Source organism: Mesorhizobium delmotii (assembly GCF_900149755.1).
Taxonomy (GTDB): Bacteria; Pseudomonadota; Alphaproteobacteria; order Rhizobiales; family Rhizobiaceae; genus Mesorhizobium; species Mesorhizobium delmotii.
Window position 1 is genome coordinate 322,536 of the sequence record NZ_FUIG01000013.1, and the last position, 55,792, is coordinate 378,327.

General features: G+C 62.6%; 57 protein-coding genes (1 of these 57 running past the window's edge). 30 read left to right on the plus strand and 27 right to left on the minus strand.

The features are described from left to right. Positions 1-109 precede the first annotated feature (109 nt). The 9 genes from phnN to BQ8482_RS03070 form a co-directional block, all read right to left on the minus strand. Positions 110-730, minus strand: coding sequence for a phosphonate metabolism protein/1,5-bisphosphokinase (PRPP-forming) PhnN (gene phnN / locus BQ8482_RS03025; protein WP_165848404.1), 621 nt, complete (start codon positions 728-730; stop codon positions 110-112). Continuing rightward, positions 727-1,866, minus strand: a complete 1,140-nt coding sequence (locus BQ8482_RS03030) for an alpha-D-ribose 1-methylphosphonate 5-triphosphate diphosphatase (protein WP_123147339.1) — start codon at positions 1,864-1,866, stop codon at positions 727-729. The genes phnN and BQ8482_RS03030 overlap by 4 nt, the downstream gene beginning before the upstream one ends. Positions 1,867-1,958: 92 nt before the next feature. Continuing rightward, on the minus strand, positions 1,959-2,666 hold the full coding sequence (locus tag BQ8482_RS03035; RefSeq protein WP_123146205.1) for a DUF1045 domain-containing protein: 708 nt from the start codon (positions 2,664-2,666) through the stop codon (positions 1,959-1,961). 153 nt (positions 2,667-2,819) lie between these two features. Then, a complete protein-coding gene (iolB, locus tag BQ8482_RS03040) occupies positions 2,820-3,632 on the minus strand; it encodes a 5-deoxy-glucuronate isomerase (protein ID WP_123146206.1) in 813 nt (270 codons plus the stop codon). A 308-nt stretch (positions 3,633-3,940) separates the two neighbouring features. Continuing rightward, entirely contained in the window at positions 3,941-4,153 is a 213-nt protein-coding gene (locus BQ8482_RS03050) for a DUF3329 domain-containing protein (protein WP_123146207.1), read from the minus strand. 47 nt (positions 4,154-4,200) lie between these two features. Next, positions 4,201-5,118, minus strand: a complete 918-nt coding sequence (gene iolE, locus BQ8482_RS03055; protein ID WP_123146208.1) for a myo-inosose-2 dehydratase — start codon at positions 5,116-5,118, stop codon at positions 4,201-4,203. Positions 5,119-5,270: 152 nt separating this feature from the next. Beyond that, positions 5,271-7,121, minus strand: a complete 1,851-nt coding sequence (gene iolD, locus BQ8482_RS03060; protein ID WP_123147340.1) for a 3D-(3,5/4)-trihydroxycyclohexane-1,2-dione acylhydrolase (decyclizing) — start codon at positions 7,119-7,121, stop codon at positions 5,271-5,273. A 35-nt stretch (positions 7,122-7,156) separates the two neighbouring features. Next, positions 7,157-9,091, minus strand: coding sequence for a bifunctional 5-dehydro-2-deoxygluconokinase/5-dehydro-2-deoxyphosphogluconate aldolase (locus BQ8482_RS03065; protein ID WP_123146209.1), 1,935 nt, complete (start codon positions 9,089-9,091; stop codon positions 7,157-7,159). A gap of 216 nt (positions 9,092-9,307) precedes the next feature. Then, complete coding sequence (locus BQ8482_RS03070; protein ID WP_165848405.1) at positions 9,308-10,153, minus strand: MurR/RpiR family transcriptional regulator; 846 nt, start codon at positions 10,151-10,153, stop codon at positions 9,308-9,310. A 153-nt stretch (positions 10,154-10,306) separates the two neighbouring features. Here BQ8482_RS03070 and BQ8482_RS03075 point away from each other — a divergent pair, with 153 nt between their 5' ends. Beyond that, the gene (locus BQ8482_RS03075) at positions 10,307-11,416 is read left to right on the plus strand and encodes a Gfo/Idh/MocA family protein (protein WP_123146210.1); all 1,110 of its coding nucleotides are present in this window, start codon (positions 10,307-10,309) and stop codon (positions 11,414-11,416) included. Positions 11,417-11,627: 211 nt separating this feature from the next. Here the strand turns inward: BQ8482_RS03075 and BQ8482_RS03080 are convergent, their stop codons facing one another. Together BQ8482_RS03080 and BQ8482_RS03085 are read right to left on the minus strand one after the other, a co-directional pair. Then, positions 11,628-12,719, minus strand: a complete 1,092-nt coding sequence (locus BQ8482_RS03080; RefSeq protein WP_123147342.1) for a 3-deoxy-7-phosphoheptulonate synthase — start codon at positions 12,717-12,719, stop codon at positions 11,628-11,630. A gap of 364 nt (positions 12,720-13,083) precedes the next feature. Next, entirely contained in the window at positions 13,084-13,908 is an 825-nt protein-coding gene (locus tag BQ8482_RS03085; RefSeq protein ID WP_123147343.1) for a hypothetical protein, read from the minus strand. 295 nt (positions 13,909-14,203) lie between these two features. On the opposite strand from BQ8482_RS03085, the gene BQ8482_RS03090 reads away from it, so the two are divergent. The 7 genes from BQ8482_RS03090 to BQ8482_RS03120 all read left to right on the plus strand — a co-directional run bounded on the left by BQ8482_RS03090 (position 14,204) and on the right by BQ8482_RS03120 (position 21,190). Continuing rightward, positions 14,204-15,100, plus strand: coding sequence for a peptidyl-prolyl cis-trans isomerase (locus tag BQ8482_RS03090; RefSeq protein ID WP_244602605.1), 897 nt, complete (start codon positions 14,204-14,206; stop codon positions 15,098-15,100). 14 nt (positions 15,101-15,114) lie between these two features. Then, entirely contained in the window at positions 15,115-16,104 is a 990-nt protein-coding gene (locus tag BQ8482_RS03095; protein ID WP_244602606.1) for a HupE/UreJ family protein, read from the plus strand. A gap of 50 nt (positions 16,105-16,154) precedes the next feature. Further along, positions 16,155-16,826, plus strand: a complete 672-nt coding sequence (locus BQ8482_RS03100; protein WP_208867591.1) for a hypothetical protein — start codon at positions 16,155-16,157, stop codon at positions 16,824-16,826. Then, positions 16,814-18,742 carry a DUF3604 domain-containing protein gene (locus tag BQ8482_RS03105; protein ID WP_123146212.1) on the plus strand — a complete coding sequence of 643 codons (1,929 nt, stop codon included), beginning with the start codon at positions 16,814-16,816 and terminating at the stop codon, positions 18,740-18,742. The genes BQ8482_RS03100 and BQ8482_RS03105 overlap by 13 nt, the downstream gene beginning before the upstream one ends. Positions 18,743-18,893: 151 nt before the next feature. After that, complete coding sequence (locus BQ8482_RS03110; RefSeq protein WP_123146213.1) at positions 18,894-19,694, plus strand: DUF2092 domain-containing protein; 801 nt, start codon at positions 18,894-18,896, stop codon at positions 19,692-19,694. Further along, entirely contained in the window at positions 19,691-20,011 is a 321-nt protein-coding gene (locus tag BQ8482_RS03115; RefSeq protein ID WP_425294065.1) for a hypothetical protein, read from the plus strand. Before BQ8482_RS03110 ends, BQ8482_RS03115 begins: the two co-directional genes overlap by 4 nt. 99 nt (positions 20,012-20,110) lie before the next feature. After that, positions 20,111-21,190: a calcium:cation antiporter gene (locus BQ8482_RS03120; RefSeq protein WP_123146214.1), complete on the plus strand. Its 1,080-nt coding sequence runs from the start codon at positions 20,111-20,113 to the stop codon at positions 21,188-21,190. A 214-nt stretch (positions 21,191-21,404) separates the two neighbouring features. Here BQ8482_RS03120 and BQ8482_RS03125 read toward each other — a convergent pair whose 3' ends face one another. From BQ8482_RS03125 to BQ8482_RS03150, 6 genes are all read right to left on the minus strand, one after another. Further along, positions 21,405-22,199, minus strand: coding sequence for an SDR family oxidoreductase (locus tag BQ8482_RS03125; RefSeq protein WP_123146215.1), 795 nt, complete (start codon positions 22,197-22,199; stop codon positions 21,405-21,407). A 23-nt stretch (positions 22,200-22,222) separates the two neighbouring features. Continuing rightward, positions 22,223-23,224 carry an inositol 2-dehydrogenase gene (gene iolG / locus BQ8482_RS03130; RefSeq protein ID WP_123146216.1) on the minus strand — a complete coding sequence of 334 codons (1,002 nt, stop codon included), beginning with the start codon at positions 23,222-23,224 and terminating at the stop codon, positions 22,223-22,225. A gap of 130 nt (positions 23,225-23,354) precedes the next feature. Next, positions 23,355-24,122 (minus strand): ATP-binding cassette domain-containing protein, encoded by a 768-nt coding sequence (locus tag BQ8482_RS03135; protein ID WP_123147345.1) that lies wholly within the window; start codon positions 24,120-24,122, stop codon positions 23,355-23,357. Positions 24,123-24,124: 2 nt separating this feature from the next. Further along, positions 24,125-25,201, minus strand: coding sequence for an ABC transporter permease (locus tag BQ8482_RS03140; protein WP_123146217.1), 1,077 nt, complete (start codon positions 25,199-25,201; stop codon positions 24,125-24,127). Between the two features lie 184 nt (positions 25,202-25,385). Further along, positions 25,386-26,327: a sugar ABC transporter substrate-binding protein gene (locus BQ8482_RS03145; protein WP_123146218.1), complete on the minus strand. Its 942-nt coding sequence runs from the start codon at positions 26,325-26,327 to the stop codon at positions 25,386-25,388. 379 nt (positions 26,328-26,706) lie between these two features. After that, the gene (locus BQ8482_RS03150; RefSeq protein WP_123147346.1) at positions 26,707-27,738 is read right to left on the minus strand and encodes a LacI family DNA-binding transcriptional regulator; all 1,032 of its coding nucleotides are present in this window, start codon (positions 27,736-27,738) and stop codon (positions 26,707-26,709) included. Between the two features lie 174 nt (positions 27,739-27,912). Here BQ8482_RS03150 and BQ8482_RS03155 point away from each other — a divergent pair, with 174 nt between their 5' ends. The 3 genes from BQ8482_RS03155 to BQ8482_RS03165 are packed head-to-tail and all read left to right on the plus strand — an operon-like array spanning position 27,913 to position 30,612. After that, positions 27,913-29,010, plus strand: a complete 1,098-nt coding sequence (locus tag BQ8482_RS03155; RefSeq protein WP_123146220.1) for a fatty acid desaturase family protein — start codon at positions 27,913-27,915, stop codon at positions 29,008-29,010. A gap of 52 nt (positions 29,011-29,062) precedes the next feature. After that, positions 29,063-29,377 (plus strand): Rieske (2Fe-2S) protein, encoded by a 315-nt coding sequence (locus tag BQ8482_RS03160; protein ID WP_123147347.1) that lies wholly within the window; start codon positions 29,063-29,065, stop codon positions 29,375-29,377. Positions 29,378-29,382: 5 nt separating this feature from the next. Beyond that, positions 29,383-30,612 (plus strand): NAD(P)/FAD-dependent oxidoreductase, encoded by a 1,230-nt coding sequence (locus BQ8482_RS03165; RefSeq protein ID WP_123146222.1) that lies wholly within the window; start codon positions 29,383-29,385, stop codon positions 30,610-30,612. 115 nt (positions 30,613-30,727) lie between these two features. On the opposite strand, the gene BQ8482_RS03170 is transcribed toward BQ8482_RS03165, so the two are convergent. Next, complete coding sequence (locus BQ8482_RS03170; protein ID WP_425294066.1) at positions 30,728-31,162, minus strand: DUF4437 domain-containing protein; 435 nt, start codon at positions 31,160-31,162, stop codon at positions 30,728-30,730. A gap of 91 nt (positions 31,163-31,253) precedes the next feature. Between BQ8482_RS03170 and BQ8482_RS40480 the strand changes: the two genes are divergently transcribed. Continuing rightward, complete coding sequence (locus BQ8482_RS40480) at positions 31,254-31,817, plus strand: cupin domain-containing protein (RefSeq protein ID WP_123146224.1); 564 nt, start codon at positions 31,254-31,256, stop codon at positions 31,815-31,817. On the opposite strand, the gene BQ8482_RS03180 is transcribed toward BQ8482_RS40480, so the two are convergent. From BQ8482_RS03180 to hslV, 5 genes are all read right to left on the minus strand, one after another. Continuing rightward, the gene (locus BQ8482_RS03180; protein ID WP_123146225.1) at positions 31,814-32,773 is read right to left on the minus strand and encodes a DUF1402 family protein; all 960 of its coding nucleotides are present in this window, start codon (positions 32,771-32,773) and stop codon (positions 31,814-31,816) included. The genes BQ8482_RS40480 and BQ8482_RS03180 overlap by 4 nt on opposite strands. 256 nt (positions 32,774-33,029) lie before the next feature. Continuing rightward, the gene (gene hslU, locus BQ8482_RS03185) at positions 33,030-34,343 is read right to left on the minus strand and encodes an ATP-dependent protease ATPase subunit HslU (protein ID WP_123146227.1); all 1,314 of its coding nucleotides are present in this window, start codon (positions 34,341-34,343) and stop codon (positions 33,030-33,032) included. A 4-nt stretch (positions 34,344-34,347) separates the two neighbouring features. Further along, positions 34,348-34,947, minus strand: coding sequence for a DUF2585 domain-containing protein (locus BQ8482_RS03190; protein WP_123146228.1), 600 nt, complete (start codon positions 34,945-34,947; stop codon positions 34,348-34,350). A 28-nt stretch (positions 34,948-34,975) separates the two neighbouring features. Continuing rightward, a complete protein-coding gene (locus tag BQ8482_RS03195; RefSeq protein WP_123146229.1) occupies positions 34,976-35,491 on the minus strand; it encodes a GNAT family N-acetyltransferase in 516 nt (171 codons plus the stop codon). Positions 35,492-35,565: 74 nt separating this feature from the next. Next, the gene (gene hslV / locus BQ8482_RS03200; RefSeq protein ID WP_123146230.1) at positions 35,566-36,117 is read right to left on the minus strand and encodes an ATP-dependent protease subunit HslV; all 552 of its coding nucleotides are present in this window, start codon (positions 36,115-36,117) and stop codon (positions 35,566-35,568) included. Between the two features lie 223 nt (positions 36,118-36,340). Here hslV and hisB point away from each other — a divergent pair, with 223 nt between their 5' ends. The 10 genes from hisB to BQ8482_RS03250 all read left to right on the plus strand — a co-directional run bounded on the left by hisB (position 36,341) and on the right by BQ8482_RS03250 (position 42,718). Then, positions 36,341-36,940, plus strand: a complete 600-nt coding sequence (gene hisB, locus BQ8482_RS03205) for an imidazoleglycerol-phosphate dehydratase HisB (protein ID WP_123146231.1) — start codon at positions 36,341-36,343, stop codon at positions 36,938-36,940. Positions 36,941-36,943: 3 nt separating this feature from the next. Next, the gene (locus tag BQ8482_RS03210; protein ID WP_123146232.1) at positions 36,944-37,420 is read left to right on the plus strand and encodes a DUF2628 domain-containing protein; all 477 of its coding nucleotides are present in this window, start codon (positions 36,944-36,946) and stop codon (positions 37,418-37,420) included. A gap of 1 nt (position 37,421) precedes the next feature. Continuing rightward, the gene (gene hisH, locus BQ8482_RS03215; RefSeq protein WP_123146233.1) at positions 37,422-38,072 is read left to right on the plus strand and encodes an imidazole glycerol phosphate synthase subunit HisH; all 651 of its coding nucleotides are present in this window, start codon (positions 37,422-37,424) and stop codon (positions 38,070-38,072) included. Positions 38,073-38,076: 4 nt separating this feature from the next. Beyond that, complete coding sequence (locus tag BQ8482_RS03220; RefSeq protein WP_123146234.1) at positions 38,077-38,367, plus strand: DUF1330 domain-containing protein; 291 nt, start codon at positions 38,077-38,079, stop codon at positions 38,365-38,367. Positions 38,368-38,369: 2 nt separating this feature from the next. Continuing rightward, the gene (gene hisA, locus BQ8482_RS03225; protein WP_123146235.1) at positions 38,370-39,119 is read left to right on the plus strand and encodes a 1-(5-phosphoribosyl)-5-[(5-phosphoribosylamino)methylideneamino]imidazole-4-carboxamide isomerase; all 750 of its coding nucleotides are present in this window, start codon (positions 38,370-38,372) and stop codon (positions 39,117-39,119) included. Then, positions 39,116-39,952, plus strand: coding sequence for an arginase family protein (locus BQ8482_RS03230; RefSeq protein ID WP_123146236.1), 837 nt, complete (start codon positions 39,116-39,118; stop codon positions 39,950-39,952). Before hisA ends, BQ8482_RS03230 begins: the two co-directional genes overlap by 4 nt. Further along, entirely contained in the window at positions 39,952-40,743 is a 792-nt protein-coding gene (gene hisF, locus BQ8482_RS03235) for an imidazole glycerol phosphate synthase subunit HisF (RefSeq protein WP_123146237.1), read from the plus strand. The genes BQ8482_RS03230 and hisF overlap by 1 nt, the downstream gene beginning before the upstream one ends. 91 nt (positions 40,744-40,834) lie before the next feature. Continuing rightward, entirely contained in the window at positions 40,835-41,161 is a 327-nt protein-coding gene (locus tag BQ8482_RS03240) for a phosphoribosyl-ATP diphosphatase (protein ID WP_095494006.1), read from the plus strand. A 24-nt stretch (positions 41,162-41,185) separates the two neighbouring features. Beyond that, entirely contained in the window at positions 41,186-42,145 is a 960-nt protein-coding gene (gene coaA / locus BQ8482_RS03245; RefSeq protein ID WP_095494005.1) for a type I pantothenate kinase, read from the plus strand. A gap of 84 nt (positions 42,146-42,229) precedes the next feature. Beyond that, a complete protein-coding gene (locus tag BQ8482_RS03250) occupies positions 42,230-42,718 on the plus strand; it encodes a GtrA family protein (RefSeq protein WP_244602607.1) in 489 nt (162 codons plus the stop codon). Between the two features lie 27 nt (positions 42,719-42,745). On the opposite strand, the gene BQ8482_RS03255 is transcribed toward BQ8482_RS03250, so the two are convergent. From BQ8482_RS03255 to BQ8482_RS03270, 4 genes are all read right to left on the minus strand, one after another. Next, a complete protein-coding gene (locus BQ8482_RS03255; RefSeq protein WP_123146239.1) occupies positions 42,746-43,363 on the minus strand; it encodes an alpha-ketoglutarate-dependent dioxygenase AlkB in 618 nt (205 codons plus the stop codon). Positions 43,364-43,472: 109 nt separating this feature from the next. Continuing rightward, positions 43,473-43,952, minus strand: coding sequence for a peptidoglycan-binding protein LysM (lysM, locus tag BQ8482_RS03260; protein ID WP_123146240.1), 480 nt, complete (start codon positions 43,950-43,952; stop codon positions 43,473-43,475). A 102-nt stretch (positions 43,953-44,054) separates the two neighbouring features. Further along, positions 44,055-44,492 carry an alternative ribosome rescue aminoacyl-tRNA hydrolase ArfB gene (arfB, locus tag BQ8482_RS03265; RefSeq protein WP_123146241.1) on the minus strand — a complete coding sequence of 146 codons (438 nt, stop codon included), beginning with the start codon at positions 44,490-44,492 and terminating at the stop codon, positions 44,055-44,057. Positions 44,493-44,577: 85 nt separating this feature from the next. Further along, entirely contained in the window at positions 44,578-46,188 is a 1,611-nt protein-coding gene (locus BQ8482_RS03270) for a phosphoenolpyruvate carboxykinase (protein WP_123146242.1), read from the minus strand. A 344-nt stretch (positions 46,189-46,532) separates the two neighbouring features. On the opposite strand from BQ8482_RS03270, the gene BQ8482_RS03275 reads away from it, so the two are divergent. The 8 genes from BQ8482_RS03275 to tsaE all read left to right on the plus strand — a co-directional run. After that, positions 46,533-47,234: a response regulator transcription factor gene (locus BQ8482_RS03275; protein WP_023796909.1), complete on the plus strand. Its 702-nt coding sequence runs from the start codon at positions 46,533-46,535 to the stop codon at positions 47,232-47,234. A gap of 84 nt (positions 47,235-47,318) precedes the next feature. Then, complete coding sequence (locus tag BQ8482_RS03285) at positions 47,319-49,100, plus strand: sensor histidine kinase (RefSeq protein WP_095493999.1); 1,782 nt, start codon at positions 47,319-47,321, stop codon at positions 49,098-49,100. 3 nt (positions 49,101-49,103) lie between these two features. Next, positions 49,104-49,550, plus strand: coding sequence for an HPr kinase/phosphorylase (locus BQ8482_RS03290; protein WP_123146243.1), 447 nt, complete (start codon positions 49,104-49,106; stop codon positions 49,548-49,550). Positions 49,551-49,714: 164 nt separating this feature from the next. Further along, positions 49,715-50,116: a PTS sugar transporter subunit IIA gene (locus tag BQ8482_RS03300; protein WP_123146244.1), complete on the plus strand. Its 402-nt coding sequence runs from the start codon at positions 49,715-49,717 to the stop codon at positions 50,114-50,116. Next, positions 50,113-50,409, plus strand: a complete 297-nt coding sequence (locus tag BQ8482_RS03305; RefSeq protein WP_123146245.1) for an HPr family phosphocarrier protein — start codon at positions 50,113-50,115, stop codon at positions 50,407-50,409. The genes BQ8482_RS03300 and BQ8482_RS03305 overlap by 4 nt, the downstream gene beginning before the upstream one ends. A gap of 217 nt (positions 50,410-50,626) precedes the next feature. Further along, positions 50,627-52,027: an adenosylhomocysteinase gene (gene ahcY, locus BQ8482_RS03310; RefSeq protein ID WP_123146246.1), complete on the plus strand. Its 1,401-nt coding sequence runs from the start codon at positions 50,627-50,629 to the stop codon at positions 52,025-52,027. A 188-nt stretch (positions 52,028-52,215) separates the two neighbouring features. Continuing rightward, the gene (locus tag BQ8482_RS03315) at positions 52,216-54,780 is read left to right on the plus strand and encodes a sensor histidine kinase (RefSeq protein ID WP_123146247.1); all 2,565 of its coding nucleotides are present in this window, start codon (positions 52,216-52,218) and stop codon (positions 54,778-54,780) included. An 8-nt stretch (positions 54,781-54,788) separates the two neighbouring features. Then, positions 54,789-55,792: the 5' portion of a tRNA (adenosine(37)-N6)-threonylcarbamoyltransferase complex ATPase subunit type 1 TsaE gene (tsaE, locus tag BQ8482_RS03320; RefSeq protein WP_123147350.1), read on the plus strand. Its footprint extends 508 nt past the window's final position; the window shows 1,004 of its 1,512 coding nt (coding positions 1-1,004); the start codon lies at positions 54,789-54,791; its stop codon lies off the right edge, out of view.

Genomic DNA, 55,792 nt, shown 5'->3' on the forward strand with positions numbered 1-55,792 from the left:
GCGCGGCATCCAATCTCCCCCCAAGTGGGGGAGATGTCCGGCAGGACAGAGGGGGACGCGAAGGATCGCTACAGATTAGTTTCTGCCCCGCTGCATTCTTCGATCGATGTCAGGGTCGGTCCGAAAACGCCATCGCCTTGCGCAGCACGTCGGCAAAGCGCTCGCCGGCCGCTTCGCGCGGGCCGCTATTGTCGATCGAGGTGACGCCTGGTCCGGCCAACGCCACATTGGCGCTACGCGCCAGCCGCGCCAGCACTTCGCCGCGCGACTCGCGGCCGCGCATCGCCAGCCGCTCGGCCAAGATTTCCGGCGATGCGGTGATCTCGACGATCGCCAGATTGGCATAACGATCACGCAGCGCCGGGATGATGGCGCGGGAGACATTGGCGATGGCGACGCGGCCGTTGGCGACCGACCGGTCGACTTCAGCCGGGATGCCGTAGCGCAAGCCATGCGCCTCCCAGGAGATGGCGAAGGCGCCATCCGCTTCCGCCTCGACGAAGGCCGCATCGGCAAGCGTATCGTGATCCTCGCTTGCCGTGTCGCTCGGCCGGGTGATGACCCGGCGGACGAACTCAAGCCGCGTCCCGTCGGCAAATAGCGACCGGGCATAGCCGATCACCGTGTCCTTGCCGGCGCCGCTCGGGCCGACGACGGCGACAAACACGCCGTCGCGGATCGGTATCGCGGCGGCGGACAATTCACGCTCGATCAACGCCGACGCCATCATGCGACCCGGCGTCCCTGCCGCCAGACGGTGCGGACAACCGGGACATGGTCGTCGAGACGGACGCGAACCAGATCGGCGCGCCGGCCCTGCTCGATGACGCCACGGTCGACGAGGCCGACCGCCTCGGCCGGGTTCTTCGAAACCATGGCGACCGCCTGAGGCAGGGAAATGCCGTCGACCACGTCGCCGAGGAAAAACGCCGATTGGATCAGGCTGAAGGGAATGTAATCGGACGACAATATGTCGAGCAAGCCTTCGCCGGCGAGTGTCCGAGCCGAAACATTACCCGAATGCGAAGCGCCGCGCATGACGTTCGGGGCGCCCATCAGCACCCCGAGCCCTGCCGCCTTCGAAGCTTTTGCGGCCTCTTTGGTGGTCGGGAATTCGGCGACGCGGACGCCTTGTTCGATCGCCTCGTCGACATGGCCGGTCGTGGCGTCGTCATGGCTGGCCAGCACGATGCCGCGCTGATGGCAGGCAGCAGCGATGAAGGCGCGGTTCGGCCCAGAATTCGTCGCCGACTCCGCCATCCGCTTCTCACAGAATTGCTGGAATTCGCGATCCGTCAGCTTCAGCTTGCGCTGGTAGTAATAGGCATAGGTTTCCAAATCGACGAACTGGCGCTGTCCCGGCGCATGGTCCATCAGCGACGCCAGCTTGATCCTGTCATCGCCGTCAAAATGCGCGAAGGCTGCGAGGCAATCCGGCGCCGAAACCTCGCAGCGCAGATGGATGAAATGGTCGGCCCGCAGCCGGTGCTGCTGGACGCTGTCCTCGATCGCATCGGCCAGCTTGCGCATGTCGGCCGAATTCATGTCGGCATCGTCGTCCATGCCGACACGCAAGGCATCGAGCACGGTGGTGATGCCGGCGGTCGCCACTTGCGCGTCGTGAGCGAGCACCGCGGCGATCGGGTTCCAGCGCACCTTCGGCCGCGGCGCGTAATGGCCTTCGAGGTGATCGGTGTGAAGCTCGACCAGCCCGGGAATGATGAAATCGCCGCCCATGTCCTCGCCGCTCCGGCCGGCACCGGCGTCGATCCCGGCGATCAAGCCGTCGCGCAGCACGATCGAGCCTTCGACGATCTCGTCGGCAAGCACGATGCGGGCATTGTTGAGAACGGTCTCGTCGGTCATTTCAGGCAGTCCTTGGAGCATTTTGCAGCCAATCAGAATCACCGATTGGGTGAATTGGCGTCGCACAAATGCGGTTAAAACAAATAGGCGTTTCAGGCAGTTTTTCTGGCCGGGCGGCGCCCGAGCGCGTGATGGGAAAGCACCATGAACGGGGCGCCAGGTTCGGTTTCGACAAACAGGTTCAGTGCGTCCACCGGCAGCGGGCGTTGCAGGACCTGCGCAAACAGGCTGTCGATTGCTGCGCGAAGACGAGGGCTTTCCTGTGACGAAACACGGCCGGACAGCGTCATATGGAACCGGAAGGTCCCGAAGACATAGGGGTAGCCCCACTGGCAGAGATTGCGGAATTCAGCCGGCTTCAGCGAGTCAGGGCTGCGCCGTTCGATCTCAGCCTCGCTCAGCGGCGCACGAAAACGGTCGAAGTCGCGCACCACGTCGTCGGCGAAGCGGTTGAGCGCCGGCAGCGGTCCTTCCGGCACCAGCGCGAAGAAGCCGTCGATCTGGCTGACGACCAGCCGTGGGATCGTCACCATCGGCGTCGTCTCGGCGAAATCGTCCAGTGCCGCGCGAAGCGCGCCTTCCGTTTCGTTCGAAGCCAGCCGGAAGGGCGCCTTCAGTGTCGCATGAAAGCCGTAGCGGCGTGCCGAAGCGGTGTGGAAGGCGACTTCCGCCGCCGACAGTTCGCCCACGGCCTCGACCGGCCTCGTGGCGGCGCCGAACGGGTCGCGGCCGAGCCAATTGGCGGCGATCCGCGCCAGCGGTTCGTCCTGCCGGGGTGTGAAATAGATAGCGTAGCGCATCGAAAGTCCTCGTCAACTCCCGCTGCCATAGGCGATTTGCATGACGAAATGACGAAGCTGATGATCGCTCCTGATAACAAAGTTGTTCAGGCGGGTCATTAGCCGACGATTTTTTCGCCTTGGGCCAGTTTGCCGACCCGGACGGGCAGCGCCTCAGGCCTTCATCAGCCATTCGTGCTCGGGCGCGTTGTGGAATTTCCACGTCCGCTTCGGCCCGGCCATGACGTTGAGGTAGTAGAGGTCGTAGCCATGGCAGGCGGCACAAGGGTGATAGCCCTTTGGCACCAGCACGACGTCGCCGTCCTCGATTGCCATCGCCTCGTCGAGCGAACGAGCGCCATTCCGATCGGCATCGGTGTAGACCCGCTGGAAGGCAAAGCCCTGTGGCGGATTGAGGCGGTGGTAATAGGTCTCCTCAAGATAGGATTCGGCCGGCAGATTGTCCTGGTCATGCTTGTGCGGCGGATAGCTCGATGTATGGCCGCCAGGCGTAATGACCTCGACCACCAGCAATGAATCGGCCGGCTTGCCTTCCGGCAGGATGTTGGTGACATAGCGCGTGTTGGTGCCCTTGCCGCGAATCTCCTGGCCGAGATCTTTCGGCGCAATGACGCGGACCGGCAGGCCGCCGCCAAGCCCCGGCGCCGAGCAGACCGCGACTTCGAGACCGGTGTCGGCGGTCACCGACCAGTCAGAGCCCTGCGGTACGTAGACCGACCACGGCTTGCCTTCGAAAGGCGACATGCGGTCGCCGAGCAGGCCGAGATCCTTGCCGCCGGCCGTCGCCTTGCCCTTGCCGGTGACGAACACCAGGCAGACTTCACGGTTCGCGGTTTGTCCGGAGACTATTTCGCCTGGCCGCAGCCGATGCAGATCGAAACCGACATAGGTCCAGCCGGCGTTTTGCGGCGTCACATGGGCGACGCGGCCATGACCCTTATCGGCTTTGACGAGCAGTTTCGACATTGAGGTCTCCTATCCTCGACACTCGAATTCCAACTTCGTCATCCTAGGGCGAAGCAGGAGCGAAGCTCCGTCGCGAAGACCCTAGGATCAATGCCGTAACCTTGGCCGAAGGGCACAGCGGAGCAGAATTCTGCACCGTCATAATACTTCGAAGTCATGGCATGGATCCTAGGGTCTGCGCCGCGTCGCTGCGCTCCTTGCTCCGCCCTAGGATGACGAAGCGAGGGGTGTTCCGGCCAATCGCCGACGCATGCGATCTGTCAGTCACGCGGTATCCGATCCAAAAACTTCTGCGCCATGGATTCCGATCATTCCTTCGGCTCGGCCGGATCCTTGCCGCTGTCGGCCGGCTTGTAGAGATAGAAGAACTGCCAGACGGCATAGCCGGCGAAGCCGAGCGCGATCGTGCCCCAGAACGGCGCGCCGGTGGCAAACTCGACCACGGCCCAGCCCAGGCAGACCGCGACGATGGCAACGCGCCGCCACAAAGGCCGGAAGAACGGATGCTCAGAGTCCTTCATCGGATCGGCTCCCGCATCAGATCAGCCCGTTACCGGGAATACTGCATTCAAGCATTGGGGAAGCCCTGTGTTTCAACCGTGTAGCCTGCGGCCGTCATCACCCGCATCAACTCCTTGTAGCCGACTTGTGCCATCTTGAGCGGGGGGTTCTTTCTTGGGTCCTGCTCGGCCTCGACGACGAACCAGCCTTCATAGCCGTAGTTCGCCAGCCTTTCCACAATGGCACCGAAATCCAGCGAACCATCTCCCGGCACCGTGAAGGCGCCAAGCGCCACGGCATCGAGAAAGGATTGCTTCTGGCGATCCAGTTTTTCAATCACCCCCATGCGCACATCTTTCACATGCACGTGGTTGATGCGCTGGTGATGGTTGTCGATGGCGCGCAGCACGTCACCGCCGGCAAAGGCCAGGTGACCGGCATCGAGCAGCAGGGGAATGCCTTCACCCGAGTAGCGCATGAAGGCATCGAGCTCCGGCTCGGTCTCGACGACCGCCGCCATATGATGGTGATACGAGAGCGGCATGCCCTGCTTGGCGCACCATTCGCCGAACTGCGTGAGGCGCCTCGCATAGGCTTTCATCTCGTCATCCGAAAGCCTGGGCTTGGTGGCGAGCGGCTTCGAGCGGTCGCCCTGGATGGAGCGGCCGACCTCGCCGTAAACGATGCAAGGCGCGTTCACCGCCTTGAACAGATCGATCATCGGCTGGATGCGATCCCTATTCTTGGCCATGTCTTCGTCGACCAGCGTACCGGAGAACCAGCCGCCGCAGAGCGTGACGTCGGCCTCTTTCAGGATCGGCAGCATGATCTCCGGGTCACTGGGAAAACGGCGGCCCATTTCCATGCCGGTGAAGCCTGCCGAACGCGACTGGCGCAAGCACTCTTCCAGCGACACGTCATCGCTGAGTTCCGCAAGATCGTCGTTCCACCATGCAATGGGGGACATGCCCAGTTTGGCTTTCAAGTCGTCACTCCAGTGTCAGTTCGTGTCCACCCTCCCCCTTGTGGAGAGGGTCGCTGCGAAGCAGCGGGGTGGGGGTGCGGCGCCGGACCCCCACCCGGACCTTCGGTCCGACCTCCCCACAAGGGGGAGGGTGGGGCTTGGCAGCGCCGACATCAATCTCCAATCTTCTGCATCTGCCGCTTTTCATCATAGGCCCTGCGCGCCGCGTTCACTTGCGGCCGCACCGAGACTTCCGGCACCGCGACATCCCACCAGCTTCCACCGGCTTCGGTCGACACCAGTGGGTCGGTGTCCATGACCAGCACTGTGGTCCTTGTATTCTTCTTCGCTTGCGCCAGCGCCGTTTCCAGCCCGGCGATCGACGAAACCTTCTCGGCGATGGCGCCGAGGCTTGCCGCATGCGCGGCGAAGTCGATGTCGGGCAAAATCTCGTGGCGTGCGTCCTTCAGCAGATTGTTGAAGTTGGCGCCGCCGGTCGCCATCTGCAGCCGGTTGATGCAGCCATAGCCTCTGTTATCGAGCAGCACGATGGTCAGCTTGAGACCGAGCATGACCGAGGTCGCGATCTCGGAATTGAGCATCAGATAGGAGCCGTCGCCGATCATCACGACGACCTCCTCGTCGGGCTTGGCCATCTTGACGCCGAGCCCGCCAGCGATCTCGTAGCCCATGGTCGAGAAGCCGTATTCGGCGTGGTAGGAGCCGGGCGCGCCGGCCTGCCAAAGCTTGTGCAATTCGCCGGGCAGGCCGCCGGCGGCATGAAGCAGTATCACGCCGGAGCCCATGGCGCGCTGCACGGCGCCGATCACCTGCGCGTCGGACGGATAGGCGGCATTGGTCGACGCCGTCACCTTGCCGGCATCGGCCTGCCAGTCCTTCTTGCCCCTGGCCGCATTGTCGGTCCAGGCAGCCGGCGCCTTCCAGCCGTTCAGCGCCGCGCCAAGCTCGGCGAGCCCTTCCGCCGCATCAGTGACCAGCGGCAGCGCCTGGTGTTTTCCCGCGTCGAAAGGCTGGACGTTCAGCCCGATGATGGTCTTGCCGGAATTCTTGAACAGCGCCCACGAGCCGGTGGTGAAATCCTGCAGCCTGGTGCCGACGGCAAGCACGACGTCGGCTTCTTCAGCCAGCCGGTTGGCCGCCGAAGTGCCGGTGACGCCGACTGCCGCCATGTTAAGCGGATGATCGTCCGGCAGCGAGGATTTGCCGCCCTGCGTCTCACAGACGGGGATACCGGCGTCTTGCGCCAGCTTCGCCAATTCACCGGAAGCCTGCGAATACAGCACGCCGCCGCCGGCAATCACCAGCGGCTTAGTTGCCCCCTTCAGCGCCGCCACCGCGGCCGCCAGCTCCTGGCGGTCCGGGCGCGGCCGACGCTGGGTCCAGACCCGTTCGGCAAAGAAGCTCTCGGGGTAATCATAGGCCTCGGCCTGCACATCCTGGCAGAGCGCCAAGGTCACCGGTCCGCATTCGGCCGGATCGGTCAGCACCTGCATGGCGCGATTGAGCGCCGGGATGATCTGCTCGGGCCGGGTGATGCGGTCGAAATAGCGCGACACCGGCCGGAAGCAGTCATTGACCGTCGCCGTGCCGTCGGAGAAATCCTCTGCCTGCTGCAGGACGGGGTCGGGGATGCGATTGGCGAAAACGTCGCCGGGCAGAAACAGGACAGGCAACCTGTTTACATGCGCAAGTGCCGCCGCCGTCACCATGTTGAGCGCGCCGGGGCCGATCGAACTGGTCGCCGCCATGAACCGACGACGGAAATTGGCCTTGGCGTAGGCGATCGCCGCATGCGCCATCGCCTGTTCGTTATGGGCGCGAAAGGTCGGCAATTCGTCGCGCACCTGATAGAGCGCTTCGCCGACGCCGGCGACGTTGCCATGGCCGAAGATCGCCCAGACGCCGCCGAAGATCGGCATTTTTTTGCCGTCGATCTCGGTCATCTGGCGAGCAAGAAAACGGGTCAGCGCCTGCGCCATCGTCAGGCGGATTGTCTTGGTCATGTTGTTTTCCTCCGCAGTCTTTATGCCGCGCCTTCTTATGCTGCTTTGCGGCCGCGCGCGGCAAGCCATGCCTCGGTCAGTCTCTCAAAGCGCGACGCCATGTCGGCGACCGCCTCGTCGTCCGACATCTTGCCGGCAAGCCATTGTTCGGCTGCGTTGATGAAGATGGTGCGACCGACGGCGAAACCCTTGACGATGGGCGCCTTGGCGGTGGCGGCGAAGGCCGCTTCCAGCTCGTCCTGTGGCGCTTCCAGGCCGAGCAGCACAATCCCGCGGCACCACGGATCATTCTTCAGGATCACCGCCTCGATCTTTGCCCAAGCCCCGGCTGAGGCCTGCGGTTCAAGCTTCCACCAGTCGGGCTTGATATCAAGCGCATAGAGTTCCTCCAGCGCGCGCGGGATCGTCGTGTCGTCGAGCTCGCCGTGCTTGCCGGCGATGATCTCGATGAGAAGTTCTCTTCCCACTTTCCGCGCGGCCTCGAACAGGATTTTGAGCTTCTGCTGCTGCTCGGTCTTCAGCGCCTCCGGGTCGTCGGGGTGGTAGAAGCACAGGCACTTGATGCAATGGTCGACCGGCCACTCGATCAATTGCGAGCCGATATCCTGCGAGAATTCGAAACGAAGCGGCCGCGATCCGGGCAGTTCGACCGGCCGGCCAAGCCAAGCGAAGGAATGGCGCGCGAATTCGAACATCGCCTCGCGGCCGTATTTCTCGTCGAGCAGCATGCCGTAACCGGCACGGCCGGCGGCGACCTTTGCCGCCGCCTTGACCGTCAGCACCTTGAAATCATGGATGCGCGACGGATCGGCACCGGCTTTCGCGGCGACATCGTCAAGCTGGATACGGTGATCGCAGGCCAGCGCCATCAGCGAGGGAATATCGCGCCGGCGCGTCGTCGCCCAATGGATATGGTTGATCGCCTCGTCCTTGCGCAGCGCCAGGTGCTGGCTGCCGTTCTTCAGGAAGAACTGCAATTCCTCGAAGGTCGGGTATTCCGGCGCGCAGAGCAGCCGCGACACGGCGAAGGCGCCGCAGGCATTGGCCCAGGTCGCCGCCGTCTCCAGGCTTTCGTCGCCGAGCCAGCCGCGCAGGAAGCCCGACATGAAGGCATCGCCGGCACCGAGCACATTGTAGACCTCGATCGGAAAGCCCTTGCCGACGATGCCGTCTTCGAGATCATCGCTGATCGGCCCGTCATAGACGATGCAGCCCATGGCGCCGCGCTTCAGGACGATCGTGGCCTTGGACAGCGAGCGGATGGTCTTCAACGCGCTCAGGCAATCATCCGCACCGGAGGCGATCATGATCTCTTCTTCGGTGCCGACGATCAGGTCGCAGTCGGGCAGCACTGTCTTCAGCTGGGCGGAGACCCGGTCGGATTTCACGTAGCGCTCGAAGCCTTCGGCATGGCCGGCGAGACCCCAGAGATTAGGGCGGTAGTCGATGTCGAACACCACCTTGCCGCCTTTGCCCTTGATGGCGCGGATCGCCTTGCGCTGCGCGGCGTCGCTGTTGGGCCGCGAAAAATGCGTACCGGTGACGACGATCGCACGTGCCGAAGCGATGAACGTCTCATCTATGTCCTCCTCCGCCAGCGCCATGTCGGCGCAGTCGGAGCGGTAGAAGATCATCGGCGAGACGCCTTCGTCCTCGACCGACAGCAGCACCAGCGCGGTCAGCCGGTCCGGGTCGGTCCTGAGGCCGGCCACGGAAACGCCCTCGCGGGTCAGCTGCTCGCGGATGAAGCGGCCCATCTGCTCGTTGCCGACGCGGGTAAGCAGCGCCGAGCGCAGGCCGAGCCTCGCCGTGCCGACCGAAATGTTGGCCGGACAGCCGCCGACCGACTTGGCAAAGGAGGTGATGTCCTCCAGGCGCGAGCCGATCTGCTGGCCGTAGAGGTCGACCGAGGCGCGGCCAATGGTGATGACGTCGATTGGCGCATGTTTCGCGTCCACGGCTTCGCCCATTCGAACCTCCCATCAGCCTTGTTGTCTTGGGTAACACGCGCGAGCGGCAGCGTGGCGCCGGCAATATGAAATAATAATTCCAATCCATAGTCAATATGGAACGCGCATTCCTTTGCTGAAAAGTGCTAGACCATGATCCCGAACCGAAGGTCAGCGAAGCAAAAAAGTGGCGCCCGGTTTTCGGAAAAGATCACGGTCAAACAAGAGAAAAGTTGTCTAGGCCTTGCGCTTCCTGCCCGCATCGCGCCGCTTTTCGCCAACCGCAACGGTCAGCGCCATGGCCAGCGCCATCGTTGCCGACAGCGACCGGAAGCCGGCGAAATCGGCCTCGGCGACCTCGAACCAGACTTTGGCGAACTGGGCGAGCGGCGAAAACGAACTGTCGGTGATCGCCACGATCGGCACGCCTTGCTCGGAAATGACGCGCGCCTCCTCGATGGCCGCCGGGGCATAGGGTGAGAAACTGATGGCGATGACGGCATCCCTGGGCGAGGCAAAGCTGATCATTTCGGCGTTGAGGCCGGCGGCCGATTCGATCAGCTGGTTGCGGATCTTGAGCTTGCCCAGCGCATAGGCGATGTAGGAGGCGACCGGATACGAACGGCGCTTGGCCAGCACGTAGATCGTCTCCGCCTTCGCCAGCAGGGCGATCGCATCTTCGAAATGGTCTTCGTTCAACCTGCCTGAAATATCGTTAAGCGAGGTGCTGGCCGCGGCGACGAAGCCGTCGAAAATCGCCCGGTGACCGGCGCCTTCCTCGGCCTTGGCGCGCAATGCCGCCAGCCTTTCGTCATAGGACGAATTGCGCTCACGCAGCCGCTCGCGGAACACCAGCTGCAGGCTGGTGAAGCCGTCGAAGCCGAGCTGCTGGGCGAAGCGGATCAAGGTCGAAGGCTGGACGCCGGCGGAGGCGGCAATGCTGGCGGCGGTGCCGAAGGCAATATCGTCGGGATTGTCGAGCGCATAGGCGGCGATCTGCGCGATGCGCTTGGGCAGGCTATGGCGCCGTTCCAGGATCGTCGTACGCAGCGTCTCGAAATCGCGGGGCACCCGTTCGTCCATCGTCGCTCCGCCTAAGCCCATCAATCGATGCCGTGTGTGCCCCATCATAGCGAGCCTGTGCAAGAAGGCCATAAAAAATGAGGCATGCGTTCCATTTCTGGAAAAAATGGACTAATTCATCCACACAATCTTTCTGGCGACGGAGACAAGGAAATGGTCGGAGTCGGTCTTATCGGCACAGGCTTCATGGGCAAGTGTCACGCCATCGCCTGGAACACCGTCGGCACCGTCTTTCCCGACGTGGCCAAGCCAAGGCTGGTCCATCTCGGCGAGGTCGACGAGGGGCTTGCCAAGCGCCGTGCGGCCGAATTTGGTTTTGCCAAAGGCTCCGGCGACTGGCGCGCCGTCGTCGACGATCCGGATGTCGATATCGTCTCGCTGACCACGCCGAACCAGTTCCATCCCGAAATGGCCATCGCCATCCTCGAAGCCGGCAAGCATCTGTGGTGCGAAAAGCCGATGGCGCCGAGTTTTGCCGAGGCGCAAGCCATGGCGGCGGCGGCCAAAAAGTCCGGCAAGGTGGCCGCGCTCGGCTACAACTACATCCAGAACCCGGCGATCCGCCATATCGGTGCGCTGCTCGACGAGAAGATCATCGGCGAGGTCAACCATCTGCGCATCGAGATGGACGAGGATTTCATGGCCGACCCGGAGGCGCAGTTCTTCTGGAAGCACGAGGCGGCGTCCGGTTACGGTGCGCTCGACGATTTCGCCGTGCATCCGCTGTCGCTGGTCGCCGTGCTGTTCGGCCGCGTTGCCCGCGTCATGTGCGACATGGCAAAACCCTATGCCGATCGCCGCGTCGCGTCCGGCGGGCGCCGGGCGGTCGAGACCTACGACATCGCCAGCGTGCTGATGCATCTCGAAAACGGCATTGCCGGCACGCTGCTGGTCAATCGTTCGGCCTGGGGCCGCAAGGGCCGGATCGCCATCCAGATCTTCGGCTCGAAGGGCTCGATCCTGTACGATCAGGAGCGGATGAACGAGTTCCAGCTCTATCTCACCGCCGACCGGCCGACCGAGCAAGGCTATCGCACCATCCTGGTGGCGCCGCATCACAAGCCGTACGACGCCTTCCTGCCGGCACCCGGCCACGGTCTCGGCTTCAACGACCTCAAGATCATCGAATGCCGGGAGCTTTTGACGCGGCTGACCGGCAAGCCGGCGCGGATCATCGATTTCGACGGGGGCCTCGAAATCGAGCGCACCGTGCATGCGATGGCGCGCTCGTTCGAGGAACAGCGCTGGGTGGATGTGAAGTAGCGCCGGCGTTGGCTCTCCTTCTCCCCCTGTGGGAGAAGGTGGCCGAGCGAAGCTCGGTCGGATGACGGGTGTTGGACGGATCGCTACCTTTGAAGTTATAAGCCTTTAAAATCATTCCTATTTTTAACGCAGCATCCCGTCCGGCACCCCTCATCCGGCTCGGCGCTGCGCGCCGATCCACCTTCTCCCACAAGGGGAGAAGGTGAAAGCTTCAGGCGGCGCCCGGACGGCTGGCGATCATGGCACGTCGCGCCGATCGGCGTTGCTCGACGGCGTCGGCAAGGCCGTGCAGCACCGTCTCGGTGGTTGCCCAGTCGATGCAGCCATCGGTGATGCTCTGGCCGTAGACGAGCGGCTTGTCGGGCATGACCCCCTGCCGGCCGGCGACGAGGTTGCTCTCGATCATGACGCCGATGATGCGTTCGTCGCCTGCCGCGACCTGGCCCGCCACGTCAGCCGCCACCATCGGCTGGTTCTCCGGCTTCTTGTTGCTGTTGGCGTGGCTGACATCGATCATTAGCCGAGGTGCTACGCCGATCCGGCCGAGTTCCGCGCAGGCGGCAGCTATGCTCGTTGCGTCATAGTTCGGCACAATGCCGCCGCGCAGGATGACGTGGCAGTCCTCGTTGCCGGTGGTCGTGGCGATGGCGCTGCGCCCGCCCTTCGTCACCGCCATGAAATGATGCGGCTGGGCGGCGGATTTCACCGCCTCGGCGGCGATCCGCAGGCTGCCGTCGGTGCCGTTCTTGAAGCCGACCGGGCAGGACAGGCCGGATGCGAGTTCCCGATGGATCTGGCTCTCTGTCGTGCGCGCGCCGATCGCGCCCCAGGCGACGAGGTCGGCAATGTATTGCGGGGTCGCCATGTCGAGGAATTCGGTCGCCGCCGGAAGGCCGAGATTGTTGACCGCAGAGAGCACGTTGCGGGCCAGTCTCAGTCCTTTGTCGATGTTGAAGCTGCCGTCCAGGTCGGGATCGTTGATCAGGCCCTTCCAGCCGACCGTCGTGCGCGGCTTCTCGAAATACACGCGCATCACGATCTCCAGCCGGTCCGACAGGCTCTCGCGCAACCCCGCTAGACGGCTGGCATAGTCTACGGCAGCGGCCGGGTCGTGGATTGAACAGGGGCCGACGACGATGATCAGCCGGTCATCGGCGCCGGTCAGCACGGCGTGGATGGCGTTGCGCGACGCGGCAACGGTGCGCGTCGCCGTCAGCGTGCGCGGTATCTCCCGCATCACCTGGTCCGGCGTACTCAATTCCCTTATTTCCTTGACCCGAAGATCGTCGGTGGTGGTCAACACGGCTTTCTGCTCCTGGTTGGGAGACCTGCGGCTGAAACAAAAAAGCCGCCAGGTCTGGCGGCTGTTCGGATGTTGTTGCTGCAATCTTCAGATCGAGCGCAATCCTCCCGCCGCCAGCGAGCTGCCGTAGCTAAAGTACCAGAACGAGGCGGTCAGGTGGATCATGCGCGCCCCTATATCGGAAGCCGCGGCGTTTGTCACGCGTCGGTAGTGTCTCTATTTGAATTTCGGCTCACGACCCTAAGCGGAAGCTCGTTCGCCCTCAGTCGAATTCACGCCCATGACCCAAACCAGACGCTCGTGGTGAATTCTGGAACTTCCGCTTGGTGGCGCGAAGCGGCCGTCATCAGATCGTGCGATTTGCCTAGAATTTCATTACAGCGCCGAGCACCGGCCCCTGCTGGACGACATCATAGACAAAGCCGTCATTTTCGTAGTCGACGCCCAGCGCACGGTAGCCGGCGACAAGCGACAGCCACTCGTTCCATTGATAACCGACACCCCCGAACACATCCCATGTGACGTCGGAAGCCGCACCGAAGCCGCCAACCATGCCCCATCCGGTAACGTACCAGGACGGATTGATGTTGACGCGTCCCTTGATCCCGACGATCGGGTCCACCCAGGTGCTTCCGTCGCTGCCGCTTAAGGCGGCGAGCGGTGCGCCGCCAGCCGACAGGCTGATGTCAATGTCGTTGTCGACGCTCCAGATGCGGGCGCCGGCCATCAAGTCTATGGTCGCGGTCGGCCGTGAGACGGCGCGGTATTCGCCCATGATGGTCGCGGTCAGGCTGCTGGTCTCAACACTTGCGGCGAGACTGACCGGGACGCCCGCGATGGGTCGCGTAACCGACTCTTCATCCTCGATGTTAACATAGATTACATCGACCACGACGCCCCAGGTCCCGTTGTGCGCTTCCGCGACAACCATGCCGCCGAAACGCAAATTGTCGAAGATGTCGCCGAAGCTCATGTCGATCTCGACCGGGTCACGACCGAATAGACCGACGTCGCCTTCAAGCCCGGCGCCCCACAAATAGGGCGCCACGCTGAATGTCCATTCCCTGCCTGGGATCGCGGCTTCGGCGGGGGCTGCCTCGATCCCAACGTCGGCCGCCTTGGCAGCCGGTGCGACCAGCATCATCGCGGTCGCGGCAAATAACGAGGCTACGCTTCTGCCGATCATCATGTCGAATCCCCTCTTGCAACGCTTTTGGTCGCGAGCCGATGGTACACCTGAGCGGGAGGGCAAACCACTCATATTGCTGAGCGGCTGACAGTTGGTTCCGAACAGCGGCGCTACGTCGAAGCAAACGGTGCAGATGTCGATGCGTTCTTGATTGCCTCGCATGACGATCACGGTCGCAATCCAACTTGTCCTCGTAGCCCTTTGACCCCGAGTCACAAGAATCAATCTGAAGTGGAAAGCCGGTTGGCAAGATTTCGATAATCTCCTACACTCCCCTGCGGGCGGGGATACTCCCTTGGAGTTGGCCGACATGAAGTTGCTGCGGGAACCGCTGCTTCACTTCGCAGTCGCGGGCCTGATTTTGTTTTCCGGCTATTCTTGGTTCAGTGAGCCACAGCCCGACGCGGACGGCGTCGAACCGGTGCAAGTAGGCCAAGGCGAGGTCGAATGGCTGAAAAAACTGTACCAGAATCAATGGCTGCGACCGCCGGATATGCAGGAACTTCAGGGGCTGGTCACCGATCTCGTCAATGAGGAACTTCTTGCCCGCGAGGCGGAAGCTATGGGCCTCGGCGAGGACGATATCATCATCCGCCGCCGACTGGCTCAGAAACTGAAGTTTCTTGTCGAGGACACAGCCCGGCTTGCCCAGCCCACTGACAGCGACCTTCGGAGCTATTTCGAAGCCAACCGACCAAAGTTTGTGAAGAGTCCGAGGATTTCGTTCTCCCACATCTACTTCAATCCCGCGAACCGAACGGACGCGACCGGGGATGCGGCGGCGGCCCTTGCCGGCCTGGCAACGGGCACGAGCGCGGACGCAGCCTCGACAATGGGGGACAGGTTCCTTCTCGGGCCGGACATGACACATGCGGATAGGCAGTCAGTTTCCGGTACGTTCGGTGACGAGTTCGCCGACTCATTGCTTGCAGCCGAGGCAGGGCAGTGGACCGGGCCGCTGGAGTCCGGCTATGGCACGCATCTCGTGCTGGTCACGGCGAGGGAGGCTGCCAGCGCACCGGCTTTCGAGAAGGTTAGGAAGAAGGTGCTGGCTGAGTGGCAGCACGACCAGCAGCAGAAGGCGAGCCAAGGCTACCTGGCGCGACTGCGCGAAAAATACGGTGTGGAACTGGACGACAACGTCAAGGCGCTGCTCAAGCCAGATTCGGGGTCGGAAGTGTCGATGCGATGAGCTCCGGCCGCCTCATGGTTCTGCGACTTCTCGCTGCTATTTTCGCGGTCGCCGTCTCTGTTGCGAGCGCGGCGGCGCATGAGGTGCGGCCCGCCTACCTCGACCTGCGAGAGGAGACGCCCGGCGTTTTCTCTGGGCTCCTGAAGACGCCAATGCAAGGCGACGCGCGTCTAGCTCTGTCAACCAGTTTCTCCGGCAGGACAGAGTTGGTTTCGCCCATGGTTTCGCGGCCGACCGGCAGCGCGATGATCCAGACCTGGCTGATGCGTGCCGCTGCGCCGCTGGCCGGTCAGACCCTGTCGATCGAAGGACTGCAAGCCACGATGACCGACGCGCTGGTGCGCATCGAATTCCTCGACGGCAGCGTGTGGCTGGAAAGGCTGACGCCGGACTCCGCCGAAGCGGTAATCCCGGCCGCTCAAAGCACACTAGAGGTTGCGTGGACATATCTGGCCAGCGGTATCGAGCACATCCTGTTCGGCTTCGATCACCTGCTGTTCGTCTCCTCGCTGATGCTGATCGTACGCGATTGGCGCATGCTGGTGAAGACGATCACGGCATTCACCGCGGCCCACTCGATAACGCTGACTTTCGCGACGATGGGCTGGGCGACGCTGCCGTCAGCGCCCGTGGAGACAATGATCGCTCTCAGCATCGTTCTGGTCGGAGCCGAAGCCATCCGGTTGGAGCACGGCGAAACTAGCCTGACGACCACCTGGCCGTGGATCGTCGCCTTCGTCTTCGGCCTGCTGCACGGCTTCGGCTTTGCCGGCGCGCTGGTCGAGGTCGGCTTGCCGCGCGGCGACATCCCGCTGGCACTGGTGTCGTTCAACCTCGGCGTCGAGATCGGGCAGCTGGCCTTCATCGCCCTGGTGTTGACGGCGGTCCACACTGTTCGGCGGCTCGTCCCGATCCCGCGACGGGCGACCGTCGCCTCAGCCTACGCGATCGGCATCGTCGCGGCATTCTGGAGCGCCGAGCGGCTGGGCGCGATGTTTCTATGAGGACGACCGCGATGAGGTCTCTCGCACATCCAAAGAGGGCAGCCCTTGTTATGGCAGCGGCGGCGAGCCTGGGCGCCTCAGCGCCTGGCTCGGCAAGCCTTGCCTGCGGTTATGAAGACCCGCAGTCAGTCTCGCGCGGCTCTCTGAGCTGGGGCTATCCCAATTCGCTCCATGTCATTGGGGCGATTTCGACGGAAGTCGCGGCGCGGCGGCTCCCGCATGCGAATTTCAATCGCGGGGGCGTGGATCTGTTCGGAAACAAGTTCCGCCTGGCCAGTAAGTCGCTGGAGCAGTTCGGCACAATGCTGAGTGCAACGTCGTCCGAGTCGTTGCAGACACCGGTGGCTATCGTCCTGCTCGAGCCGATGCTGTGGGCGCGTTTTGAGCCGACAGCCGGCGGTTTGCGGACGGCGGTCCACGTCTCAGGAGCCAAGGATGGTGATCTTGTCGTGGTCACCGGGGAAGCGGTGATCGCCGAGATCGCCGCTGGGCACCTTACGTTCGGCGAAGCCTACGCCCGCGGCGTGGCGCGACTCTACGGCGAGGATGCCCAGATCGCCGCGTTCGTTCAAAATTATCAACAGGTCGGCGCAGACCTGGGCGTGCTCGAGACGGGCCCCTCGCGCACAGCGGCGGGCCTGAATCTTCAAAACCGTCCTGCAGCTCAACAAACTGGAACGACAAGTCACCGATTCATGTGGAGGAAATCATGCGAGTGTTGATGCATTTGGCTGCCGTACTGGCTGCGACCACAGCGCTGAGCTGCTCTGCACTGGCGCTGGAGACCACGGACAAAGGGACAATTGACCCTCAGATGGCCGAGACTCTCTTCCGAAAGCAGGGTTACTCCCCTTATGCCGGCAATACATTCCCGACACGCCCGCTCTTCGGCGACACCCATCTGCACACCTCGCAGTCGTTCGATGCCATCGCCTTCGGCAACTTCATCGGACCGGAGGAGGCCTATCGCTTCGCGCGCGGCGAGGAGGTGACCACTTCGACCGGCCAGCGGGCGCGGCTGAGCCGGCCGCTGGACTTTCTCATGGTCGCCGATCACGCCGAGAACATGGGTACGCTCGGCGAGATCAAGATCGGCAACCCGGTCTTGATGGAGGATCCGGTACTCAAGCGCTGGAACCAGATGCTGGTTGCTGGCGGCGAGCAAGCAATGGGCGTCTACTACGAAATAGTTGCGAGCGTTGGCGGCGCGGGCGAGCCTCTGCCGGCCGCACTTAGTTCGGAGGAACTTGTCCGCTCGGTCTGGCACAAAAACATCCAGACTGCGGAGGAAAACAACGACCCTGGCACCTTCACCGCGTTGATCGGGTATGAGTGGTCGTCGAACACGGGCGGCAATAATCTTCACCGGGTCGTCGTCTTCCGCGATGGAGCGGAAAGGCTAGAACAGATCCTGCCATTCTCGTCTTTTGAGAGCGACAATCCGGAGGACCTCTGGAAGGTACTTCAAGACTACAAGACGAAGACCGGCGGCAGCGTGCTTGCCATCCCGCACAACGGCAATTTGTCCAATGGGTTGATGTACCCGCTTGTCAATCCGGTTGGAGGACAGCCGATCACCGCGGAGTATGCGCGCACCCGCGCAAGCCTGGAGCCACTATTGGAGGTAGTTCAGACCAAGGGTGATGGGGAGACACACCCCTCATTGTCACCCAATGACGAGTTCGCCAATTTCGAGCGCTGGGACAGGGGCAATCTCGATTTAAGCGTAGATAAGCGGCCCGAAATGCTTGAGTTTGAGTATGCGCGCTCGGCCCTCAAGAACGGTCTGAAGCTGGAGTCGACGCTTGGGGTGAATCCCTACAAATACGGCATGATTGGATCGACGGACGCACACAACTCTTTGTCCGCTGTGGAGGAAAATAATTTCTTCGGCAAGATGCCTTACACCGAACCCAGCGCAGACCGCGCCACGCATCCGCTCGTCAAGTTCGGCGACAAGACGGTCATAGACTGGGAAACGGTTTCCAGCGGCTATGCTGCCGTCTGGGCGACGGAGAACACGCGCGAAGCCATCTTCGACGCGATGCAGCGCAAGGAGGTCTACGCCACCACCGGGCCGCGGATGCTGATTAGGCTTTTTGGCGGATGGGATTTCGTCGACGCTGACGCCGACACGAGAAGCCCGGCGGTCGTCGGCTATACCAAAGGCGTTCCCATGGGCGGCGACCTGCCTCCTGCGCCAGCGGGGAAGTCTCCCACGTTCCTCGTGGCCGCGTTGAAGGACCCGATCGGCGCCAATCTCGACCGCTACCAAGTTATCAAGGGCTGGATGGACTCGGCCGGCGAACTGCATGAGAAGGTCTATGACGTCGTCTGGTCCGGCGACCGTAAACCCGCCGCGGACGGCAAGTTGCCACCGGTGGGAAACACGGTCGACATCGCCAACGCCACCTGGACCAACACGATCGGCGCGCCCGAGCTCATTGGGGTCTGGACCGATCCTGCCTTCGACCCCGCCCAGCGGGCTTTCTACTACGCTCGAGTGCTGGAAATTCCGACGCCGCGCTGGACGGCGTATGACGCGAAATACTTTGGTGTGACCATGCCTCCAGAAGTACCGATGACTCTACAGGAGCGAGCCTACACCTCGCCCATATGGTACACGCCGGCCGGTTAACCAATACGGAGGCGCTTGGGACAAGGCCTGATGGGATGCAAGGAGGCCGCTGCCGCCGATCAAATTGGGAGGTCCTTCCGATCACTCCTTTGCTACATGCGCCGCATACAACTCGCCGACTATCTGAAACCAATAGGGAGGTTCGGGAGATATGGTCATCACAGCTGAAAACGGCTGTTCCGCAGGCTTCTCCGTCATCGCCGGCGCACTTGTCATCGCTTGCGGGCTGGCGGTGTCCCCGGCCAGCGCCCAGCAGATCGAGCCAGAGGCCGACAAGATACTTCGCTCGATGGCGGACTATGTCGCAGGGCTGAAAACCTTCACGGTCAACTATGACGCCGACAGCGAAGTCGTCGATACCGAGGGCCAGAAGCTGCAATACAGCGCGTCGGGGTCCGTCGCGATCGAACGTCCCGGCAAGATGCATGTCTCACGCAAGGGGACCTTCGTCGATGCCGAGCTTACGTTCGACGGCAAGACGATCTCGTTCTACGGTAAGAAGGCCAACGTCTACGGCCAGCTCGAAAGCCCCGGCCCCACAATCGACGAGGCGGTCGAGGAGGTGCGAGCGGGGACGGGCTTCGACGCCTCGGGGGCCGACCTCTTTGCCGCAGACCCGTACGCCGTGCTCACTGAGGACGCCACGAAAGGCGTCCATGTGGGGACCGGTCTGGTCGGCGGGGTCGAGTGCGACCATCTTGCCTTCCGCAACCCCCGGGTCGACTGGCAGATCTGGGTCCAGAAGGGCGAACAGCCGCTGCCGCTCAAATATGTGATCACGACCAAGTGGGTGACCGGCGCGCCGCAATACGCGGTACGCCTCAGCGACTGGAACGTGGCCCCGCAGATCGATCAGGCGCAGTTCACATTCACGGCGCCGGAAGGCGCAACGAAGCTTGAACAGATCAGCACCGACGAGATCGGCGAGCTTTCCGCGGAGGGAGTGCAATGAGACATCGTTCCAGGCGCATCGGCATTGCCTTCGCCGCCCTCGCCATGATCCTTGCCGACGGCGCGAGCTCGATCGCGCCTTTCGTTGACTTTGTCGGCGACGCGCACGCCCGCGTAGGCCGACCGGCAACGCCCGGCAGCGTTGCGGGCGTGGCAAGGCGCACGACCCGCCGCGTCATTCGCCGGTCAGCCATTTATGCCAGCACGCTGCCGGCCGGTTGCGTGAGAACGTCGATTAACGGCGGCGTCTTATGGCAGTGCGGCCGCACCTACTACCAGCCTTACGGCGGCCGCTACGTGGTCGTATATATCGACTGAAGTGACGAGGTGGCTCGGATGTGCAACGTGGCAGATGTTGCCTTAGAACCTCGCATCGGGGGGTGCTAGCCTCGCCAGCGGAACAAGGGCGTTCTTGGCGTGACAGCAGAACAAACGCCATGGTGGGCATGGGTGTGGCCAGCAGTGGCCTGGGCGATTCTGCTGACGATATTCTTGGCAGGCGGCGCCGGAGGCCTAATTGCCGCGGCTGCAGGAATAGCCCTGATCGCCACCGTTTTTGCGGCCGTCTACCATGCCGAGGTCGTCGCGCACCGCACCGGAGAGCCCTTCGGCACACTCGTCCTGGCCCTCGCGGTCACGATTATCGAGGTTGCGCTGATCGTCTCGGTGATGATCTCAGCTCCGGTTGAAAAGGCAGGGCTGGCACGCGACACCGTGTTTGCCGCGGTCATGATCGTGATGAACGGCATCGTCGGCCTCTGCCTGCTTTGGGGAGGCGTACGTCATCACGAACAGGGTTTTCAGCTCCAGGGCGCGAGCGCTGCCTTGGCGGTTCTGGCCGCGCTCACGACGCTGACGATGGTCGTGCCAAACGTCGTCGCGACCTCGGCCGGTCCGATGTTCAGCACACCGCAGCTTATCTTTGCGGGTATCGTCTCGCTGGTCCTCTACGTCTCGTTCGTCTTCGTTCAGACCGTGCGGCATCGCGACTATTTTCTTCCGCTCGAAGCTGACGAAGACGCACACGCGCCAACACCGTCGAACAGGACGGCAGCAGTCAGCTTAGCATTGCTGCTCGTTGCGCTCGTGGCGGTCGTGGGGCTTGCGAAAGCCCTCACGCCGACCGTGGAGGCAGGAATCGACTGGGTCGGTGTGCCGAAGGCTGTCGTCGGGATCGTCATTGCGGCTGTCGTGCTGCTTCCGGAACTACTGGCAGCGCTCAGAGCAGCCCAAGCCAATCGATTGCAGACCAGTCTGAACCTGGCGCTAGGGTCGATACTCGCGGCGATCGGCCTGACCATCCCCGCGGTTGCGCTCGTTTCGATCGTCCTCGGCCAGCCCCTTGCTCTTGGTCTGGACGACAAGGACCAGGTTCTGCTGACACTGACGCTCATCGTCAGCGTGATCACGCTGGGTACCGGCCGGACCACGGTGCTTCAGGGCATCGTGCATCTGGTCATTTTCGCAGTTTTCTTGTTCTTTGCAGCCGTGCCGTAAGGACCTCTCGGTGACGCCTGGGGTTGTGAAAGCGTTCGGCGAAGCGAATGTTCGATAATGGCCCGGAACGCGACCTCCACGACGGTGACTGCAAAGGTCTCAATATGGCGCCACTTTCTCATTCCCATCGACGAGCCGAACGGCAACTTTCCACCCACAGCCGAAATTCAAACTGAGACACCACCCACCGTCTGATGATGCCACTCCGTCGATGCTACTCCGGCGACGACCCTGCAATGTTCTGGTCGTAATCGACCAGCGACCCGGTCATGACGCCCGACTGCGAGCTGACCATATAGCTGATCAGCCGGGCAAGCTGGTCCGGCTTCACCAATTGGCCCATCGGCTGCGCGGCCTCGGCCTTTTCCAGCCAGTCGTCCGGCGCGTCGTGCCATTTCTTCTGCACGATCGCCTCGCCCTCGGTATCCATCCAGCCGGGCAGCACGGCGTTGCAGCGGATGCGATTGCTGCGGTAGGCATTGGCGACATTCTTGGTCAGCGTCGCCAGTGCGCCCTTGCTCGACGAATAGGGCGCCAGGAACGACTGGCCACAATGCGCCGACATCGACAGCACATTGACGATTGAGCCGGGCGCCTTGCGGTCGAGCAGGTGTGCCACCACACCCTGCATCAGAAAGAAGGGGCCGCGCACATTGGTCTGAAATATCTGGTCGAATGTTTCCTCGGTGGTCTCGACCAGTGAGCCGCGGGCCGAGGTGGCGGCAGCGTTGACCAGCGAATTGACGGTGCCGAAATGAGCGATCGCCGTTTCGACGACCCGCTTGCAGTCGGCCACCACTGAGACGTCGGCGCTGATGAAGATGGCGTCGACGCCGTTTTTCCCAAGTGCGGCGACCGCCTTGTCGCCCTTTTCCCTGGAACGGCCGACCAGCGCCAGGGCGCGGCAGCCCTCGTCGGCCAGCGTCTCGGCGACGGCGAAGCCGATGCCTTGCGCGCCGCCGGTGACGATGGCGCGTGTTTCGGAATTGCGACCGGCGGAACCGTTCATCGAGTTGCTCCTGTGCTTGATATTCAGATGGTCTTGTCGAGGCGAATGGTCTTGCCTTCCCTGGCCGATTTCAGCGCCGCGTCCGCCAACCTCAGCGCGACGAGCCCGTCCTTGCCGCTCGGCGCCGCCTTCTTGCCTGACGTCGCTGCCGCGATGAAGGCGGCGATCTCGTTGGCGTAGGCGTCGAGATAGCGGGTCATGAAGAAGTCGTGCAGCGGCGGGCGCGTATAGCCCTTTTCATTGGCCAGCTCGATCGACACCGGCCGCTGGTTCTCGGCCGCGACCATGCCTTTCGAGCCATGCACCTCGATGCGCTGGTCGTAGCCGTAGGTGGCGCGCCGCGAATTGGAGATGATGCACTGCTTGCCGGAGGCGGTTTCGAGGATGACGCTGACGCTGTCGAAATCGCCGGCCTCGCCGATCTTCTTGTCGACCAGCACCGAGGCATGGGCGCTGATCGCCACCGGCTCCTCGCCGAGCAGGAAGCGCGCCATATCGAAATCATGGATGGTCATGTCGCGGAAGATGCCGCCCGAGCGGCCGATATAGTCGAGCGGCGGCGGGCCGGGATCGCGCGACGTGATGGTCGCCATCTCGACGGTGCCGATGGCGCCGTCGTCGATCGCCTTGCGCACGGCGGCGAAATGCGGATCGAAGCGGCGGTTGAAGCCGACCATCAAAGTGGCGCCGGCCTTGTCGACCACGGCCAGGCATTCTTCCACTCTGCCGGAGTCGAGGTCGATCGGCTTCTCGCAGAAGATCGCCTTGCCGGCCTTGGCAAACCGCTCGATCAGATCGGCATGGGTGTCGGTCGGCGTGCAGATGATGACCGCATCGATATCCCCGGCTTTCTCGATGGCCTCGATGCTGCGTACTTCAGCACCATAGGCCGACGCCAGATCCGTCGCGGCCTTCTCGAAGGCATCGGCAACTGCGACCAGCCTGGCCTGCGGATTGGAGCCGACGGCACGGGCGTGGACCTTGCCGATGCGGCCGGCACCGAGAAGAGCGAAGCGGAGAGGCATGGGAATTTCCTTTGAGGATTGTTCGAAATGGAAGTGCGTCTTTACTGCACCGTTCAGGGCGAGGCGCAGTAGATTTTATTATCGCAGCTGATCGGCGACGGGCCGATGACCCGCCGCGCCGGCATCCGCCCTAGGCGGCAAGTTCGGCCTCCCCGGTCTTGGCGCCGGTGATGTATGAGACGACGTCGTTGCCGTCGGTGTCCTGCTTGCGCAGGTTGGCGACGATCCGGCCGCGCCGGAACACAACGATGCGGTCGACCAGATCGAACACCTGGCGCATGTTGTGACTGATCAGGATCAGCGGCTCGCCATTGGCTTTCAGCGTGCGGATGATGTTTTCGACCTGCATCGTCTCCTGCACACCAAGTGCTGCCGTCGGCTCGTCCATGATGATGAGCTTGGAAGCGAAAGTCGCGGTTCTGGCGATTGCCACGCACTGGCGCTGGCCGCCCGACATGTGGCGGATGGTGTTGGAAAGGTTGGGAATCTTGACCGCCGTGCGGATCAGCGCCGCCTCGGTCGCCTTGCGCATGAACTTGCGATCGAGGATCGAGAAAGGCCCGAGATTGAAAAGCACCTTTTCGCGGCCGAGAAACAGGTTCGACGGCACGTCGAGATCGTCGGCGAGCGCCAGGTTCTGGAACACCGTTTCGATGCCCGCCTCGCGCGCCGCGATCGGGCCGGCGAAGTTCACTTCCTTGCCGTCAAACCAGACCTTGCCGCTGGTACGCTGCTCGACGGCGGTGATCTGGCGCACGAAGGTCGATTTGCCGGCGCCGTTGTCACCCATGATGGCGACATGCTCGCCCTTGCGCAGTTCGAAGTTCGCGCTTTCCAGCGCATGCACGCCGCCATAGTATTTGGTCAGGTTTTCGGTCTTCAGGACGATGTCTGACATGATCAAGCCCTCATTGCCCGCAGGCGCTGCCGCCACTGGTCGAGAACGACTGCGCCGATGATGATCACGCCCTTGACCATCTCCTGGTAGTAGGCGTCGAGGCGCAGGAAGGTGAAGCCGGAGATGATGACGCCGAAGATCAGCGCACCGATCACCGTTCCGATGATCGAGCCGCGGCCGCCCGACAGCGAGACGCCGCCGATTACAGCCATGGCGATCGCGTCCAGTTCGTACATCACCCCCATGCCGGCCTGAGCAGTGAGATTCTTGGAGCTCAGCACCACGGCGGCCAGCGAGGCGAGGATGCCGGCAATGACGAAGACGAGTATCTTGTGGTTCTGGACATTTATGCCGGACATGCGGGCGGCGTCCTCGTTGGAGCCGATGGCATAACAGTGCTTGCCGTACCTGGTGTATGACAGGATCAGCTGGAACAGAATCGCCAGCGATATGAAGATGATGACCGGCATCAGCCCCTTGCCGATTGCGGCGAAACTTTCGGTGGGAAACGAGATCGGCTGCCCCTTGGACCACCATTTGGCGACGCCGCGCGCGGTGACCATCATGCCGAGCGTGGCGATGAACGGCGGAATGCGCGTGTAGGCGATCAGCGAGCCGTTGATCAGGCCCGCCAGCAGGCCGCAGCCGATCGCGACGAGCACCGGCACGATCACCGGCAGGTCAGTCCAGCCCTGCTCGATGAACATCGCCTTGGGGTTAGGGTTGCCGTTGACCGTCGCCACCTGGGCGAAACTCATGGCAATCATCGCCGTGGCGCCGACGATCGAACCCGAAGAAAGGTCGATGCCGCCGGAAATGATCACCTGCGTCACGCCGATGGCGATGATGCCGACGATCGACACCTGCAGGATGATGATCTGCAGGCGCGCTTCGTTGAAGATCGTATCGACGTTGGCGCGGGTGTTGAACAGGAAGCTGTCGCCAAGAAAGACGCGGCCGATCAGCTCGAAGGCGCCGACCAGGATGATGAGCGCCAGGAAAACGTTGAATTCGGCAGGCCATGTGCGCTTCTTCGCATCATAGCTCAGTCCGCCGACGCCATGGGTTGTCTGTGCCAAATCTTGCTTCCTCCGTCAGCAGTCGCCCTCCCGCCTGTCTACGGCGATGAGAGAAAAAGGAGCGGCGCCGTCCCTTTGTTTTGAGCATCGGATTTCCCGATGCTCTTGTTTCGAACATCGGATTTCCTAAAAACCGGTCCGATGCTCTGACGCGCCGCTCCCTATCGAAAAACGGTCCTCTGCCTCAGTTCTTCTGCAGGAACTTGTCGATGTTTGCCGGCGTGACCAGCTGGAACGGGATGTAGACCTTCTGTTCAACCGCCTCGCCCTTGGAAAGCTTGAGCGCCGCGTCCAGCGCCCCGGCACCTTGACCGGCCGCATCCTGGAACACGGTCACGTCGAGATCGCCCGCCTGCATAGCGGAAAGCGCGTCCTGGGTGGCGTCCACGCCGCCGACGACAACCGACTTCATGTCAATGTTGGCAGCCTTCATGGCCTGGATGGCACCGATGGCGCTTTCGTCATTGTTGGCGATCACACCATCGAACGGCGTGCCGGTCGACAGCCAGTTGGTCATCAGATTCTGCGCTTCCTCGCGTTTCCAGTTCGACGTCTGTTTGTCGATGATCTTGATGAAGCTGCATTCCGGAGTGGCGATCACGTCGTCAATGTCCTTGGTGCGCTGCACCGCGGCCTGGTTCGACAGCTCGCCCATGATCACGTAGACATTGGCCTCGGTCTTACCGGCCTCTTTGAACAGGCGGCAGACCTCCTGGGTCTCGAGAGTGCCTGACTCAACCTCGTTCGAGGCGACGAAAGCCTGGTTGTCCGGCAGCGTGTCGACATTGACCGGCTCGCGGTTGACGTAGACCAACGGAACCTTGGCCGCAGCCGCTGCGTCCGACATCGCCTGGGTGGCCGAGGTGTCGACCGGATTGACGATGATAGCGTCAACGCCCGAGGCGACGAAGTTCTTGATCTGGTCGAGCTGCTTGGCGACGTCGTTCTGCGCGTCCTCGACCTGCAGCTCCACGCCGTCCATGCCCTTGGCCTGCTCGATCATGCCGTTGCGCAGCACGGTGAGGAAATTATCGTCGAACAGCGCCATCGACACGCCGATCTTGGCCGCGAGGGCGGACGAACTCATCAGCGCCGAAAACACGACGCCCAAAAGCAGTTTCTTCATTTTATTTCTCCTCCACAGAATTGGTGTCCGGCTGCACCGATCTACCCGGAATCCCCGATCTTCCAGGGAATCTCTCCCGATTGCCATCTCCGTTCCCGATGGCGATTTCCGCGTTGACTGGAACGCCAAGCCCTCCGTTGAAACAGATGTTCCGGAACGAAAGAACCAAAATACCTATCTGGTGAAATATTTATTCCATTCTGCGTGCGGGCGTCAAGGAGATTCCGAAAGCGGATGCCGGATTTTCGGATAACGCGGCTGAGGGCCGGCAAATCTTCTGCAAGAATCCATCAGGTTGATGGTTCACATCATTGCCGACGCATCGTGGTGCCCGATCTGAACCTGGATCCCTGTCTGAGCCCAGACGTTTTGCCCGAACCTAGATGTTTTCCGGTAGATAGATATCGAAGGGCAGGAAGGTCTGGCCCGGCGCATTGGCAGCGCCTGCCTCGATGGCATGCGCCATCAGCCCGACAAGTTCGCGACATAATGCTGCCAGCGGCGTCGAAATCACCATGGTCAGGATGTTGTCGGCGAGCGCCGCGCGCGACTCGGCGTTGATCTCGTTGCAGACGACCACCGGCATATTTACGGGCCTCGCTGCCCTGAGCGCCGAGACCGCGCCTTCCATGCCGCCGCCGGCGACGTAGCAGCCGGCAAGATCCGGGTACCGCGCCAGAAGATCGATCATCGCATCATGGGTCACCTGGTTGGCCTCCAGATTGACCAGCGTCTCCAGCACCGTGAATTCCGGCGCATGCTCGCGGAAGAATGATCTGAAGCCGATCTCGCGTAGCTCATGGCCATGGAAGCGATGGCTGCCGACAAAAAGGGCGACCTTGCCGGGCTTCCTCGCCGCCCTGGCGATCATCCAGGCCGCGGTGCGGCCGACCTTGCGGTTGTCGAGGCCGACATAGCCTTCGCGGATGCCAGCGGCAAAGTCGGACAGCAGCGAGAAGACGGGTTGCCCTCTCGCCTTCAGTGCCTCGACGGCTGCCGTCAGCGTCGGATGGTCCGGACCGACAAGGGCGACGGCCCTGGATCTCGCCGCCAGCTTGCGCATCTGGGCAGCGATTTCATCGGGCGCCAGCGAACTGGCGAAGTCGATGGTTGCGACGCCGCGGAAGCGCTGCGATTGCGACACCGCCAGTTCGAGCTCCCGCGCGAAATCGCTGTAGAAAACATCATTACCCCTCAGCAGCAGAAAGCCGAGCCGGTATTCGGGCAGTTCCTGGCGCATCCGCTGCTTGATCAGTCCGGCGGCGTGATAGCCGATATCGGTCGCGGCCTCATAGACAAGGCGCGCGGTTTCCTCGCGCACCGGCAGGCGATTGTTCAGCACCCGGTCGACGGTGGCGACGCTGACGCCGGAGGCGCGCGCCAGATCGGTGATGGTCGGCCGTTTTGCCATGGCTGTCTCTTCGCTTGCCAAAGCAGTCTACATCATTCTGATGGGAAATGATAGAAACTATCTTTGTGATATTGAGCCTATCATGGCTTGGCGCTATTTCTAGCCTACGATGCTTGCGACCGCGGCCCGGTCATTGGCCGGGGCGGATCGCAGGACGCTGGTGGAGGCACAACGATGGACGCAGCACCGTCCCGGCGAGACTACAGCCTGCTCGGCCGCGACGCGAAGCTTGCCGTCGAGACCGGGCTGGCCGCGGCCGAGTGGTATCACACCGACGTGCCCCGAAAGCAGATGAAGGAGCTGATGCAGCGCTCCGACGGGCCGGCGATCCGCGACACCACCATCTGGCTCGGCGCCCTGATCCTGAGCGGCGCGGGCGGCGCCTGGTTCTGGGGCACATGGTGGTGCGTGCCGTTCTTCTTCGTCTATGGCGTCCTCTACGGCTCTTCTACCGATTCACGCTGGCACGAATGCGGTCACGGCACCGCGTTCAGGACGCAGTGGATGAATGATGCGATCTATCAGATCGCCTGCTTCATGATCATGCGCAATCCGGTGACCTGGCGCTGGAGCCATACGCGGCATCACACCGATACGATCATCGTCGGCCGCGATCCGGAGATCGCGGTGATGCGCCCACCGGACCTGTTGCGCGTCGTGCTCAACTTCTTCGGCATTGTCGATGCCTGGCATGCCATGACCGACATGCTGCGCAATGCGGCCGGCATCATCAGCCCGGCGGAAAAGACCTTCATTCCCGAGCAGGAGCAGCCAAAGGCGATCCGCATTGCCCGCATCTGGACGGCGATCTACGCCGCGACCATCGCGCTGGCACTTTATAGCGGCTCGTTCCTTCCCCTGATGCTGGTCGGGCTGCCCAGGCTTTACGGCGCCTGGCATCATGTCATGACCGGCCTGCTGCAGCATGGCGGCCTGGCCGAAAATGTCATCGACCATCGCCTCAACAGCCGCACCGTCTACATGAACCGGATCAGCCGCTTCATCTACTGGAACATGAACTACCATGTCGAGCACCACATGTTCCCGATGGTGCCTTATCACGCGCTGCCGAGGCTGCACGAACTGATCAAGCACGACCTGCCGACGCCGACGCCGTCGATCCTGGCCGGCTATCGCGAGATGGTGCCTGCCTTCGTGCGCCAGCTGCGGAATGAGGACTATTTCCTCAAGCGCGCGCTGCCGCCGACCGCGAAGCCCTATCGCGAGGAATTCCACAACGACAACGATGCTGTCGCGGCAGCAGCGGAATGACATGCGCCCGTGCCGGGCAAGTTGGCCAAGCAAAAAACTGCCGGGAGGACTGATGAGCGACTGGGTCGAGGCCTGTGATTCCGAAGACATCGACGAAGAGGACGTGATGCGGTTCGACCATGGCGGCCGCACCTTCGCCATCTATCGCAGCCCCGACGACGAATATTTCGCAACGGACGGTCTCTGCACGCATGAGAAGGTGCATCTGGCCGACGGGCTGGTGATGGACGACATCATCGAATGCCCGAAGCACAATGGCCGCTTCAACTACAAGACCGGTGCTGCAAGGGGCGCGCCGGTCTGCGTCCATCTCAGGACATATCCGGTCAAGGTCGATGCCGGCAAAGTCCTCATTCAGATCGGGTGACTGTGATGACGAAGGGGATGGTGATCATCGGTGCCGGCGAATGCGGCGGGCGGGCTGCCTTGGCGCTGCGCGATCTCTTCTATGACGGGCCGGTGACGCTGGTCGGCGACGAGCCGCATCTGCCCTATGAGCGGCCGCCGCTGTCGAAAGACGCGATGGTCGGCGATGCGCCCATGATCAAGGCGATCGCCAGCGATGAGATCCTGGCCGGGAGATCGATCCGGCATATCCATTCGGTTCAGGCGGTGGCGATCGACCGCGCGGCGCATCTCGTACACCTGTCGGACGGTTCGGTCCTGCCCTACGACAAGCTCTTGCTGGCGACCGGGTCGGTGCCGCGCAAGCTGCCGATGCCCGGCCTTGGACCGCGTTGCGTCTATCTCCGGACCTTCAACGACGCGTTGGCCATTCGCGCCCATCTCAGCGCCGGAAACCGCATTGCCATCGTTGGCGGCGGCTTCATCGGCCTCGAACTTGCCGCCGCGGCGCGCAGGCTGGGGGCAACGGTTACCGTCATCGAGGCGCAGCCGCGCATCCTGATGCGCGGCGTGCCGGCCGAGATCGCCAAAATCATCCACGAGGCGCATGAAGCCGAAGGCGTGAAAATCCTGTGCGGCGACGCCATCGCGGCGATCGCCGACGATGGCGCCGAGGTGCGCATCGCGCTTGCCGGCGGACAGGACATCGTCGCCGATCTGGCCGTGATCGGCATTGGCGCCGTGCCAGTGACCGGACTTGCCGCGGAGGCGGGGCTGACGATCGACAACGGCATAGCGGTCGATGCCGAGCTTCGCACCAGCAATCCGGACATCTTCGCCGCCGGCGATTGCTGCTCGTTTCCGCTTGCCGTCTATGGCGGCCGGCGCGTGCGGCTGGAGGCCTGGCGCAACGCGCAGGAGCAGGGCGCGCTTGCGGCCAGGAACATGCTTGGCGCCGGTGAGGCCCACGCGGCGGTGCCATGGTTCTGGTCGGATCAGTACGGCTTGACCTTGCAGATATCTGGGCTCTCGGACGAGGGCAGCAAGGTCGTGCGTCGCGATCTCGACGACGGCGCCTTCATCCTGTTCCATTTGGCGCAGCACGGCAGGCTCGTCGCAGCGAGCGGCATCGGCCCGGGCAACGCGGTCGCCCGCGACATAAGGCTGGCCGAGATGCTGATCGCAAGAAGGGCAAAGCCGGCGCCTGAGGCGCTCGGTTCGCAAACGATCAAGCTGAAGTCGCTGCTGGCGGCATGAGCCGGTGCGGGTTCCGGAACTGGCGGAACGCTTGTCGTTCTAGTGGTGACAATCCGACGCTTGGTAGCCATTGGGCCTCTGCCCGTCCAGGTCACACTGCATAGTTGTTGCCCAGCTACCGGCTCTTGAAAAAAGTGGAATAAGGCTCGGTGTTGATAAGAAGGATCACGCACTGCTTTTCGGACATGCAGGCATCGGCATGCATCTGGTCTGCCTTCTGGGTCCAGTATGATCCGGGCCGCAGTTCGATGCCTTTGCCCTCGCCCATTTCGGGCACCCAGTGGCTCCAGGTGCCCTCGATGACAACGCCCTGATAGTCTGCCGTATGTGCATGTATGGGTGCTTGCCATCCCCCGGGTACTTTCAGCAGCGTTCCGGCCGGACCCACATCGCGCTTGCCCCATAAGGGACCCAGTCGGTGGGGCTGGCCAGGCATTTCCTCATAATACGGCACCTTCTCAACGGGCAGGTATGTATTCTCCAGCGCGTAAGTCTGAGACGGCAGGATAACAACTGCGGCTATCGCCGCCGCGAGCTTTGGAAAAAGCACCGACATCTCCCTCAATGTTGCCACGTATCTATTGGTAGCAGGGAAGAAGCCTATTGTGGAATGCCGGACGAACAATGATATTGCGTCCGAGATGCATGCTCGATCATCCAATTCTGCCGATCCTGTCGTCCATCTTCTTCGGCAGTTCCTCGATGACCTCAGGCCAGCGGAGGCGAGTTACTGCCGGGCCGAGGTAACGCGGCCTTGGGGCATCGGCCTGCAATTCCAAAGAGGAATTCGCTTCCATTTCGTGGCCGAAGGCACCTGTTGGGTGCTTGTCGAGGGGTCTGAACCGGAGCGGCTGGACAAGGGCGACGTCGTGCTCCTTCCGCATGGCACCAAACATGTCATCGCCGACGACCCTGACGGTGCGGTGACCGATCTCGCGCTCCTTCCGAAGCCGCTTTCAGCCGTGCCTTCAAGCGGACCACAGGAAACCCTCCCGGACAAGTTAGGCGCTTACGAACGCTTCCGAAGCGGGCGCGAACCCGAGCCTAAGTGCGCGGATGCAAGGGATTGCATCAAGGGCAATAGGCTCCTTGGCCGAGTGCGTCGTCCACTTGCATTTGCGCTCTTGTATCGGCTCTCGCCAACAGCGGCTCAACCCCAGGGCGGCTGTGGTCGTCAGGCAACAAGAGTCGGATTTCACCACTAAAACAGCGCCTTCAGCTCCGGCAATTTGTCGTTGACCAGCCAGCCGTAGTAATTTTCCTGGGGCAGCTTCTCCGGTTCGCCCGCGTCGCGGCGCCTGTCGTTCTCGGCCTTCAGCGCATGGGCACGCTGTTCCGGATTGCCGACATTGTAGAGCGTCGATGTGATGCCGGGATTGCCCGATATGTCGAAGCCGGCAATGCTCTGGTAGGCATCGATCGATTTCCGGATCGTCGCCGCGACATAATCCAGTGTCAGGTCCGGATCCATGATGGTTTTGTAGACCGCGTTCGGATCGCCGACGTCGAGCTTCGGCAGGCCGGAAACCTGGTGCACGAGATCGCTCATCTGCAACGCGGTCAGCGGATTGAGCTGACCGAGGCCAAAAGTCTGGCCGGCATAGTAGGGCTGGAAGAAAGTGGCGCCGAAGCGGTCGTCGGGGTAGCTCTCGCCGCCGACAGTCTTGCCGCGAAAGGACTGGTTCCACACCTGCTCGCGGCATTCCCAGAGCGCGTAACTGTCCGTTTTGCCGGCGCATTCCTGGAATTGCGGCCGCTGCACGAAATCGGTGATGTCCTCGCCTTCATAGGCGAAGGACAGCTTGCTCGACAGATAGGAGATCGCCTTGACGTAGTAGGTCTGCAGCCGGTCGTAGGCGTCGACATTGTAGGTGTGCTCGCCGACGATGGCGCCGACGATATGCATCGGGTCGATGCCATAGGTCGCCGCCGCTTGGCTGATCTTGCCGCGAAGACCGGCGTCGTGCTGCAGCAGCGCATAGACCTTGCTGTATTTTGCCTGGAAGGTGGTGTTGGTGGCCTGGGTGCGCCGGTTTGAGGCGCCCGGTATGTTGGGCTGCTCGGCATGACTGTTGCCCGGCGGCACCATCGTCGCCGCTTCGGCGGCGAACATGGCTGTCGCCAGCGTCAGCCCGAGAATGACGAGGATCAGTTTTTTCATGCGCCGCCGCCTGCAACAGCGCATGACCCCCGGAATCGATTTTCGGGGGTCGTGCGCAAAACCAACTGTATAACGCCCTTTGCACGCCCAACTGATGCGCGGCGCTGTAGTTGCCGGCAAACTAGGTAAAGCTGGAAGGGGAGTCGAGAGCCCCTGCAACCGGCAAGACAAAAGCTGGCCAGATGCTTCCATTTGGCCACACGTCTCGGAACTTGCCGGGTCGCCCGGCCCCATCTCTTGTAGAATGGATCGCCTGCTACAGGATAAATCGCGACAAATCCGTGTTTCTGGACAGATCGCCGACATGCTTTTGCACATAAGCGGCGTCGATGGTGACCGAGGTACCGTGGCGGTCCGGCGCATCATAGGAGATCTCGTCCAGCACCCGTTCCATCACCGTCTGCAGCCGTCTGGCGCCGATGTTCTCGACGCTGGCGTTGAGATCGACGGCGATGCCGGCCAGCGAATCGATGGCGTCGTCGGTGAAGACGAGATCGACGCCCTCGGTCTTCATCAATGCGATGTACTGCTTGATCAGGCTGGCCTCGGTCTCGGTCAGGATGCGGACGAAATCGTCCTTCTCCAGTGCACGCAGCTCGACGCGGATCGGCAGACGACCCTGCAATTCTGGCAACAGGTCGGACGGCTTGGCAACGTGGAACGCACCCGATGCGATAAACAGGATGTGGTCCGTCTTCACCGGTCCGTATTTGGTCGCGACCGTGGTGCCTTCTACAAGCGGCAGCAGGTCGCGCTGGACGCCTTCGCGGGAAACACCGGCGCCCATGCCGCCCTCGCGCGAGGCGATCTTGTCGATCTCGTCGAGGAAGACGATGCCGTCGTTTTCGGTCGATTCGAGCGCCCTGCGCACCACCTCATCCTGGTCGAGCAGCTTGTCGGACTCGTCACCGACCAGCACCGCGTAGGATTCCTTCACCGTCGTCTTGCGCGTCCTGGTCTTCTGGCCGCCCATGGCTTTCGACAGCATGTCGTTGATGTTCAACACGCCGATATTGGCGCCCGGCATGCCGGGGATCTCGAAGCCGGGCATGCCGCCAGTGCCGGTATCGCTCACCTCGATCTCGATCTCCTTGTCGTCGAGTTCGCCGTCGCGCAGCTTCTTGCGGAAACTGTCGCGCGTGGCTGGGCTCGCCGTCTTGCCGACGAGCGCTTCCAGCACACGTTCCTCGGCATTGATATGGGCGCGCGCCTTGACATCCTCGCGCATTTTCTCGCGCACCAGCCCGATGGCGATCTCGACCAGGTCGCGGATGATCTGCTCGACGTCGCGGCCGACATAGCCGACCTCGGTGAATTTGGTCGCCTCGACCTTGACGAACGGCGCACCGGCAAGGCGTGCCAGGCGACGCGAGATCTCGGTCTTGCCGACGCCGGTTGGGCCGATCATCAGGATGTTCTTCGGCATCACCTCTTCACGCATCTGGCCTTCGAGCTGCTGGCGGCGCCAGCGGTTGCGCAAGGCGATGGCCACGGCGCGCTTGGCGTCCTTCTGGCCGATGATGAAGCGATCGAGTTCCGAAACGATCTCGCGGGGCGAAAATGTGCTCATATTCCTAAATTCCACTTTGCCACTGCCGGATGGACTCGAACGGATGCAGCAGCATGATCACGTTGAGTGTCAGATTGTCCCGGATGATGTAGCCGACACCGAATTCGAAGATGACCGCCAGGGTCACGATCACCCATATAGGAAGCCTGCGCGCCATCACAAATCCCAGCACCATGGCCAGCGTGTCCGCCACCGAATTGATGATGCTGTCGCCGTAATAGTCGAGCGAGATCGTGCCGGCCCGGTAGCGCTCGATGATCAAAGGGCTGTTCTCGAGAAGTTCCCAGCCGCCCTCTATGACCACCGCAAATGCCAGCCTGAGCCCGATCGGCGAGCGCGGGAACAGAAACCACGCCAGCGCATAGAACAGGAAGCCGTGGATGAGGTGCGAGAATGTGTACCAGTCGGAAATATGCTGGGAATTCTCCGAGCTCTGCACGATGCCGTGCCACAGCTTGACATAGCCGCATGTGCAGATCGGCGTTCGGCCCATGCCGTAAAGGGCTCCGGCCTGGAATATGATCAGGCCGAGGACGAGCAGAAGTCCCATCCGCCAACTGTCTTCATAGGCCGAGACGGTCTTGTCGGCGCCGGTTGTGCTCATGTTGTTACTGCCCCTCTTCGGCGTCGCCCTATTCGGCGTCACCTTCTTCTGCGTCGATTGCCATCAGCACGGCGTCGCCATATTCCGATTGCCTTCGATCGATAGCTCTGAAACCGGCCTTTTCATAGGCGCGGATCGCTCGTCCGTTGGATGGATCCGGGTCGATGATGACCCGCGGCACCCCTTCTTCGAACAGCTGTTCCACGAAGTGCCGGACAATTGCCGAGCCGTGGCCGCGTCCGACAAGCTCAGGCCTGCCGATCGACAGATCGATGCCGAGCGTGCCGAACGGCTGGTCGCTGTAGGGATGGCCGTCCTCCAGATGCGGGTCGTAGCTCTGCATGTACCCGATCGGTGAGCCGTCGAGCTCGATGATCAGCGGCTCAACGGAAATGCTGTCGATGTGTTCGCGGATCTGGGCGATCTCCGTCTCGGGATCGTCCCACCACTCCGCGACATGCGGCTCGGCCAGCCATGCCGCGATCATCGGCAGGTCCGCCTCGGTCATCGGCCGAAAGTCATATCTATTTTCTTGTTTGGCCATGATCGTTCTCCGAACCGAAGGTCAGCGAAGCAAAAACCGGTTTCCACTTTTCGGGATCATGGCCAGCGGCCGGCTCAGCCGGCATCGAGGGTTTCGATGACAAAGTTGTTGTTGGTGTAGACGCAAATGTCGGATGCGATCTGCATCGCCTTGCGGGCGATTTCTTCGGCATCCTTGTCCGTGTCCATCAGGGCGCGCGCCGCGGCCAGCGCGTAATTGCCGCCCGAACCGATGGCCATGACGCCATGTTCGGGTTCGAGCACGTCGCCGGTGCCGGTCAGCGCCAGCGAAACCGACTTGTCGGCCACCAGCATCATCGCTTCCAGCCGGCGCAGATAGCGGTCGGTGCGCCAGTCCTTGGCGAGCTCGACGCAGGCCCGCGTCAATTGCTCCGGATATTGTTCGAGCTTGGCCTCGAGCCGCTCCAGAAGCGTGAAGGCGTCAGCGGTGGCGCCGGCGAAACCGGCAATGACATTGCCGCTTTTGCCGATGCGGCGCACCTTCTTGGCGTTGCCCTTCATGATGGTCTGGCCGAGGCTGACCTGGCCATCACCGGCGATCACCACCTTGCCGCCCCTGCGCACGGTCAAGATGGTCGTGGCGTGCATGGTCAGTTCATTCGACATCTTCTGCTCCGATCAGCACCGATCCCGAAACGGCGATTGGCGCGTTACGAGTGACTTGATCGACCATATGTATGCATAGGCCCGATGATTGCCAACCGGTCATCCGCAGGCTCGATATCCCTTGGCATGGCAACTGGCAATCGCCGGATCATGCTGCTAGAAGGCTCTCGTTTTCAAGCACGTGGACGCTTGGAACGTCTGAACTCTGCACAAGGATGAGGTCATGCCGCCCCGTTCCGCCAACGCCAGCCGCAAGACTGGGGAAACCGACATCTCCGTATCGGTCCAGGTCGACGGCTCGGGAAAATCCGATATTTCAACGGGCGTCGGCTTCTTCGACCACATGCTGGACCAGCTGTCGCGCCATTCGCTGATCGACATGACGGTCAAGGCCAAGGGCGATCTGCACATAGACGACCACCACACGGTCGAGGACACCGGCATCGCGCTCGGCCAGGCGCTGGCCAAGGCGTTGGGCGAGCGGCGCGGCATCATGCGCTATGCCGCGGTCGATCTCGCCATGGACGAGACGCTGACGCGCGCGGCGATCGACGTTTCCGGCCGTCCTTTCCTTGTCTGGAACGTTGCGTTCTCATCGCCGAAGATCGGCACGTTCGACACCGAACTGGTGCGCGAATTCTTCCAGGCCTTGGCGCAGAATGCCGGCATCACGCTGCATGTCACCAACCACTACGGCGCCAACAATCACCACATCGCCGAGACCTGCTTCAAGGCGGTGGCGCGCGCGCTGCGTTTCGCGCTTGAAAGCGACCCGCGCCAGCCGGACGCGGTTCCCTCCACCAAGGGATCTCTGAAGGGATAGGCGATGGCCATCTATGTCGTGATGGAACCGCCGGGCCGCGGCGAAAAGCCTGACACAACGGCCTTTGTCCGTGATGGGTTTTCCTGGCTCGGCTTCCTCGTGCCGCCGCTATGGCTGCTCTGGCACCGGTTGTGGATCGAGGCAGCACTGGCGTTTGTCACCATGGCTTTTTTTTCGATGCTTGCCGAAGGATTGAGCCTTGGGCTGGCCGGCCCGCTGCTGTCGCTGCTTGTATCGCTCTATGTCGGTCTGGAAGGGCAGGCCTTGCGGATTGCCGCATTGCGCCGTCGTGGCTGGCTTGAATGGGGCGTCGTCGCGGCCGACAGGCTCGATGATGCCGATACGCGCTATGTGCTGGAAGCCGAAGCGCATTCGGATGAGCAAGCGCCCCCGCAACGCATCGTCCCGGATGCTGCCCATGCCCGGCCAGCGCATATGGGCATCGCGCTAGGGTTGAACCACACTCCGGGAAGACCCTGACATGCGGGTCGCGATCATCGACTACGGCTCGGGCAACCTGCGCTCGGCCACCAAGGCCTTCGAGCGCGCCGCGCATGAAGCCGGAATCGCCGCCGCGATCGACCAGACCGCCGATGCCGAGCGTGTCAGGACCGCCGACCGCATCGTCCTACCCGGCGTCGGCGCCTATGCCGATTGCGCGGCCGGGCTGCGCGCTGTGGCCGGCATGTGGGAGGCCGTCGAGGAGGTCGCGACCGTCAAGGGGCGGCCGTTCCTCGGCATCTGCGTCGGCATGCAGCTGATGTCGGAGCGGGGCCTGGAAAAGACTGTTACAGAAGGTTTTGGCTGGATCGCCGGCGACGTCAAGGAGATCACCCCGGCCGATTCGGCGCTGAAGATACCGCAGATCGGCTGGAACACGATCGAGCTCACGCGCAAGCATCCGCTGTTTTCCGGCATTCCGACCGGCACCAAGGGATTGCACGCCTATTTCGTCCACTCCTATCATCTCGACGCCAGGAAAGCCGACGACGTGCTCGCGATTGCCGATTATGGCGGTCCGGTGACGGCCGCTGTTGTCAGCGACAATCTCGCCGGCACGCAGTTTCATCCCGAAAAGAGCCAGGCGCTTGGCCTGGCGCTGATCACTAACTTCTTGAGCTGGAGGCCCTAGGATCATGAGCAAGAAAGGCTACTGGATGGTCATGCTCACGGTGACTGACCCCGAGGGTTACCAGCGCTACCGTGACGCCATCGGTGACGCCATTTCGCGCTACGACGGCCGCTATCTCGTGCGCGGCGGAGAGGTCACAAACCCCGAAGGATCGGAATTTGACAGGCATGTTGTGGTCGAGTTCGACTCTTACCAGACAGCGCTGATCTGTTACCAGTCGCCGGCCTATCAGACCGCACTACGGAATCGACTGGCGGCTTCGACCGGCCATTTCGCGATCGTCGAGGGCGCCTGAAAGTGATCCTGTTCCCGGCCATCGACCTCAAGGACGGCAAGTGCGTGCGCCTGAAGCACGGCGATATGGCGACCGCGACGATCTACAATGACGACCCGGCCGCCCAGGCCAGGGCTTTCGAGCAACAGGGCTTTGAATGGCTGCATGTCGTCGACCTCAACGGCGCCTTCAAGGGCCAGAGCGTCAACAGCGCGGCGGTCGGCGCCATCCTCAAGGCGACGAAAAACCCGGTGCAGCTCGGCGGCGGCATCCGCACCCTGGCGCAGGTCGAGGACTGGCTCGATCGCGGGCTGGCCCGGATCATTCTCGGCACGGTGGCGGTGCGCGATCCGGATCTGGTCAGGCAGGCCTGCAAGGCGTTCCCGGGCAGGATCGCCGTCGGCATCGACGCCAAGGGCGGCAAGGTGGCGGTCGAGGGCTGGGCCGAGGCCTCGAGCCTCGGCGTCATCGAACTGGCGAGGAAGTTCGAGGGCGCCGGCGTCGCCGCCATCATCTACACCGACATCGACCGCGACGGTGTGCTGACCGGCATAAACTGGGATGCCACCATCGATCTCGCCGACGCCGTGTCTATCCCGATCATCGCCTCCGGGGGGCTCGCCTCGATCGCCGACATCGTGCGCATGACCATGCCCGATGCGCAAAAACTCGAAGGCGCCATCTCGGGCCGCGCGCTATATGACGGGCGTATCGATCCGGCCGAGGCACTGGCGATCCTGGCGGCAGGACCGGAAAAGGCGAGGGCGCGATGAAGCTCTCGATCATTCTCGCACCCTATGACAGCGGCCTTTACCACGCCGGCTTCGGCCAAGGCCCCGACGCCATCATTGCCGGCGGCCTTGTCGATGAACTTGCCTTGCGCGGCCATGATGTCATCGTCGAGGACATCGGCGAGGTCGGCGATGCTCAGAGACGCGAAATCGCGACAGGTTTCGCGGTTTGTCGGGCAGTCGCCACCAAGGTCGACATGGCGCGCGACGATGAGCGTTTTCCCATCGTGCTCGCCGGAAATTGCCTGACCGCCGCCGGTGCGGTGGCTGGCGATACCGCGGATTCGATCATCTGGATCGATCAGCATGGCGATCTCAACACGCCCGAGACGTCCGCCTACGGCTTTCTCGACGGCATGGCGCTGGCGACGACGCTGGGGCTCTGCTGGCGCCCGATGACGTCAGCGATTCCCGGCTTCCAGGCGATCGACCCGTCGCGGTGCATGCTGGTCGATGCACGCGACCTCGACCCCGATGAAAGCTGGCTTCTAGAGACGTTGCCGATCATTCGCACCCGATGGGCCGATGCACTCGACAATGTCGGAAGGCTCAAGGCGGCCGGCGCGGCCCAAGTCCATTTGCATCTGGATCTGGACGTTCACGATCCGGATGTGCTGCAGGTGAACCGCTACGCACGGCCGGGAGGTCCAAATCCGGAGCAGCTGCGGCAACTGGTTTGCGGGCTGGCCAGGTCGATCCCGATCGTCGGCGTCACCCTGTCCGCCTACGATCCTGCCTTTGACGCCAAGGGCGAGGTTCCGCCTGTCGTCGGGCAATTGCTTGGCGATTTTCTTGCCGCGCTTACGAGGATCTGATGCTGAAAGCCCGTGTCATCCCCTGTCTCGACGTCAAGAACGGCCGCGTCGTCAAGGGCGTCAATTTCGTCGACCTGGTCGATGCCGGCGATCCTGTCGAGGCGGCCAAGGCCTATGACGCCGCCGGCGCCGACGAACTCTGCTTTCTCGATATCACCGCTTCGTCCGAAGATCGCGAGACCATCTTCGACATCGTCGCCCGCACGGCCGAACAATGTTTTATGCCGCTTACCGTCGGCGGCGGCGTGCGCCAGGTCGCCGACATAAGAAAGCTGCTCTTGGCCGGCGCCGACAAGGTGTCGATCAACACGGCGGCGGTGAAGAATCCCGATTTCGTCGCCGAGGCGGCCGACAAGTTCGGCAACCAGTGCATCGTCGTCGCCATCGACGCCAAGAAAGTGTCGGGCGAAGGCGAGGCCGCCCGCTGGGAGATTTTCACCCACGGCGGCCGCGAGAAGACCGGCATCGACGCGGTCGAATTCGCTCAGCAGATGGTCGATCGCGGCGCCGGCGAGATCCTGCTGACGTCGATGGATCGCGACGGCACCAAGGCCGGTTACGACATCGCGCTCACCCGCGCGGTCGCCGACGCCGTGCGTGCGCCGGTCATCGCCTCCGGCGGCGTTGGCACGCTCGATCACATGGTCGAGGGCATTCGCGACGGCCATGCCGGCGCGGTGCTGGCGGCATCGATCTTCCATTTCGGCACCTACAGCATTGCCGAAGCCAAGGCGCATATGGCCCGCGCCGGCCTGCCGATGCGACTGGACACCCCAGGTGATCGGCTCTAAAGCATGATCCCGAACCGAAGGTCCGCGCAAGCGAAAAGTGGCAACCGGTTTTCGGAAAAGATCATGCTTAAACAAGCAGATAGATGGCGCAATGGCTGAGTTTTCGCTCTCCGAGCTGGAGACAATCATCAGGGAACGCGCGCATTCCGGCGATCCGGATTCGTGGACGGCAAAGCTGTTCGCACGCGGCATCGACAAGGCGGCGCAGAAGCTCGGCGAAGAGGCGGTCGAAACGGTTATCGCGGCCGTTGGCGGTGACAGACAAGCCCTCGTTTCGGAAAGCGCCGATCTCATCTATCATTGGCTTGTCGTTCTGGGCGTCGCCGGCATTCCGCTTGCCGATGTCCTGACCGAACTCGAACGCCGCACCGGTCGTTCGGGCATCGCCGAAAAGGCGTCTCGGCAGGACCGGGGCTGATCGCTGCGGAGGGTAGGAAACTCGATGGACCAGCTCGCCCCCACCGAGAAATATTCGCCCTTTCGCTTTTTCTCGGCGGAGCAATGGTCGCAGTTCCGCGCCGACACGCCGATGACGCTCGGCGAGGACGAGGTCCGTCGCCTGCGTTCGCTCAACGACCCGGTCGACCTTGAAGAGGTCAAGCGCATCTATCTTTCGCTGTCGCGGCTTTTGTCGGCCCATGTCGAGGCGAGCCAGCTTCTGTTCAGGCAGCGCCAGGCCTTCTTCAACGCGATGGATGTCGTCAAAACGCCCTTCATCATCGGCATTGCCGGCTCTGTCGCGGTCGGCAAATCGACCACGGCTCGCGTGCTCAAGGAATTGCTGGCGCGCTGGCCGTCGAGCCCCAAGGTCGATCTGATCACCACTGACGGCTTCCTGCTTCCCAACGAAATCCTGCGCCGCAACAATCTGATGGAGCGCAAGGGCTTTCCCGACAGCTACGATGTCGGCGCATTGCTGCGTTTCCTGTCGGGCATCAAATCGGCGCAGCGCAATGTCCGCGCGCCTGTTTATTCGCACCTGACCTACGACGTCGTTCCCGGCGAGTTCCAGACTATCGACCGGCCGGATATATTGATCTTCGAAGGCATCAACGTGCTGCAGCCGGGCAAGCTGCCGAAGGACGGCAAGATCGTGCCTTTCCTGTCAGATTTCTTCGACTTCGCCATCTATATCGATGCCGAAGAGGAGCTGATCCATCAATGGTACATCGCCCGCTTCATGCGGCTGCGCGAGACCGCCTTCCGCGATCCGGACTCCTTCTTCCACCGCTATTCGCAACTTTCGCAGGCAGCGGCCCGCGCCATCGCCGAAGGCCTTTGGACCAACATCAATCTGAAGAATTTGCGCGAGAACATCCTGCCGACGCGAGCCCGCGCCGATCTCATCCTGCGCAAGGGCGCCAATCATCTGGTCGAGGAAGTGGCGCTCAGGAAGCTGTAACGAAGCGGTTAACGGCGCTTTAGGCAGTACCCGCTACCGTTCGATTGCCAATTCCAGAGCATTTGTCGGGAGCCGGTGATCAATATGCCTGCAATGCGCCGGCCTGACATTTCCGCCTGGCGCGGAACACTTGCTCTGCGCCGGCTTCTCAAATTCACCTCTGTGGGACTTGCGGCCACAGTGCTCTACGCGCTTTGTGCCAGCCTCTTCACCAGTGCCGGGTCAACATACCTGTCGCCGGCCACAGCCTCGGTCGCCGCCTACGTGGCCGCAGCAATATTCTCCTATCTCGGCCACAAGTTTTTCACGTTCATGTCGGCCGGCTCGCATCAATTCGAAGCGCCGCGTTTCGCCGTGCTGACCGGATTCGGCCTTGCCATCGCCTATCTTCTTCCGCTGCTCCTCGTCGGGCAGTTCGGCCTGCCGGTCGCAGTTCCGATACTGCTCACTTGCATTCTCATTCCCGTGGTCAACTTTGTCGTTCTCGAACGCTGGATCTTTTCCGGCGGTTCAGCGGCGGGCCTGGACCATGACCCAAAGCGGGTGCCGGTTTTACGAAAATCCGATGCTTAATACGGCGCGACTTGAAGGTCCGCCGTCCTAACCAGGATAGGTCACCCGCCTCAGCGTAAGATTGATCCGTCCGCCATTCTTCAGCAGTGCCGAGGTCGACGGATAAATACGGTCGACGCCGTGAAAACAGAAGCGGCCTTCGCCACCAAGCACGACGATGTCGCCGCTTTTCAGCTTGAACGATTTGGTGCCGCCTTCGCGCGTGCTCTGGCCGACCCTGAACAGGCAATCGTCGCCCAGGGAAACGGAAACGACCGGCGCGGAGAAATCGATCTCGTCGCGGTCTTGATGAAGGCCCATCTTCGCGTCCGGCGAATAGAAATTGACCAGGCAAGCCTCCGGCGGATGCGGATAGGCAGACACGTCCCGCCACAGCTGCAGCAGCACGTCGGGGATCGGCGGCCAGGGCGTTCCGGTCACCGGGTGCGTCGGCTGGTAGCGATAGCCGCGCTCCTTATCGGTCACCCAGCCGAGCGAACCGCAATTGGTCATGCGCACGCTCATCTCCTTGCCGGTGCGCGGCATGGCCGGCACGAACAGGGGGGCCTCCTGCACGACCCGTCTCACATCCTCGACCAGCGCTTCCTGCACTGCACGGGACAGATAGCCGGGCATGTGGCGGACGCCTTTGGGCAGGACGAGCATGGTCGCTTGATCCGTTGGTCTGCAAACAACCAGAATGCCACCATCAAATGAAAACGGCGACCCGAAAGCCGCCATTGTCGATTGCTGTTGCCGATCTGGCCCGAACTGGTCAGGCCTGATCGAGATCCGGGACACGCAGGACCTGCCCCGGATAGATCTTGTCCGGATGGGTCAGCATCGGCTTGTTGGCCTCGAAAATGATCGTGTTCTTCGCACCCTTGCCCTTGCCGTAGCTCTTTTCGGCGATCTTCCAGAGGTTGTCGCCTTTCCTGACCGTATAGAAGGTCGGTTCCTTGGCCGGGGCAGCGGGTGTGCCGGATTCGGGGGCGGCGACCTGCAACTCATCCGCCTGCACCTTGGACACGCCGAGCGTGTTGCCGACGGCGATAACCGCCTTTTCGAAGATCGACTGATCCTTGACTACGCCTTTCAGCACAGCCGTATCGCCTTTTACGTCGACTTCCACATTGTCGGTGCCGAGCGCGTGCGAATCGAGTTCTTTCTTCAGCGTATCGGCGGTCGGCTCCGGCTCATCGTCGCCGAATCCGAGCTTCTTGCCGACGCCCTTGACGAAATCAAACATGCCCATCTGTGGTCTCCCTTGCTGTGGCGAATAGCGAACTTGCCACCTGCAACCTTGAATTGGAAGCCGTCTCGACCGCGCAATCGATGTCGCCTATCGCACGTCGCTCTAATCGTCGGCCACCCGGCCGCGCAGTTTCTTGATTGTGCCGCGCCCAGCCTTGGTCTTCAGCCGCCTTTCGACCGCGCCTTTCGACGGCCTCGTCTTTTTGCGCGGCGGTGGCGGCGGTTCGGCGGCCTTGGCAACCAGTTCCGCAAGCCGCGCCCGGGCGTCCGCCCGGTTCTGCTCTTGCGTGCGGAAGCGCCCGGCCTCGATGACGATGACGCCGTCCTTGGTGGCGCGCTGGCCGGCCAGCTTTATGGTTCGCTCGCGGACGCGCTCCGACAGGCCCGGCGCATTCGCCGCATCGAAGCGCAATTGCACCGCCGTCGCCACCTTGTTGACGTTCTGGCCGCCAGGGCCGGACGAGCGGATGAAGTCCTCGTGCAGGTCATCCGGATGGATCACCGCATCGTCGGCAATGATGATCTTGTCGTCGGCGTTCATGCCGCAGTCATGGCGCGGCGGACGAAAAAAGAAAAGGCCCGATCCCCCGGGTCGGGCCTTGAGGCGCAGGGTACCCAGCCGGCGATTATTCCGCGGCTTCGCGCATGCGCGGCGCGGCGCCGAGCACAATGGCGTCGACATGAGGTTCGAATTTTTCGAAATTGATGGCAAACATGCCGACCAGCCTCGCCGCCTGCAGGTCATAGGCTGAGGTATCGGCCCAGGTCGATCTCGGATCGAGAATGGCGCTGTCGACGCCCGCAACCGCCACCGGCACATCGAAACCAAAATTGGCGTCGGTGCGGAAATCGGCCCCTTTCAGCGAGCCGTCGAGCGCCGCGGCAAGCAGCGCCCGCGTCGCCTTGATCGGCATCCGCTTGCCGGTGCCGTAGGCGCCGCCGGTCCAGCCGGTGTTGACCAGCCAGCAATCGACTCCGTGATGAGCGATCAACTCGCGCAGCAGATTGCCGTATTCCGACGGATGGCGCGGCATGAACGGCGCGCCGAAACAGGTCGAAAACGTCGCTTCGGGTTCGGTGACGCCCTTTTCTGTCCCAGCCACCTTGGCGGTATAGCCGGAGAGGAAATGATACATCGCCTGCGCCGGGGTCAGCCGGGCGATGGGCGGCATCACGCCGAATGCGTCGGCGGTCAGCATGATGATGTTTTTCGGGTGACCGGCGCGGCCCGTCTTGCTGGCGTTGGGGATGAAGTGGAGCGGGTAGGCGCAGCGCGTGTTTTCAGTGAGACTGCCGTCGTCGAAATCCGGGACGCGGCCCGCATCGAGCACCACATTCTCCAGCACCGTGCCGAAGCGTTGGGTGGTGGCGAAGATCTCCGGCTCGGCTTCGGCCGAAAGCTTTATCGTCTTGGCATAGCAGCCGCCTTCGAAATTGAAGATGCCATGCGGACCCCAGCCGTGCTCGTCGTCGCCGACCAGCGTGCGCGACGGATCGGCCGACAGCGTCGTCTTGCCGGTTCCCGAGAGGCCGAAGAAGATCGCCGCATCTCCGCCGGTGCCTTCATTGGCCGAGCAATGCATCGGCATCACGCCCTTCGCCGGCAACAGATAGTTGAGCACGGTGAATACCGACTTCTTCATTTCGCCGGCATAGGAGGTGCCGCCAATCAGCACGATCATGCGCGAGAGATCGACGGCGATCACCGTTTCGGTGCGGGTGCCGTGGCGAACCGGATCGGCGCGGAACGACGGCAGGTCGATGATCGTCATGTCAGGCACGAAATGCTCGAGCTCGGCGGCTTCCGGGCGAATGAGCAGATTGCGGATGAACAAGGAGTGCCAGGCAAGCTCCGTGACGACCCTGGTCGTCAGCTTCAAGTCCTCGTCAGCGCCGCCGACCAGGTCCTGCACATAAAGGTCCTTGTCCGCCGCATGGATGCGAAAATCGGCGAGCAGCGTGTCGAACTGGGTGGGGGAAATCGCCTTGTTGTTGTCCCACCATACATGCGGCCCTGTGGTCTCGTCGCGCACGACGAATTTGTCCTTGGGCGAGCGGCCGGTGTGCTGCCCGGTCTCGGCGACGAGCGCGCCATGCGCGGTGAGCCGGGCCTCGCCGCGGCGGACCGCTTCCTCGTAAAGGACGGCCTCCCCGAAATTATAGCGCACCGCGCCCGTAGTCGTTAGGCCGATCCGATCGATCGCCCATGCGGGATTGCGTTTGCCGGCTTCCGACATGAGGGGTTCCTTCTTCGATTTGCAGCATCCTGGCCGGCGAATTTCCGGAGCCCCCACCAAGGAGACTGTAACGGTGAGAACCAGAAAAGCCAAATGATATCAAATAATTAATCGATTTAAATATTTTGAAAGTTGTTTAAATCGTTTATATGTGCAAAAAGTCAGGTGGTTGCCCACAGGATTGGCGGTCTTTAACAGTCCAATCCATGTTGAGGTGAAATCGTGGCCGCCGGCATGCCGCTCGTGACAGCGGACGAAGCCTGTGCCACATTTTGTACCTAATTTGTCCTGCAAAAGCCCCTTCTCGACCAAAGAAGGGACAGCTCATGAGGGAGCCACTTGAAATGGCAACAATCGCGCTTGTCGACGACGACCGCAACATTCTGACGTCGGTGTCGATCGCCCTCGAATCGGAGGGATATCGCGTCGAAACCTACACGGATGGGGCGTCGGCGCTGGAAGGCCTGGCGGCGCGCCCGCCGAACCTCGCCATCCTCGACATCAAGATGCCGCGCATGGACGGCATGGAGCTTCTGCGCCGGATGCGCCAGAAATCCGACCTGCCGGTGATCTTCCTGACGTCCAAGGACGACGAGATCGATGAGCTTTTCGGCCTCAAGATGGGTGCCGATGACTTCATCCGTAAACCCTTCTCGCAGCGTCTTCTGGTCGAGCGGGTTCGCGCCGTGCTGCGCCGTGCCAGCGCCCGCGAGGCATCGGCCAAGACGCCCAACCAGCAGGCCCGTTCGCTCGAGCGCGGCCAACTTGTCATGGACCAGGAACGTCACACCTGCACCTGGAAGGGCGAGCCGGTGACGCTTACCGTCACCGAGTTTCTGATCCTGCATTCTCTGGCCCAGCGTCCCGGTGTGGTAAAAAGCCGTGATGCGCTGATGGATTCGGCCTATGATGAGCAGGTCTATGTCGATGACCGCACCATTGACAGTCACATCAAGCGGCTTCGCAAGAAGTTCAAGGCCGTCGATGATGACTTTGAGATGATCGAAACCCTTTACGGAGTCGGATATCGGTTCCGCGAAGCATGAATTGATGCATGTCGCCCAAAAGTGGTCCCGGTTTTGGGACAACGACATGCATCAAAACCAGGACTGAGCGGGGGCTGCTATTCGATGGCAGTGGACGTAGAGAGAGTGAGACGGACGGGCGCCCGGCGCCCGTCGCGGATTCTGCCGGCATTCCTGTCGAGAATCACGGTGCCGATGCGCCGCTTCCTCGGCCACCATATCTTTTCCAGCCTGACGCGGCGCATTCTCTTCCTCAACCTCGCCGGCCTGGCCGTCCTGGTCACCGGCATTCTCTACCTCAACACGTTTCGCGACGGGCTGATCGATGCCCGCGTCGAGAGCCTGATGACCCAGGGCGAGATCATCGCCGGCGCGATCGCGGCATCGGCGACGGTTGAGACCGATTCGATCAGCATCGATCCGGAAAAACTGCTGGAACTGCAGGCCGGCGAAAGCCTAGGCCCCGGCTCCGATCAGCTCGACAATCTGGATTTCCCGATCAATCCGGAGCGCGTCGCGCCGGTGCTCAGGCGGTTGATTTCGCCGACGCGGACGCGCGCCCGCATCTATGACCGCGACGCCAATCTACTGCTCGATTCGCGCCATCTTTATTCGCGCGGCCAGATCCTTCGCTACGACCTGCCGCCGACCGACAAGGAAGAACCCGACCTTCTGGAACGTATCCAGAAATTCGTCTTCGACTTCTTCCGCAACACCGCGCTGCCGGTCTACCATGAACAGCCGGGCGGCAATGGCGCTGCATTTCCGGAGGTGGTCAAGGCGCTTACCGGCAGCCCGTCGACCATCGTGCGGATCTCCGAACAGGGCGAGCAGATTGTTTCGGTCGCCGTGCCGATCCAGCGCTTCCGCGCCGTCCTCGGCGTGCTGATGCTGTCGACGGAAGGCGGCGACATCGACAAGATCGTCGCGGCCGAGCGCAAGGCGATCCTGCGCGTCTTCGGCATCGCCGCCCTTGTCACCGCCATCCTGTCGATGCTGCTCGCCTCGACCATCGCCAACCCGCTGCGCCGGCTGTCGGCGGCGGCGGTCAGGGTGCGGCGCGGCGTCAAGAACCGCGAGGAAATCCCTGATTTCTCCGACCGGCAGGACGAGATCGGCAATCTGTCGATCGCCGTGCGCGACATGACCAATGCGCTCTACGCCCGCATCGAGGCGATCGAAAGTTTCGCGGCTGATGTCTCGCACGAATTGAAGAACCCGCTGACCTCGCTGCGCAGCGCGGTGGAGACCCTGCCGCTGGCCAAGAACGACACCTCGCGCGGCCGGCTGATGGAGATCATCCAGCACGACGTCAGGCGGCTGGACCGTCTCATCACCGACATTTCCGACGCCTCCCGTCTTGACGCCGAGCTCGCGCGGGAAGACGCAGGAACCGTGGATCTCAAGAAATTCATCACGGATCTGGTCGACGTTTCGCGCACGGCGACGCGCAACAAGAAGACGGTCGAGATCGAGTTCAAGGTCGCCAAACTGCCGCAGGGCGTCAAAGGCTACTTCGTCGCCGGTCATGATCTGAGGATCGGCCAGGTCATCACCAATCTGATCGAGAATGCCCGCTCCTTCGTTCCTGAAGAGCGCGGCCACATTGCCATATCTCTGGCGCGCGCCGGCAAGGTCAACATCATCACCGTCGACGACAATGGTCCCGGTATAAGGGCCGACAACATCGACCGCATCTTCGAACGCTTCTACACCGACCGGCCGGCCGGCGAGGCGTTCGGCCAGAATTCAGGCCTCGGCCTGTCGATCAGCAGGCAGATCGTCGAAGCCCATGGCGGCACGCTGACCGCCGAGAACATCCCGGGCACCAAACCCGGCGAGATCAAGGGCGCGCGCTTCGTCGTGACACTGCCGGCGGAAGGCTGATCTGTGCGCGCTGAAAACATTCATGGAACGGCGCTGCTGATCGGCGAGCGCGGCGTCCTCATCACCGGACCGTCCGGCGCCGGCAAGACGACGCTGGCGCTGACACTCCTGGATCATTGCCGCGCGCGCGGGCTGTTTTCGCGGCTTATCGGCGACGACAGGCTGCTTGCCGCGGCCCACGCCGGGCGGCTGGTCTGTCGCGTGCCGGCGACCATCGCCGGTCTCGCCGAAGTGCCTGGGTTCATGCCGCGCCCGCTGCCGTTCGAGCCGGGTGGAGTGATCGACCTGCATGTCCGGCTGGTGCCGAAGGCAGAAATGGCCCGTTTCCAGGAGGAAATCAGCGAGCCGGTGGCAGGCTGTCCGGTGCCGCGTATCGACCTTGCCGAGCGCAACGCCGCCACGGCCTTGCCGGCGGTGATGGCGCGGCTGTCGATCGCGCCCTTTTTATGATCCGGTTCCGGTTTTTTGCTGCAATGCGTCAAAATGGCCTGGGCCTGTGCAATTTTGGGCTTGTCAACGCGTCTCGCGTCGACAAGATAGCGCTCCCGCCGCCTGGAATGGCCGGCGAGCATAAAATGCGGCTGTGAAGCGGCGATGACGGGAGCCACCAAAGAATGATCGGACTCGTGCTTGTAACGCACGGTCAACTGGCCGCCGAGTTCCGCCATGCCGTGGAACATGTCGTCGGGCCACAAGACAATTTCGAGACCGTGGCGATCGGCGCAGACGACGATATGGAGCAGCGCCGCAGCGACATCGTCGACGCCGTTGCCCGTGTCGACACGGGGGCGGGCGTCATCGTTTTGACCGACATGTTCGGCGGCACGCCCTCCAATCTCGCCATTTCGGTGATGGAATCCGGTCGTACCGAGGTCATTGCCGGCATGAACCTGCCGATGCTGATCAAGCTGTCCAGCATTCGCAAGGGCGACAACATGACGGCAGCGCTGGACGAGGCGCAGGCCGCCGGCCGCAAATACATCAATGTCGCCAGCCAGCTTCTGAGCAGCAAATGAACGCGCTGTCGGCCAAGAAAGGTGACATCGTCCGGGAATTTCCAATCGTCAACCAGCGTGGCCTGCATGCCCGCGCCTCGGCGAAGTTCGTTCAGGTCGCCAGCGGCTTCGACGCCTCCGTCCAGGTCGAGAAGGACGGCGTCACGGTTGGCGGCACCTCGATCATGGGCCTCATGATGCTGGCGGCGAGCCCCGGCTTTTCGATCCGCGTCACCGCCAGCGGCCCGGAGGCCGAGCAGGTGATCGACGCACTGGAGCAACTGGTCGCCTCCCGCTTCGGCGAGGAGTCCTGACGCCCAGAGCACCGCGGCGTCCTTTGGGCATCGTGCTTCCGAAAATCGATTCCGGTTTCGGGCCGAGGCGCCTCCGAAGACATGCACGGATAAAGATTTCTTTATATCCCATTGTCGTCCGACCGACGATCTGCTAGTCAGGCCGGCAACTCGCGCCCTTCGACACGCCTTCCGGCGCGGGCGCATCCCGAAGACAATTCTTGATCGGAGCACTGCCATGACGGGTAGCAATGACTATGTGGTCGCCGACATCTCGCTTGCCGGCTGGGGCCGCAAGGAGATCGAGATCGCTGAGACCGAAATGCCGGGCCTGATGGCCTGCCGCGAAGAATTCGGCAAAGCGCAGCCGCTCAAGGGCGCGCGCATCACCGGTTCGCTGCACATGACCATCCAGACGGCGGTGCTGATCGAAACGCTGAAGGCGCTCGGCGCCGATATCCGCTGGGCCTCCTGCAACATCTTCTCGACCCAGGACCATGCGGCCGCGGCCATCGCCGAGGCCGGCATTCCGGTCTTCGCCGTCAAGGGCGAGACGCTCGAGGACTACTGGGTCTACACCGACAAGATCTTCCAGTGGGCCGATGGCGGCACCTCCAACATGATCCTCGACGATGGCGGCGACGCCACCATGTACATCCTGATCGGCGCGCGTGCCGAAGCCGGCGAGGATGTGCTCTCCAATCCGGGCAGCGAGGAGGAAGAAATCCTGTTTGCCCAGATCAAGAAGCGTATGGCGGCATCGCCCGGTTTCTTCACCAAGCAGAAGGAAGCGATCCGCGGCGTCACCGAAGAGACCACCACCGGCGTCAACCGGCTCTATCAGTTGCAGAAGAAGGGCCTGCTGCCGTTCCCGGCGATCAACGTCAACGATAGCGTGACCAAGTCGAAATTCGACAACAAATATGGCTGCAAGGAATCGCTGGTCGACGGCATTCGCCGCGGCACCGACACGATGATGGCCGGCAAGGTTGCGGTCGTCTGCGGCTATGGCGACGTCGGCAAGGGTTCTTCGGCGTCGCTCAAGGGCGCCGGCGCCCGCGTCAAGGTCACCGAGGTCGATCCGATCTGCGCATTGCAGGCGGCGATGGACGGCTTCGAAGTCGTCACGCTCGAAGATGCCGCCCCGACCGCCGACATCATCATCACCACCACCGGCAACAAGGATGTCGTCACCATCGATCACATGCGGGCGATGAAGGACATGGTGATCGTCGGCAATATCGGCCACTTCGATAACGAGATCCAGGTGGCGTCGCTGCGCAACCTGAAGTGGACCAACATCAAGCCGCAGGTCGACATGATCACCTTCCCGGACGGCAAGCGGATGATCCTTTTGTCCGAAGGTCGCCTGCTCAATCTCGGCAACGCCACCGGCCACCCGAGCTTCGTCATGTCGGCATCCTTCACCAACCAGGTGCTGGCCCAGATCGAGCTGTACACCAAGCCCGGCCAGTATCAGAACCAGGTCTATGTGCTGCCGAAGCATCTCGATGAAAAGGTCGCGCGCCTGCATCTCGACAAGCTCGGCGCCCGGCTTACCGAACTGTCCGGCGAACAGGCCGCCTATATCGGCGTGACCCCGCAGGGACCGTTCAAGCCGGAACACTACCGCTATTAACCACAGCGGAAATTACCACTAGATATTGATGCCGGGCGATTGACTTTTCGCCCGGCTTTATTTTTGCGCTGATTGATTCTTCACGCCGATTCGCGCAAGCGCTATGGTGCTGATTCGCGGGTCCGGGGACGAGGGCCGACACCCGCATCAGGGCGGTCTTGCATTCAGGCGGCGAAGAGGACCAGGACATGCCGGGGGATTACCCGCCTTGCGCGGGACAGGCCGTTTCCGGCGGCCACAACGATTCGGTGACCATGGGTTCCGCTGCCAGAGGCGGAAGCCTCTTATGGCGCGCTGGCAGCCGCGTCGGAAAATTGCTTGCTTCTTCCGCGCTCGTCGGTCCGCTGCTTGGCCTTTCGGCACATGCTGGACCCGCTGCTGCGTCCAAAGCCGGGCTGTCGGTCAGCACGGTCGAGGTCATGCAACTCGCGATGTTTGTCGGCGTCATGGGTGCCGCACTTGTCTCGGCCATTTTCCTGATCCGCGAACGGGCGCGCACCTCGGCGCAGAATGTCGAACTCAGAGCCCGCCTGGCCGACGTCAACGCTGCGCTGCAGCGCTCCGAGGCGCTGCTCAACCTGCGCGGCCAGCGTGTCGTCGTATGGGCCTCGGAAAACAAAAAACCCGAGCTCGTCGGGACATTGCCGGTTGAAAGCGGCGCTCCGGAAGACCGTGCCGCCTTCCTGGCCTTCGGCCGTTGGCTGATGCCGCGCTCAGCGGCGGCGCTCGAAAATGCCGTGGCGGGACTGCGGGAAAAGGCGAAACCGTTCGATCTCGTCATCGAATCGCAGGCCGGTGCGCCGCTCGAAGTGCACGGGCGCAAGAGCGCAGCACACGTGGTCGTCCGCTTCGTCTCGCTTTCAGAAACGCAGCGAAGCGAGGCCAGGCTGAAAATCGAGAACCAGCGTCTCGCCGCCGACTATGACACCATGCTCGGCCTTCTCAACGCACTCAGCATGCCAGCATGGCTGCGCACGGCGAACGGGCGGCTGAAATGGGTCAACCGCGCCTATGCCAAGGCGGTCGAGGCGGAAAACGCCGAAGCTGCGGTTCGCGACGCGAAGGAATTCCTGGGTGGCCAGGCGCGCGAAGCAATCGCTGCGCAGCACAAGTCGCGTCCCGTCTTCGAGCAGGCGCTTTCCACCGTGATCGAAGGCGACCGCCGCATGTTCGCCGTGACCGACTTCGCTGGCGCCGACGGCTCGGCGGGTCTTGCCTGCGACACCAGCGCCATCGAAACCATCCGTAACGAATATGAGCGGACCGTGCGGAGCCACGCCGACACGCTCGATCAGCTCAACACCGCCGTGGCGATTTTCGATACCGACGAAAAGCTACGGTTTTTCAACCAGGCGTTCCAGAAACTATGGGGTCTCGACAGCGGCTTCCTGCACAGCGCTCCCGACAACGCCTTGTTGCTCGATCGGCTGCGCAGCGAAGGCAAGATCGCCGAGCAGCCCGAATGGCGGCGCTGGAAGGAAAGCCTGCTTGGCGCCTATCGCGCGGTCGAGTCGCAGGAACATTGGTGGCATCTGCCGGACGGCAAGACCATCCGCGTCGTCGCCAATCCGCAGCCCAAGGGCGGCGTGACCTGGGTATTCGAGAACCTGACCGAGAAGATGGACCTTGAAAGCCGCTATCAGACCGCGGTGCGGGTCCAGGGCGAGACGCTCGACAATCTTGCCGAAGGCGTGGCCGTGTTCGGCCCGGACGGCAGGCTCAGATTGTCGAACCCGGCATTCGCAGCACTTTGGGGGCTGGACGCTGACGCCGCCAAGCCCAACGTTCACGTCTCCACGATCCGCGATCTGTGCGACCGGCGCGCCGCCGACAGCCCCTGGCGCGGGTTCGTTGCCGCCATCACCGGTTTCGACGACGAGCGCCGCGACCGCCACGGCCAGACCGAGCTGAACAACGGCACCGTGCTGCGCTACGCGATGATCCCGCTGCCAAACGGGCAGGTGATGATGACCTTCGTCGACGTCACCGACAGCGTCAATGTCGAGCGTGCGCTGAAGGACAAGAACGAGGCGCTGGAAAAATCCGACCAGCTCAAGAACGAGTTCGTGCAGCACGTTTCCTACGAATTGCGCTCGCCGCTGACCAACATCATCGGCTTCACCGAGCTTCTTTCGCTGCCGTCGACCGGGCCATTGAGCCAGAAGCAGCGCGAATATGTCGAGCATGTCGGCTCGTCTTCCGCGGTCCTGCTCACCATCGTCAACGACATCCTCGACCTGGCAACCGTGGATGCCGGCATCATGGAGCTCGACATCTCCGAAGTTCACGTCGACCGGACCATCGCCGCCGCCGCCGAGCTTGTTGCCGACCGGCTGGAGGAGCATGCGATCAGGCTCAAGATCGACGCGGCCACCGCGCCAAAGACGTTCCACGGCGATGAAATCCGCATCCGCCAGATCCTCTACAATCTGCTGAGCAATGCCGCGAACTACGCTCCGGAGGCGAGCACCATCACGCTCGCCTGTCGTTCGCTTGCCGAAGGCGTGGAATTCTCCGTTCACGACGATGGTCCCGGAATGCCGCCCGACCTGCTCGACTCGGTGTTCCGGCGTTTCGAACCGCGCACCAATGGCGGCCGCCGGCGCGGCGCCGGCCTCGGTCTGTCGATCGTCAAGAGCTTTGTCGAGCTGCATGGCGGCAGCGTCCGCATTGAGACCGGCAAGGACAAGGGCACCACCGTCATTTGTGCCTTTCCGGATACGCCGTCCGGCATCCGCGCGGCGGCCGAGTAGCGCGCTCGATGACAGGCGTGGTGCTGGAGCGTTTTCTCGCCGACGAGGCTGCGACCGCAAGGCTGGGCGAGGATCTGGCCATGTCGCTGCGCCCCGGCGACGTGCTGGCGCTCAAAGGCGATCTCGGCGCCGGCAAGTCGAGTTTGGCGCGGGCGCTGATCAGGGCAATGACCGACGATGCCGATCTCGACGTGCCGAGCCCGACCTTCACGCTCGTCCAGAGCTATGAGGCGCGTGTTCCCGTCCATCATTTCGACCTCTATCGCCTGTCCTCGGCGTCCGAACTGGACGAACTGGGTTTCGACGAGGCGCTGGCGCAAGGCGCTGCCCTGGTCGAATGGCCGGAACGGGCAGAGGCCTATTTGCCAAAGACTTCGGTTCTGATCGAACTGGTCCATCAGGACGACGGACGCCTGGTGAGACTGTCGGGACAAGGCGCTGCCGTCGAGCGAGCGGCGCGATCGCTGGCCATGCGCGAGTTTCTCGAAAGAGCTGGCTGGGGTGAAGCGCAAAGACGCTATTTTATCGGCGACGCCTCGGCCCGCTCCTATGAGATCGTCTCGCTGGCCGGCCTGCCGCCGCGCGTGCTGATGAACTCGCCGCGGCTGGTGCTCGGGCCGCCGGTCCGCGACGGCAAGCCCTATGCGGTGATCGCCCACACTGCGCAATCGGTCTCGGCCTTCGTTGCCATCGACCGGGCGTTGCGGGCCGGTGGCGTCAGCGCCCCGGAAATCCACGCGCAGGATCTGGACCAAGGCTTTCTGCTGCTCGAGCATCTGGGCTCGGAGGGATTTCTCGGCCAGCACGGCCAGCCGGTGGCGGAGCGCTACGCAGCGGCGGCCGAACTGCTTGCCATGATGCACGGCAAGGCATGGCCCGATCGCATCGAGGCCGCGCCCGGTCTCTTTCACGACGTGCCGCCTTTCGACCGCGACGCCATGATGATCGAAGCCGAATTGCTGCTCGACTGGTATGTGCCGGCGATGTCAGGCGGCCCGGCAAGCGATGCCTT

Excerpts from the sequence above, each read along its gene's own strand:
- phnN (WP_165848404.1), bottom strand. The coding sequence starts at position 730 with ATGATGGCGTCGGCGTTGATCGAGCGTGAATTGTCCGCCGCCGCGATA.
- BQ8482_RS03030 (WP_123147339.1), bottom strand. The coding sequence starts at position 1,866 with ATGACCGACGAGACCGTTCTCAACAATGCCCGCATCGTGCTTGCCGAC.
- BQ8482_RS03035 (WP_123146205.1), bottom strand. The coding sequence starts at position 2,666 with ATGCGCTACGCTATCTATTTCACACCCCGGCAGGACGAACCGCTGGCG.
- iolB (WP_123146206.1), bottom strand. The coding sequence starts at position 3,632 with ATGTCGAAACTGCTCGTCAAAGCCGATAAGGGTCATGGCCGCGTCGCC.
- BQ8482_RS03050 (WP_123146207.1), bottom strand. The coding sequence starts at position 4,153 with ATGAAGGACTCTGAGCATCCGTTCTTCCGGCCTTTGTGGCGGCGCGTT.
- iolD (WP_123147340.1), bottom strand. The coding sequence starts at position 7,121 with ATGACCAAGACAATCCGCCTGACGATGGCGCAGGCGCTGACCCGTTTT.
- BQ8482_RS03065 (WP_123146209.1), bottom strand. The coding sequence starts at position 9,091 with ATGGGCGAAGCCGTGGACGCGAAACATGCGCCAATCGACGTCATCACC.
- BQ8482_RS03070 (WP_165848405.1), bottom strand. The coding sequence starts at position 10,153 with ATGGACGAACGGGTGCCCCGCGATTTCGAGACGCTGCGTACGACGATC.
- BQ8482_RS03075 (WP_123146210.1), top strand. The coding sequence starts at position 10,307 with ATGGTCGGAGTCGGTCTTATCGGCACAGGCTTCATGGGCAAGTGTCAC.
- BQ8482_RS03085 (WP_123147343.1), bottom strand. The coding sequence starts at position 13,908 with ATGATGATCGGCAGAAGCGTAGCCTCGTTATTTGCCGCGACCGCGATG.
- BQ8482_RS03095 (WP_244602606.1), top strand. The coding sequence starts at position 15,115 with ATGGTTCTGCGACTTCTCGCTGCTATTTTCGCGGTCGCCGTCTCTGTT.
- BQ8482_RS03100 (WP_208867591.1), top strand. The coding sequence starts at position 16,155 with ATGGCAGCGGCGGCGAGCCTGGGCGCCTCAGCGCCTGGCTCGGCAAGC.
- BQ8482_RS03105 (WP_123146212.1), top strand. The coding sequence starts at position 16,814 with ATGCGAGTGTTGATGCATTTGGCTGCCGTACTGGCTGCGACCACAGCG.
- BQ8482_RS03110 (WP_123146213.1), top strand. The coding sequence starts at position 18,894 with ATGGTCATCACAGCTGAAAACGGCTGTTCCGCAGGCTTCTCCGTCATC.
- BQ8482_RS03115 (WP_425294065.1), top strand. The coding sequence starts at position 19,691 with ATGAGACATCGTTCCAGGCGCATCGGCATTGCCTTCGCCGCCCTCGCC.
- BQ8482_RS03125 (WP_123146215.1), bottom strand. The coding sequence starts at position 22,199 with ATGAACGGTTCCGCCGGTCGCAATTCCGAAACACGCGCCATCGTCACC.
- iolG (WP_123146216.1), bottom strand. The coding sequence starts at position 23,224 with ATGCCTCTCCGCTTCGCTCTTCTCGGTGCCGGCCGCATCGGCAAGGTC.
- BQ8482_RS03135 (WP_123147345.1), bottom strand. The coding sequence starts at position 24,122 with ATGTCAGACATCGTCCTGAAGACCGAAAACCTGACCAAATACTATGGC.
- BQ8482_RS03145 (WP_123146218.1), bottom strand. The coding sequence starts at position 26,327 with ATGAAGAAACTGCTTTTGGGCGTCGTGTTTTCGGCGCTGATGAGTTCG.
- BQ8482_RS03150 (WP_123147346.1), bottom strand. The coding sequence starts at position 27,738 with ATGGCAAAACGGCCGACCATCACCGATCTGGCGCGCGCCTCCGGCGTC.
- BQ8482_RS03155 (WP_123146220.1), top strand. The coding sequence starts at position 27,913 with ATGGACGCAGCACCGTCCCGGCGAGACTACAGCCTGCTCGGCCGCGAC.
- BQ8482_RS03160 (WP_123147347.1), top strand. The coding sequence starts at position 29,063 with ATGAGCGACTGGGTCGAGGCCTGTGATTCCGAAGACATCGACGAAGAG.
- BQ8482_RS03165 (WP_123146222.1), top strand. The coding sequence starts at position 29,383 with ATGACGAAGGGGATGGTGATCATCGGTGCCGGCGAATGCGGCGGGCGG.
- BQ8482_RS40480 (WP_123146224.1), top strand. The coding sequence starts at position 31,254 with ATGCATGCTCGATCATCCAATTCTGCCGATCCTGTCGTCCATCTTCTT.
- BQ8482_RS03180 (WP_123146225.1), bottom strand. The coding sequence starts at position 32,773 with ATGAAAAAACTGATCCTCGTCATTCTCGGGCTGACGCTGGCGACAGCC.
- hslU (WP_123146227.1), bottom strand. The coding sequence starts at position 34,343 with ATGAGCACATTTTCGCCCCGCGAGATCGTTTCGGAACTCGATCGCTTC.
- BQ8482_RS03190 (WP_123146228.1), bottom strand. The coding sequence starts at position 34,947 with ATGAGCACAACCGGCGCCGACAAGACCGTCTCGGCCTATGAAGACAGT.
- BQ8482_RS03195 (WP_123146229.1), bottom strand. The coding sequence starts at position 35,491 with ATGGCCAAACAAGAAAATAGATATGACTTTCGGCCGATGACCGAGGCG.
- hslV (WP_123146230.1), bottom strand. The coding sequence starts at position 36,117 with ATGTCGAATGAACTGACCATGCACGCCACGACCATCTTGACCGTGCGC.
- hisB (WP_123146231.1), top strand. The coding sequence starts at position 36,341 with ATGCCGCCCCGTTCCGCCAACGCCAGCCGCAAGACTGGGGAAACCGAC.
- BQ8482_RS03210 (WP_123146232.1), top strand. The coding sequence starts at position 36,944 with ATGGCCATCTATGTCGTGATGGAACCGCCGGGCCGCGGCGAAAAGCCT.
- hisH (WP_123146233.1), top strand. The coding sequence starts at position 37,422 with ATGCGGGTCGCGATCATCGACTACGGCTCGGGCAACCTGCGCTCGGCC.
- BQ8482_RS03220 (WP_123146234.1), top strand. The coding sequence starts at position 38,077 with ATGAGCAAGAAAGGCTACTGGATGGTCATGCTCACGGTGACTGACCCC.
- BQ8482_RS03230 (WP_123146236.1), top strand. The coding sequence starts at position 39,116 with ATGAAGCTCTCGATCATTCTCGCACCCTATGACAGCGGCCTTTACCAC.
- hisF (WP_123146237.1), top strand. The coding sequence starts at position 39,952 with ATGCTGAAAGCCCGTGTCATCCCCTGTCTCGACGTCAAGAACGGCCGC.
- BQ8482_RS03240 (WP_095494006.1), top strand. The coding sequence starts at position 40,835 with ATGGCTGAGTTTTCGCTCTCCGAGCTGGAGACAATCATCAGGGAACGC.
- coaA (WP_095494005.1), top strand. The coding sequence starts at position 41,186 with ATGGACCAGCTCGCCCCCACCGAGAAATATTCGCCCTTTCGCTTTTTC.
- BQ8482_RS03250 (WP_244602607.1), top strand. The coding sequence starts at position 42,230 with ATGCCTGCAATGCGCCGGCCTGACATTTCCGCCTGGCGCGGAACACTT.
- BQ8482_RS03255 (WP_123146239.1), bottom strand. The coding sequence starts at position 43,363 with ATGCTCGTCCTGCCCAAAGGCGTCCGCCACATGCCCGGCTATCTGTCC.
- lysM (WP_123146240.1), bottom strand. The coding sequence starts at position 43,952 with ATGGGCATGTTTGATTTCGTCAAGGGCGTCGGCAAGAAGCTCGGATTC.
- arfB (WP_123146241.1), bottom strand. The coding sequence starts at position 44,492 with ATGAACGCCGACGACAAGATCATCATTGCCGACGATGCGGTGATCCAT.
- BQ8482_RS03270 (WP_123146242.1), bottom strand. The coding sequence starts at position 46,188 with ATGTCGGAAGCCGGCAAACGCAATCCCGCATGGGCGATCGATCGGATC.
- BQ8482_RS03275 (WP_023796909.1), top strand. The coding sequence starts at position 46,533 with ATGGCAACAATCGCGCTTGTCGACGACGACCGCAACATTCTGACGTCG.
- BQ8482_RS03285 (WP_095493999.1), top strand. The coding sequence starts at position 47,319 with ATGGCAGTGGACGTAGAGAGAGTGAGACGGACGGGCGCCCGGCGCCCG.
- BQ8482_RS03300 (WP_123146244.1), top strand. The coding sequence starts at position 49,715 with ATGATCGGACTCGTGCTTGTAACGCACGGTCAACTGGCCGCCGAGTTC.
- BQ8482_RS03305 (WP_123146245.1), top strand. The coding sequence starts at position 50,113 with ATGAACGCGCTGTCGGCCAAGAAAGGTGACATCGTCCGGGAATTTCCA.
- ahcY (WP_123146246.1), top strand. The coding sequence starts at position 50,627 with ATGACGGGTAGCAATGACTATGTGGTCGCCGACATCTCGCTTGCCGGC.
- BQ8482_RS03315 (WP_123146247.1), top strand. The coding sequence starts at position 52,216 with ATGCCGGGGGATTACCCGCCTTGCGCGGGACAGGCCGTTTCCGGCGGC.